Consider the following 56,207-nt stretch of genomic DNA (forward strand, 5'->3'; position numbering starts at 1 on the left):
GGGATCAGCGGCTCCGCGATCTCCCACAGCCCGTCCGGAACAATCCAACTCCACGTACCCCGCCCCATGACGAGCTCAACGAGCCAGCCCCACATGGGACACGGTCTAACACCGCATTGCAGATGGAAACGACCTCTGATCCAGATGACCCGCGGTGGCTCCGCACCGCGGCTGCCCGTTATTCCAGCATCATCCCTGGGGCGCTCCAGTCCGCAACCGCCACCATCCGCTCCTGGCAGAAGATGCCGGGCAATGCGGCCGCCGACCGGGACGCCAACGCATCGCGGAAATCGCCGCTGCGACCGATGCACCTTTTCCGATGAGGCCCACCACTCCTGACGAGATGACCGCCGGGCCTCGAACCTGCCGATGCAGGGCCCCCTCCCCCGCTCTCGGAACCGGGACCTGTATCTACGCTGGGCACTCCTTCCGCTCTGTCCGAGGAGTAACGTGTCGCCGACCTTCGTGCACCGGATCACCAAGTACGACCCCGCCGACCGAGACGAGCACGGTCACTACATCGGCGCCGAGGACACGATCAGCGACCACGGGCCCGTCGAGGCGGCGTACCTTGCGGCGGTAGCCGCCTTCGCGGAGTGCTCGGGTATCGACCGGCTGGAGATCCGCGACCCTCAGGTTACGGGCTTCGTCCACTTCGGTGGGGAGCCCTCAGTTGCGGGGCACGGCCTCGGCGGGCTCTTCCCGTCCGACCTCACCGGCTACCACGACGGGGCCGAGATCTCTCTTCCGGTCGCCCTGGAACTGGTCCGGGTCATGCTCCGCGACCAAGGCGCTTGGTGCCGACTGAAGGTGGGGGATTTGTTCACCGCCCATGTCGGGTGGGACCAGTATGTGTACGTGGGCAGCGACCGGCCCTGCGCGGACGCCGTGGCCCGTGCGCGGGAACTCGGCCTCTTCGCGGAACCGCTTGCGGCCTCGCCCTACGCGGCCGAGGCCGACGAAGCGGAAGTGACGGAGCCGGCCGACGAGCACTTCTGGATACGCGTGCACACCGCACTGGCCTCACGGCATGCGTTGCTCCTCGAGGAAAACTACGTTCGCAACGCCGCACGCTGGCACCGAATCACGCCGGAGAACCTCGAGACAGTGCGCGCCGGGCTCAGCCCGCGTGCCTTGCTGACCGTCTGGCCCGACCTGACCCCGGACGTAGGCGCCGTCCTCGCGGCTTTGCCCCAGGAGGAATCCATCGAATTCGTCTGGGAGGCACAGGACGGGGCGATCAGCCACGCGATCGTCGACGACACCGACTACAAGGTACTCAGCGCCCACGTGGCCGATGCCCGAGCCGCCTGCGCCCTGCCCCTGCCCCCCGCCGAACATTCCCCGCTGCTCTGTGCTGCCCTCCCGGACAGCGACGGCGTACTGCGCGCACGCTGGTGACCATGCCGGAGCGTCGGTCGAGCCAGCAGGCTCCTGCCAGGCCGGATGTCGCGCTCGGTCAATGCAGTTGACTGACCGATACACATGGCTACCTCGCGCTCCCGCTGACCCGCGCCTACCCTGCTCGGGCGCCCGCCGCCCGGCTCATGAGCAGCCTGGCGTGGGCGTTAGCCTCAGCGGATGATTCCTCAGCCGCCACCGAAGGTCATCACGCGTCACCGCGACGGGCGGATCCACGCCTACATCCTGGGCGCCGACGCCTATGGGACGTTGGAGCCCGCAGCGGTGTTTCAGCCGCGGATGGCGACGAGGTCGTAGCGTCGGTGGCCCGGCAGGATCTGGAGCGGGTCGTGTACACGGCGCTGAACGAAGTCGTCTGCCTCACGCGTGCCGGCGACCTTGTCTGGGCCTCGGACTTCGAGTCGCACTCTGAGTTCTGGCCCAGCACCAGGGGCATGTGAGGGAGTCGAGGTGAGCCGTCTACCTGGACTCCCTGGAACACGCGCACGCCCCGGCCGCAAACACGCTCGCCATCGTGCGGCTACTGATCAGATCACCGTCCTGTGCGCCTTCACCCATGCTGCAAATTCCTCGATTCCGTCTATCAGTGCCTCGAAGCGGAAGGAGTGAAAGAGATCGAAGGCGTGGTGCCCGCCCGGGAGTTCGGCATAGACGACCGGTGAGGTCGAAACGGAGCGCAGGGCGGTGACGAGGGCTCTGGGGTTGTCGGTTGTCACCAGCTCGTCCAAGTCGCCGTGCGCGATGAGGAACGGTGGTGCGTCCGCCCGTACGAGATTGACCGGCGAGGTCGCGGGGTCTCCGTCGAAGTATGTCCCGAGGTAGCCGTTGAGTGCGATGGCGGCGGCCACGGAGGTGTCAGCCTCCTCGAACCCTGGCTGGTAGGCGGGGTCATTCGGGGTGAGCGCGGTGAGCGCGGCCATGTGTCCACCCGCTGAACTCCCTGACACGAACACCGCCGCCGCGGGATCCGCGCCGTACTCCTTGGCGTGTCCGCGGGCCCAGGCGACGACCTTCTTCGCGTCGATCAGGTGTGCCGGGTGGGCAAAGGCGGGCCGCAGGCGGTAATTGGCGCTGATGCAGACCCAGCCCTGGCTCGCCAGCCGGTAGAGCAGAGGCAGCGACTGGGTGTTCTTGCGTCCCTGGTCGTAGTGGCCGCCATGGAAGTGGATCAGTACGGGTCCGCCCTCGGGGCGCGCGCGGTGGTGGTAGACGTCAAGAAGGTTGCGGACGCCCGCGTCTCCGTAGCTGATGTTGCTCACCCGTTTGACGTCACCGCGGCGGCGGAGGAAGGGCCGGAGCAAGATGCGCACCAGCGGCGGGCGGCGGCGCACACCCGAGCCCGGCCCGAGCGCGTCGTGCAGGGCGAGCCTGACCACGGACGCCGTTCGCATCCCGCGTCGGGCGACGACCACAAGCGCGCCGGCGGCGACCACGGCCAGGCCGACAGCCACCCGGTCGGCGGCGGTGGCGATGTCGCCCTGCGCGAAGGCCAGCGCTGTCGATGCCACCAGCGCGTAAAGGACAAGGAACGGCATTTCGCTGAAGACCAGCCCGAGCCGGTAACTGACGTAGAAGAGCGGTCTCGGGCCGCGGATGCGGACCAGGCAGAACACCGCGATCAGCGAGGCCAACAACACGGTCACCAAATAACCCACAGCCATGAGAATCACTCCCCCGTTAGACACCCAATCCCGAAAGTACCACATCTGTGGTACCACGGATGGGGTACTTTTGGATACGTGAATCTGGAAAGACGCCATCGCCTGGGCGACGCGGCCATCGACGTACTGGCACTCTCCGGCTGCCGGGGCTTGACGCACCGCGCCGTCGACGCGGCCGCAGGTGTGCCTCTGGGCACCACCAAGAACTACTTCCCCACCAGAGACGCGCTGTTGCTGGCGAGTACGGAGCGGATCATCGAGCTGTACCGGGCCATTCCCAGACCCACGCCCACCGACCGGGTCGGCCTGACCGCCCTGCTGCGCACACTCCTGGAACACGCCAGGGGCCCCGGCCGCTCACGCGTGCGCGCTCTACTGGAGCTGCAGCGTGAGGCAACACGAACCGCGTGGCTCGCGGCGCCACTTGACGTCTTCGCGGCAAACGACTTCGCCTACTTCGAGCAGGCCCAGATGAGCGCCGGCCTGCCCACCACCCCGCAGCGCGCCGCAACCGTCACCCTGTCCCTGCATGCCGCGCTGCCGCACCTGGTGTCCGATGCCCCTGCCACCCAGGCTGCAGCCGGACTCGACGACCTCGATGGTTTCGTCAAGGGACTCTTGGACACGGTGTACGGGGCCGCCTGAAGCCATCCCAGGCCGTCCCCCCTCGCGTGATGGTGGGGGCAAGGGCGGAGCCAGCTCGTTCTGGAACCGCTCCCGGTGCAGGAGGGCCGGGACGGCCTGGGGCGCTCCGGTGTCGAGGGCGCCAGCTATAACCGCCGCCAGTTGGGCACGGTGTCGCATCGGGGCGGCGCGGGCGGTTTCCTTCGCGACGGTCAGCCGATGCGCTAGGGACGCTGCCACTCCTGCCTGGGTCCTGCACCAGGTCGCGGCTCATCGCTCCTAGAGTGCCCCGCAGTAAGGCGTCCCACGGCAGGGGCCGGCGGCCCGGGGCTGAACTCTGGGCCGCCGACTCCTGGGCGGGTGCCACATGACGCGGCGAGGATTGTGGCCTGTAGGGGGTCAGTGGTGGCCGTGGGCGGTGTCGGACGCGCCGCCGAAGAGGCGGGCTACCGCGCGGAAGGGGAGCGTCACCACGGTGGCGATGGCTCCGCCGATGGACCTGAGTACGTCCGCAATGGCCTTGAGCATGAGAAAGCCTCCCAACGGATCATTCGTAGCGGGGCGCCTTGTCTGTGGTAAGTCCCTCCATCTGCCGGTGCCCGGACACTCACGAGAGGAAACGTGCGGCCTGCGCCCTCACGCCTGGCGCGCAGCCGCACCCGGCAATTCCCCCGTCATGCGGGGCGGAGGCGCTGGGGGCGGCCGCGGGGTTCGTCCCGAAGACAGAGATCGGACGCACGTCGATGTTGGTCGGCTGATGTTCGTGCTCGCCACCACTCGCTGAGAAGGACGCCGGCGCTGCCGATACCGGCGCCGAGCAGACCGGTGGCGGCCGTAATGATGATCGGCTACATATCCATGCTACCCACGATGTCGACTGCCTGCGGGCCACACGTCGTAATCCTGTCAAGCGCCAGCGGTGCTGCGCTTCCACTGCACTTCTGGCCCGTGTACTCCGTGCGCGCAGATCGTGGCCGAGCACCTGCACGTCCATCTGCTGTGTGTCCTGGCGACGCCGGCCGGTGCCGAGTAGATGTGCGTGCTCAGGAGGTCTGTGTGGGGGGGGCGTTCCGGGATGCCAGCGGAAGTCGGGTCCGTTCACATGGCCTCGTACCAGGTGGCCTGATGTGACGTTCTCTGCCGTGGCGTGGACGAAGCCGGGTATCCGTCGAGAAACGGCTGCGGCTTGACGGGCCTGGCCCACGACCGGCGGAAGAGGTGCGTGTGGAACTCCTGTACTGGGCGGCAGACCGCCCCACTCCGTTCTGGCCTATCGGCGCGATCGTGCTCGTCGTCATCACGCTCATCACCGGCCTGAGGTGGGCGTGGCGAGAGCGCAGGATGAATCGGGAGGAGTGAAGAGGTGGCCCCGCTCTACTGCGTCACCTGCAGCCGGGCCGACAAGGGCGACGTCAGCACTTTGCGCAGGTCCAGTGGTGTCGCCCTATGAACCGGCGACGGTCTTCTCCAGCAGGCTCTGCAGGGCGCTTTGCTGCTCTGCGGTGAGCGCCGCCAGAGGCGACTCCTGGGTGAGGAGTTCGAGGAGCTGTTCCCGCAACTCGCTGCCCTCGATGGTGAGGACGAGGTGCTTGGCACGGCGGTCGGTGGGGTGCGCGTGACGCTCGACCAAGCCCTGCTTTTCGAGTTTGTCGACGACGAAGGTGGCGTTCGAGGGTTCGCAGCTCATGCGTTCGGCGAGGTCACGCATGGTCATCGGCCCGGTCATCTCCCGCAGCGCGGTCGCCTGGGCGGCGGTGAGGCCCAGCGTGACGGCACGCTGGCGTACGTGATCGGCGATCTGCTGGGCCAGCCCGTTCACCAGGCCGCACAGTTCCCGCTCGGCGATGGCCTGCGCTTTGGGCGGTGTCGTCATGGTCCCTACCCTAGCAAGTCCATCAAGCCATAATAATTACAGCTTGAATCTTTCTAACTTGATACATATGGTGAGGTGACCGCCGCCGCAAGGCCGGCGGCAACTCGGTACGCAATGACGAACGAGGAGAGGGCTCCCGTGCGCAACTCAGTGGCTGACCAGCAGGACGAGCGGCTCCGGCGGCCGGGGGGACTTCGCACGGTATGGCTGGGCGACACGAAGGTGTCCTTCGTACCGGACGGGGCGATACAAGGGAGGCCGAGCGCCTGGCTGCCGGACACCACCGACGAGTTCTGGGCGGCTCACCCGGAGTACCTCGACGCCTCCGGCCACCTGGTGGCGAGTCTCGGTGGCCTCCTGGTGGAGCACGGCGAGCGCGCGCTGCTGATCGATGCGGGGTTCGGCCCGCACCGCCTGCCGGCCGATCCGAACACACCGAACGGCACCATGCAGGGAGGCGCGCTCCTGGACAACCTCGCCGAACTCGGCCGTGGGCCCGAACAGATCGAAGCGGTGGCCTTCAGTCATCTGCACCCTGACCACATCGGCTGGGCCACGCGCCCCGCGCCGGACGGCGACCGGCCCACGTTCACCGAGGCCGACTACCTGGTGGCGGAGCCGGAGTGGGACCAGCGCGCACAACTGGAGGCCGCGGGCACGCCCAAGGAGGTCCTTGACGTCCTCGCACCACACGTCCGTACGGTGACGGGCGAACAGGAGATCTTCCCCGGCGTGCAGGTCCGGATCACCGCCGGCCACACCGCAGGGCATGCGGAATTCATCATCACAGGAGGCGGGACCCGCCTGATCGCCTTCGGCGACTCCATGCACTCACCGATCCAGGTGGACCACCCGGAATGGTCCTGCGTCTACGACCACGACCCTGCCCGTTCCGCCGACCACCGCCGCCGTCTCGTCGCCGAACTCGAAGAGCCCTACACGATCGGCTTCGGCATCCACTTCGCCGACGCCGTGTTCGGACAGGTCCGCCACGACGGCCACGGCCCCGCCTGGCGCCCCCTGGCCGCCCAAGACGCCGGGGAGCACTCCCGCAGGATGCCGCCCGCGCGGATCGTCGGGGGACCATCCCCGCACGCGCGGGGAGCACGATGACATCGTCATCGACCTCGACCTCATGGCGGGACCATCCCCGCACGCGCGTGAACCCCCCGGTCGGCCCGCCGCCGGACGGAGCGTCGGCGGGACCATCCCCGCACGCTCGGGAAGCACGCGTCGTTCATCGGTGCCCCTTACCAGGCTCGGGGACCATCCCCGCACGCGCGGGGTGATACTGCACCGGCGCCTGGTCCGCGACTACGCACACCCCCCTCCTCCTCCGCCTCACGCGTCTACTGGGCCATGACCCACGTCATGACCCGCCGGCTCACCGGCACGAACACGCCCACCTGGCGCGAGGCACAGGCGGTCGCAGCATGAACATCCAGCCCTTGCTCAACGCCCTGGCACTGCAGGAACAAGCTGCCCGGGTTCTGGCCGACGACCTCCGTGAACAGATCGACGGCCTGCAGAACCGGCTGCGGGAGGCCGAGACCCATCTGGAGCATCTCGCGATCACCCACCACCGTCACCAGCCTCGCCGACCGGCTTCCCGCTGCCCCGCCGGACCTGCCCCAGCACCCGGACTACCCTCGCATCCTCGACGCCTTCAACCACGCGACCGGACCACAACGGGCGAAGGACGTCTGCCAAGCCCTCGGCCACGAGCTGCTGCCGAAGAACGTCGAAGGCACGCGCACCAAGCTGAAACGCCTGGTCAAGCTCGACATCCTCACCGAGGTCGACACTGGCATCTTCGCGAGAAGGCCACAGCCGGACACCTATGGCCAGCAATCACTGGCCACAATCTGGTGTGCGTACTTGTTCTCCGGGTCGATGTCTTGGATCAGTTTCAGGGCTTCATGCATCCGCTCCGTCTCGCACATCAGCCGGACAAGGACGTACAGGGCGTCACGGTCACCGTCTTCGGCGCGCTCGCGCAGCGCGGACTCCATGCCTCGCTCCCGAAGCGACCTGTTGAGCCTCCGAAGTGCGTGGCGATCCCTGAGGGCGAGCTCCGTAAGTTCTGGAATCCGTTCCGCTCGGACCAGCAGATCCATGTGCCACAGATGATTGTCGTGCCTGTCCGGATCATCGGAAAAGCACTCGGCATGGGCGCTTACCAGCGCGATCGCTGCGTCCCAAGCCTGAAGTTGCTCCGCAGCTCGAGCTCGCTCCAACCAGTCCACAGGCCGATTATCGCCCGTTGCCCCAGCGAACAGCAACGGACAGCACCTGAAGCAACCCCTGCGGAGTGCCCTTCAGGGCAAGTCGCGGTCACAACCTCTCAAACCGCCCTCTCAGAGCCTGGGCTCAGCAGCCCAGCTTTCGGCTGCTGAAATAGCCGGAGCTCGGCCAGCCAGCTCAGGCGAGTAGTACCCGCTTGCGTAACAGCTTGAAGCCCGCGCGGCCGGCTTCCACTCCTCCGCAAGCGCGTCCTGCTCTACACGTGAAGCACAGGTCAAACCGCATCACCAAGGAGACCGAAGCCTGCCGAAAACCCTTCCAGGAACTCCCGCCGCGCGGGGTCGGACTCGGCTTCGGCCATCGTCCCGAGCAGACCGATCAGTTCGCTCCGTTGGTCGCTCGACAGCTCGCTGACCAGGTGGGCGACACCCTCCATGACCTTGACGGCGTCGTCCGGATCCATCTGCTCATCTTCACTGCCCTCGATGAACCACAGGACTTCGACCAAGGCCGCGGCCAGGGCATGAGTCAGAGACGAGTACACGGGCATGGAGGCGGTCTCCCAGCAGGTCACGGCACCAGAGTCCGGCCATCCCACCACATACCCCTGACATCACACTCAGAAGCCGTTGCCATACCGATCATGGAGTCCGTCGATCGAACGAGAGTTTCGATCGGTTGATCGCAGGCCCTGCCCGGGGCCTGGCGGTCCGGCGGAAATTCAGGGGAGCGGACGGCCGCGTGCTGTTACGGTCGGGCGCCATGAGCTGGCTTCCCGAAGACTTCGTCCACCCTGTCCTGATACCGCTGCCGGACGGTGGTCATCACCTGCGGCCGATCCGGGAGGCGGACACTCCACTCGACTATCCGGCTGTGATGGGTTCGCGCGAGCGGCTGTGGACCATCTTCGGCCCGGCCTGGGGCTGGCCTGCGGCCACCATGACCTACGAGGCCGACCGGGCGGACCTGTTGCGGCACGAGAAGGAGATCGCCACACACCAGTCCTTCAACTACGCGCTGTTCGACGCGGCGGAGACAGCTCTGCTCGGCTGCGTTTACATCGACCCACCGGAGAGGGCCGGCGCGGACGGCGAGATCTCCTGGTGGGTGGTGGACGAGCTGGTGGGCAGCGACGTCGAGCAGGCCCTCGACGCGCTGGTGCCGCAGTGGATCGCCGCTGACTGGCCGTTCGAGCAGCCGCGCTACCTCGGCCGTGAGATCTCCTGGTCGGACTGGCTCGCCCTGCCGGAACATCCCGACTCGTAAGCACTGTTGTCTTTCTGCTCTTGGGACTTGGTGATCGAACGGCCGTCTCGATTGGGTGGTCGTCGGGTGCTCGGTGCATGAGAGGAGGGCCTCCTGAACAGCTCGCTGGTGTCGAATCACCGAGCATCAGGAGGCCCTGGTGTCGCAGTCTTGCGTGCCGATGCCCGTGCAGTCCACCGCGGGCACTCGGGAGTGTGACTGTCTGGCTCACCGGTTCGGAACGCTGCCGACAATCGCCTGCGAGAGCGTCGGTATCCGAGCGACATGAGGGACGCGGAGTCGGTGCTGGTGCGGCCGCTGCTGCCGGTGCCGGGTTGGATGCGGGGCCATGGCGGGCAGCCGGAAGCGTACTGTCACCGGGCGATGCTGGACGCGATCGGCCATCTCGTGGACAACGGCATCAAGTGGCGGGCGTTGCCCGCCGACTTCCCGCCGTGGGACCGGGTCTGTGCGTTCTTCCGCCGCTGGCGCGACCACGGCCTGGTCCGGGAGTTCCATGACCGGCTGTGCGGGCAGGTCCGGGAGAGGGCAGGGCGGGATGTCCTGCCGACGGCTGGGGTGATTGATTCGCAGTCGGTCAAGGCAAGTCTCTTCGCCGGCCGCACCCGGGCCGAGACCGTCGAAGCCACCCGCTGGCGTTACTGACCGGGTCACGTGCAGCCGCACCGGTCAGCCCGGTACCGGCCATGTGTGAGGAGAGCCAGCCATGCAGCACATGCAGGTCGCCTCGGTGAAGTCCCGTGTCCTGGAGGAGCCTGATGGCGGCTTGGCTTCCCTGGCCGCGGCTCTGGCCCGGGTCGGCTTCCAGGCGGTGACGCTGCCCTGGGACGAGCCTGTCGGCTGGGGCCGGTTCGCCGCCGTCCTGCTCGAATCCCCCTGGGACTGTCCCAGGCGCAGCAAGGAGTTCCTTGCCTGGGCCCGCCGGGCGGCGGACGAGTCGGTACTGCTCAACTGCATGGTGGGGTGGGACAGCGACAAGCGCTACCTGACCGACCTCGCCGCTGAGGGCGTGCCGATCGTGCCCAGCATCTGGACCTGGGCGGGCCAGGACTGGGCCGCCCCGCCCAGGGCGAGTACGTCGTCGAACCGTCCGTCTCCTGCTCGGCCAAGGACACCGCGCGCTACGGCCCCGAAACGGCAGAGCGGACGCGGGCCCGTCGCCACGCCACGGCACTCCTCGAACGCGGCCGGACAGTATGACCCAGGCATATCAGCACGCTGTCGACGCGTACGGAGAGCTCTCGCTGATCTACCTCGACGGGACCTCCAGTCACGCTGTGCGGCGCAGCGCCCTCCTCGAGCCCGGTGCTGCGGTCCGGGACAGTCTGCTCGCCACCGCAACTATCACGCTCAGCGCTGCGGCCGGGCCGGAACTCGACTGCGGCGAACCCGTCGTCAAGTCCGTGAGCAGCCGTTTCGGGTCCCCGCTGTATGCACGGATCGACCTGGTGCCGGCCCCGGGGTTTCCTGTTGCTGCTGGAATGCGAAGTCATCGAGCCTCGCTGTTCCTCTCCCACGGCCCCACCGCGCCTGTCGCCCTGGCGGCAGGGATCCACCGGCGGCTTTCGCCCCGCTCCACGGAGCAGCGCTCCATGGAGCAGCGCGCTACGGCCGGGCGCGCCCATGACGGGCTGCCGGGCGCCGGCACCGGCGTCGGCTAGGGACATGGGTCAGTGACGGCTCGGCTTCCGCCGGGCTGGGGTGTGGGGCTTTGGTTGGGTCTTGGGCTGGCCTAGGCTGCGGGTCATGAATGCGGCCATGGCCAGTGGTGTGAGCAGTGAGCCCGCCATCCTTGACGCCATGGGGCTGGCTGCAGATCCGGAGCTGGAGTTCCGGTTTACGGAGTCGGCCCACCGGATCCTGGCGGACCTGGTCAGTGGAGGTGCTGCGCTGGGCTGGGTCGAGCCGCCCTCGCGAGATGAGGTGGCGGAACTATTCGGTCACGTCATCTCTGCGGTGCAGGCCGGGGATGCGGCCTTGCGGGCCGCTTACCTCGACCGTCGGCTTGTCGGGTTGGGATACTGGCTGCGCTACGCCCGACCGACCCATCGGCCACACGCCGATCTGGAGAAGATCGCGGTAGATGCTGCTGTCCAGGGCCGGGGCGTCGGCCGGGCGCTGACCGCTGCCTTGGTCGCTGACGCCCGGGAGGCGGGTATCGAGGTCCTCACTCTGGACACCCGTGGCGACAACGGCCATGCCCTGCACCTCTACCGGTCGCTGGGCTTCACCGAATACGGGCGCCTGCCCGGCTTCGTCGCCGTCGGCGAACACCGCTACGACAAGGTCTTTTCGATGCTGGACTTGCGTCAGCAAAGCTGACCACGAGCGCGCGCGAGGGCCCGGTGGCGACCCGCTGACGCTTCGCGATCATGCGAGATGATCACGGTATGTGTGGTGGGGGCGGGCTGTTCGAGGTTGAACCGGTCGGGAAGAAACGACCTGGGGGGCCGTCCGGCGCCTGCCCCTACAACGTTCCGGGCCCAGACCGTCACGTGCACCACCCACCGACACCGTCTCCACCAACAACACCAGCAGCAGCAGCAGCACCAGCGGCGGATCTTGCACCGCCGTCACCTTCCGGTGGTCCTCTGCTGCACCCGCCCGGGCACCGGTCTCTCTCCCGCTGCGTCACGCGACCCGCCGGAGCGCTCTGCCCGAGCCGCTCGGCAAAGCTTCACACTCTCATGTGGTGCACGAGTTGGGGCGAAGGCAGGCGGTGCGCCCGGTAGTGCACTCCCGACCGTGCAGCTACTGCCTCCCGCCGAACGTGGAAGACCGGCTTCGGCGGCGTTGCCGTCCTGGCGGACCTGTTCGTAGCGCAGCGGGTGGCGCCACACACCGCGGTCCTGTGACACGGCGGCGCTGATCCGCGCGACGAGGACAGGGGCAACCAGGACCGGCTCCAGGGGTGCGGCTGCTCCAAGGGTGTGGCTGCTCCAAGGGGGTGGTGAAGCGGACGCCGGCCCACGGGTGGTCGGGGCCGGCCGCGGTGCGGTGGTCGGCCGGCTCGCGGGCCGGTCCTGGCTTCAGCGGACGGTCCTGTCCACGAGCCGCAGGCGGCCGGTCGTGTCGTATCGGCCCAGCAGCAGGGCCTCGGGGCGGTCCATGGAGCCGGCGACAGCGTCGATGAGCGCTTCGGCGGAGTTCCCGCCAGGGAGCTTGACGGACCGGTACCGGCCGGGTGTGCGCGGCCGGTACCGGTCCGTCAAGCTCCCTGGCCACGGTGTTTTCGACGTGGGGACATCAGTCCACTCACGCAGCCACTCCCCCGCAACCGCGGGATCCGTGATCGACAGGCACAACCTCCACGACAGTCCCGGCCCAGCCGGTACGAGGTGAACGGCCGCCCGGCAGCCCTCCCCGGGAACGGCGGAACACCAACACCGGCACGGGTGTGCGCACGTGGCCACGTGAAAATGAGCGGAAAGCTCGGCGGCCAGGGCGCGGGCGTTGCGGCCGGCGGTCGCGCGGCGTTGCAGGGCGGTGAAGCTCAGCTGCCCGCGGGTGGCCGAGGACAGGAGGGAGACGCGCACGTCACCGCGGCCGGTGACTGCGCAGCCACCGGCACCCCGCGTGGTGACGAGGTGGCCGACCCGAGAACGCTGACGGAGATCGAACAGCTCCGGCTCAGGGCCGTCCCGGCCAACTGCCCTGAAACTCGACGTCCCTGGCCGGCCACGTCCGGTCCTTCGCCCCAAATGGTCCCCGAGCGCCAACGAGACCGTGGCTGAGCGGCAGCCGCGATTCGGTGACAGCCTCAACGGCGCTCGTAGGATGCCTGAATGCCTGAGCCGATACGAATGAGCCGCCGCGCGTGGGTTGCCGCCTGGGCGGTGCTGTGCGCGGCCGGCCTTGGCGTCACTGCCGGTCTGAACGCCTCCTCGTCATCGGGCCCGCAGACCGAAATGCGCGTCAGCGCAGAGTGCGCCGAGCTCATAGCGGATCTCGAGAAGCAGTTGGCCAAGACCCATCAGGAAGGCAACGATGCAGTGCTGGGCTTCTCGCGAGTCCAGGTCGGTGCCGAGAATGACTGCCGTGACGAACTTCGTGAGCACTTCCGTGGCGATCAGTGAGCCCTGGTATCTGGTCCTCCGCCCTGGCCGGGGCTGCCCTCTCATCGGTGCAGAGCGTGATCACCGTTGACAGGGGGGCAGGTGTTTTCTAGTAACTCTTGCGCGGCCTGCCCGGGGCAGCAGGAGTCATTCGACCGGACCTTGCTCATTCGCAGAGCCCAACGGCTGTACCCGAGGCCGTAAACGCGAGTGTTCAGGTCCAGGTGTCGTGTCGACTGCGTCGAGGCTTGGCAGGATCACCTGTCATGGATTCCGCCGGTATAGCCGCGCTCATCACCACGCTCACCGCTGTCCTCGCGGCGGCAACTGCCTACGCTGCAGGCCGCGCACCGGCGCGGGCTGCCCGCCGCGGCCCCGTGGACGCCGTCCGCCGGCAACATCAGCGCGAGGCATACGCCGCCCTCGCCACCCAGGCCGCCGAGCACGAGAGCCACAGGTTCCGGGTGTACCTCGGCGGCCTGGACAAGCCGGGAAAGGAGCCGCGGGACCGGGCGGGGTTCTCCTGGGACGGCGGGGTGAATTGGACGATCGGCGCTGAGGAGCACATGGATTCGGTGGGTTCCTGTATGGCGCCTGCCGCCTTCGCACCTGTCACGAAGGGCGGGTTCCGGGTGAGACACGCAGATCTGCCGCTCTGGCCGACGGGCTGACCCCGGGGGCTGATCGAGCTCATCCGCAGAACCCGGGCGGCAACTTCACGCGCCTGGCGATGCCGCAACAGACGGCCCGGCTGCGACAGGGGCTGCGTAGATCACCGCGGAGGAGGGGGCGACGTGACCATGCCGAAGAGGCAGCGTTCGGCCTCGCCGGTGCCGGCCAGCGCACGGACGGTCGCCAGCGACGAACGCGGCGAGCACGAAACGAGAGGCTCCCGCAGCTGGACGTCGCACCCCTTGCCCTGCTGCCGCGCACGCCGCAAGAGGCTTTCGCCACCGACCAGTACAACTAGGTGCCCAAGCTCCAGAACATCAACCGCGACGAGGCGGTGCTCGTCGAGGCCGACTACCGCACCCGCCTGGAGAAGTCCCTGGACTGACCACAGCGCACCGGCGGGGCCCGTTCCCCGCCGCGAGCTCAAGTACCGCCGCCACGGCACCGCCTTGATCGTCGCCGTGTATGCCGAGAGCCAAGTCGCTGAGTCTGCGTCGCACCCGTTCCCCGTAGGCTGCCGGCAACCCATCATCGAGCGCGGCGTGCATCCACCAGTGCCTGCCGCCCATACCCGCGTGCGCGCGGCAATCCGCCTACGAGTCCGCCCATGATCCGCCGAACAGTCCCCCATCCACTCGCACCGTGTCAGTCGCCAGTCGCCCTACGAGCATTGTGGGCCCGCCCTGCGACGACCGCGCCGATCACGACGGCCAGTACGTAGACGGTGATGTTCACCGCGAAGCCTCCCGGCAGCCAGCCCAACAGGCCTGCGTTGTCGTGGTCGGCGAGCTGGCGAATTGCACCTTGGGCTCCGATGACGAGCAGCGCCATACCGAGCGCCTGGTAGAAGCCATACTTCATGGGGTCCTCCTCGGCCTGATCACGGTTTACCATGCACTTGCACTGTAAACAGGTAGGGCCCGATTTTACAATGCGGTCGCATGGTGAACGAGGAAAGGCGGCGACGTCGTGCCAAAGATCGTGGATCACGAAGCGCGCAGGACGCGTCTCGTCGAGGCCGTCTGGTCGCTGGCCGTGCGCGGCGGCATCGAGCAGGTGTCGCTGCGTAAGGTGGCCGAGGAGGCGGGCGTCTCGATGGGCCAGATCCAGCACTACTACGCCTCGATGCATGCCCTGATCCGCGACTCCCTCGACCGAGCCGTACGGGCCGTCAACGCCACCATCGAGAACGCGGTCACCGCCGCCGACACGACCAGTCCGGAGGCCATTCTCCGCACCTGCCTGTACGCCCTCATCAGCCCGGCCCAGGAGAGTACGCGGTTGATGCGCTTCGCGCTGGCGGCCGCGGGCCGGGCAGTCTCCGACCCGACGATGGCCAGGGTCCTGGCGCCGGGCGACGACGAGCTGCTCACCTTCACCGCCGGCCTCATCACGGCAGCCCGGGCGGAGCGGGGCAGCAAGCCACGCTGCGAGGAACGTACCGACGCCGACATCTGCTGGTCCCTCGCCACCAGCCTCGGCGTTGACATCGCCCTCGGCTACCGCACCCCGGAAGCCGCCGAACGTCTCCTCGACCACCACATCGAGCACGTCCTTAGCTAGTGTTGTTGACACTCGGCAAGTCTTGAACATGACGAAGACCTCCGGCGTGCGAGGGCCGGCGGATTCGGGCCGTCCAGGACGAGCGCGGCGACGACCAGATCGTTGGCCCGCGCCGCAGTCACCCTCGTCGATGCCGCATTCCGGCACCACCTTGCCGAATGCCACGACGACCGTTCCTCGCTCATGGTCTCTGCATCCGACGCCCCGCCGCAGGGCGCGACTCAGAGTGCCCGCCAGGCCACCGAGGTCAGCCTGGACTGGGCCCTGACCATGCCGTTCATCGCGATGGCGGTCCTGGGAGCATGGGACAGCAAGCGGCTGTCCGCGAAGGTCAGCCGGCTGCCTTGCAGCGGGCCTTCGGCACCCTGCTGCTTAGGGTCACCGCAGTGATGGTGACCGGCACCCTGTTGCGACACAGCCGTGGGGGCCTGCCGCCAACACCCCGGCGGATTCCGGGGCGCGCCTCGGCAGGCCCGACGGGAGACGAAAGCTGTCAGGCCAGCGAAAGGAACAGCTTCTCCAGCCGGGCCCGCATCTGTGCGGAGTCCCGCACCTCGGGATCCTCACTGGTCATGCACTGCTGCAGACCGGTCGCGATGATCGAGAACCCGGCCCGGTCCAGCGCCTTGGAGACCGCCGACAACTGCGTGACGACGTCCTCGCAGTCCCGGCCCTCCTCGATCATCTTGATCACTCCCGCGAGCTGACCCTGCGCTCGCCGCAGCCGGTTCAGCGCCGACTTCAGCTCCTCGGCACTCATGTCGAGTTGCACACCAACCTCCTCGATACCCCCGCGGGTATCCTATCGCGGGAAACCGCTCAGAAAGGCGAACCATCGTCCAGGCGGGTCAGGGGGATGCTGTGGGCGCCGGTCAGGTGGCGTCGCCCCGCGCGACCTGGCCCATGGACCGCCAGGTCCGCCTCGCGCCGGCACCCTGGCCCTCGTCGGCTTCCTCGGCGGTCTCGCCGGGAAGCCGGCGCACTGGCTGTCCGGGGCCATCGGCGCCGGACTCGTCTTCTCCGGTGCGACCAACACCTGCGGCATGGTCGCAGCCCTGGCCGAGCTGCCCGCAACCGGCCCCAAGAGCAGGGTGGCGGCGAGCAGATGGACGGCCCCGTCGGCATCGGTGCGTGAGCCGCGCACAGCTCTGCCATCCACCGCGAGTCCGCCCAGGTCTCGCCGGGCTCCTCGACGGGGTCAGTGGCGTAGCGGCCGAGCCGTGCGCCGACGGCGTCGTCCAGGGCGTCGCCATAAGGGCGGCCCATCGGGCGTCCCAAGTGGTGGTGCTCGGAATGGTTGAGGTGAACCGAAGTCATTCGCTCAGTTCAGAGCTGCTGTCAGTGCCGAAACTGGCGACGGCGGTCACCGATTTTGCGCCACCGAGGACGCGACCAGACACAGTGCGAGCAAAAAGTCGATGCGGTATCGACGGCCTTGGACACGACGTGGATAGCGGATCGAGTGCCTCGTCCAGTACTTGGGCCAGCGTGCGCAGGTCGGCAGGAGGACATGGGCGGTCGACATCCTCGAGGTGGTGTGCGAGGGCGTCGATCAGGGTGGATGACACACGCGAACTCGTTCCCTGTTCGTGATCTACGGCTTCGACAACCTTCATCCTCAGGGGGCGTTTCACTGCTTCCACGGGGCCGCTCGGTCGCTGCTCGATCTATCGGGGTGAACCGCTCGTCCCGTCGCCTGAGATCGCGTCCGCCCTGGCTGCGTGCGCCGCCGTGAATCGCTCGGCGGCCTCCCGGAGCTCCCTTTCGCGCTGCGGGTCGTAGGACTCCTGCGACGAGCGGTCCACACGGCTGCGGTCGACGTAGGAGCCGGTCGGCGCACGGGTCGTGCCGAGGACGACGTCGGCGAGGTAGCGGCCCGCGGCACTGCGGCTGGTGGCGAACGGGGTGAGGGTCATCACCGGCATGATGCGGCGCATCGCGAACCGTGAGACGGGCCCTGCGTTACGGGCGAGGCCGGTGCCAGGGACGAACCCCGGGTTGTAGGCGACGGCGTCGATCCCGGTCGGCAGCCGGCGCGCGTACTCGTGTACCAGGTGGATCGCGGCCAGCTTGCTCGTCGAGTACGCGGTACGCCCGCCGACCGCGGTGTCCCGCTTGGTGAAGACGCCCGTGCGGGCCAGGACGCCCGGCGACTTCCAGACCGGGCCGGGCACCATGCCCATGTTGTGCGTGAAGTCGCCGGAGTGGGTGTCACTGACGGTGACGCCGATCCGGGCGGGAGTGATGAAGCGGTCCTGGAACAGTCGGACGAACAGGTGGTTGGCGAGCACGTTGACGGCGAAGGTGGCCTCGAACCCGTCAGGTCCCTCGGTCAGCGCGTTCGTGTACTGCATGCCGGCGTTGCCCACGAAGCCGCGCAGCGGTGGCAGGTCACCGCGGTCGGGCCGGTCGCGGATCTTGCCGGCGGCTGAGCTGACGTCGGCCAACGAGCCGAGGTCCGCCGGGACATGCGAGACCGTGTGCCCGCCCGCGCCGAGCTCCGCAGCGAGCTGCGCGCCGGAGGAGCCACGGGCCACGACCAGGAGGTGGACGTCCGGCGACCGGCGCAGGATGTGCTCCGCAGCGACGCGGCCGATCCCGCGGCTCGCGCCCGTCATCACGATGGTGTGCTTCATGGAAGGCTCCTCAACTGTCAACCTGTGGCGCCCGGCTCGGGCGCATCTCCACGTTCGCCGGTGGCGCCACCGCAACCAGTGCCTTCCCCGTCACTAGGACTGGCAGTACCCAGGCTCATCCGGCGCCGCGCAGCGAGAATGGCCATGGCTTGCTCCCGCTTCGATTTCGGGGCACTCCTGCGTGCCGGGCACGACCGACTGTCCCCGGCAGACGTCGGCCGCACGATGACGGACGGCCGTCGTGCCCCCGGGACTGCGCAGCAAGGAGCTCGCACAGCTGGCCGCACTCTCCGTCGACTACGTCCTGCTCCTCGAACGGGGACGCGCGAAGAACCCCTCGGCCCAGGTCATCGGCGCCCTCGCCGGGGCCCTCAGTTCTCCCACGCCGACCGCGACCAGCTGTATGGAAGCGCCGGGCTCCTTCCACACCAGGACGGGACGGTCAGCACCCGTATACCCCCGGGCCTCCAACTGCTCGCGGCGCCCCCGGGCGACGTACCGATCGCGGTGTTCACCGCGGACTGGACCCTGGTGTGGTGGAACCCCACGTGGAGCGCCCTGCACAGCGGCCCCGCCGTCCTCCCGAGCGCCGAACGGAACCTCGCGCGTGCACTCTTCGGGAACGGCGCCGCACATGCCTCGATGCTGACCGTCCGATCCGAGCGCGGACCGTCCGCCTTCGACGAGTCGAGCGTCGCCGACCGCAAAGACGCCGTGTCCCGCCGTCCCGGCACGTCCAGCTCGATCGTCTCGTGGCTCGTGCGGTGCCGTACGTGTGCCCCCTGGGGCACTGGCCTTCGGGCGGTACGTCAACTGCCTCTGCGTACCGTGTCGCTCGGGTGGCCGGCTGGAGCTCTCAGTCGGTCTGCTTGAGGCTCCCGGTCCAGGCTTTCCTTTCTGGTCGTGCGCGAGCGCCGTCCGGGGCGCTGGTCGGAGGGCTCGCGTGCCGCGGTCGGCCGGCGCTCCGGGCGCGCGGCGCGTCCAGCCTCGGTTCGCAAGCGGTTCGGGCCGGGCTGCTGGGGGCTTGGCGGGGACTGCTGGGGGCCGCAGGTCTCAGGCGGGACCAGGCGGTAGGTGGACGGTCATGATCAGGTGGCAGGTATCGGTGCCAGCGCCGCGGTAGGTGTGGGCGGTGTCGCCGACGAAGGCGGCTGTCTGGCCGGCCTCGACAGAGTGCTCGGTGCCGTCGACGACGAGCACCATCCGTCCGGCGGTGACGCTGACACTCTCCGCGACGCCGGCCTGGTGGGGGTGGCTGGGATACTCCTCGCCGGGCTCGAGTTTCCAGCGCCAGATCTCGACCGGGGCTGGTGTCGCGGTGGTCAGCATGAGCCGGGCCTCGCTGCCGTGTTCGCCCTTCCACAGGGGCATGACGGCGTCGGCCGTCACGACCCGGACGCGGCCTTCGGCCGGCCCTTCCATCAGGGCGGACACCGAGATGCCCAGGGTGTCGGCAAGACGGACCAGGGTGGCGAAGTTCGGGTTGCCCTGGGCCTTCTCCAGCCCGGCCAGGGCGCCCTTGCTGACCTTGGCGCGCCGGCAGAGTTCGTCCAGGGAGAGCCCGGCGCGGGTACGGGCTGTGCGGACGTTTTGCGCGAGCGTCCGCAGTGCCGCCTCGGTCTCGGCCATCTCGGCACCCTTCCAGGAATGGTTCAGTGCAATGCATCGTACGGTCGTTTGGTTGACACCATTCGGTCGATGCACTGTACGGTGTAGTCGTTCCATTGATGGTAAGGGATGTCCCACCCGTGATCGCTCTGCTGCTGGCCCTGGGCAGTTCCCTGGCCTACGGATGCGCCGACTTCCTCGGTGGTCTCGGTGCCCGCAAGGCCCATGTCCTGCGCACCGTGATGATCGCCGCACCGGCCTCACTCACCGTCGAACTGCTCCTGTGGCCCTTCCTCGGAGCCTCCTTCGCCCCGGCCACCCTCGCCTGGGGTGCGGCGTCCGGCGTCGCGTCGGCCGCCGCGTTCGCCCTGCTCTACCGCACGCTCGCGATCGGTCCGATGAACATCCTGTCACCGGTGACCGCGCTGATCTCGGCGATGCTGCCGGTCGGTGTGGGGCTGGTACAGGGCGACCACCTGGGAGTGACCGGGATGACCGGCCTGCCGCTGGCACTGGCAGCCGTGGTGCTGGTCAGCGCCGGGCACGGCGCGAAGTCGGCTCGCCCGTCCCGCCCCGCACTTATGGCGGCTCTCGGCGCGGGAGCCGCCATCGCCCTGCAGCTGATCTTCCTGCACCAGGCTCCCTCCGACAGCGGCGTCGGCCCGCTGGTCATCGGCCGCGCCGTGTCCTCCGCCGTCACCCTGGCCGCCGCCGCAGCGATGTACCGGCGACTGGGCCCGGAGAAGCCCGCGTACGCGATCTCGGCGGCGGCCGGCGTGCTGGACTCGGTGGCGAACCTGCTGTTCCTCCTCGCCGCGCGCAGCGGCGACCTGGCCGTCGTCGCCGTGATCACCGCCCTCTACCCCGCCGGCACCGTCCTGCTCGCCCGCTACGTCCTTGCCGAACGCATCCACCGCGGGCAGCTGATCGGCCTGGGCACCGCCGCGGCTGCCGTCACCCTCCTCACCCTCACCTGACCCCCGCACCCCACCAGAGAGGCCCGCCCGCATCATCCACCCCAGCCCTCCCGTTGCGTCTCCGGTGGCTCGCAATGGCGCTTCCGGCCTTTGGGCCCGGCATGGCTCCCCCTTGTTGCGGTTGACGATCCGGGGAGTGGCGTCACCGCGCCCGGAGGCATCGACGGACCGCTCATGAGGTGCTTGGGTACCGGCCTACCCGAGCCGGAACAGCTCTTCGTAACCCAGGTCGCAGCCCGGCGCCCAGACAAGGCCGGACGAGACGATCGCTGAACTGGAGACGGTCGTGGGGTTCCACGACAACCTGGCGGGCGAGGCCACCCGAGTCGCGAACCGGCTCCACGGCCTGCTGACCCAGATCCCCGCCCCCTGGAGCGAGTACCGGGGCCGCGGTTGCAGCACCCGGTCGTCCTCACCTTGCTGGAGCTCTTCGGGTCACCCGCCCAGATCAACGAGACCGGGCGACGCCGCCTGGCCAGGCTGGTACGGCCGAAGGCCCTGAGGCCGGCCGAGCGACTGGTCCAGGAGATCTTCGAGGCCCTGGTGGAGACGCATGCTCGGCTGCCTCCACCACTGCCTCACCAAGCGCACCGTCCACGACGAGGCAGAGCCTTCCCAACCTCTGGAAACCCTGCGCTGAGGGCCGCCGCTTGAGGCTTTCAGCCCGACAGGGGAAGCAGCCTGCCGCTCCAACGCTCGTCGTCCGGCTGCCTCAGCCGGATGCCAAAAGCGTTTTCCACCAGTGCCAGGACACTGTGCAGGGGCGCGACCTGGCCGGGGATGAGCCCAAGGGGCCTCATAACGTCATGAAGTCTTGCGGGGTCCTGCCCGGTCGGCTCGATCGCCTGGAGGGTGTGGAAGTCGACGATGATCTCGCCACCTACCGCGTACTTCAACCAGTGCATCGGCTTCTGGTTGTAGTGGAGCACGACGGCCTCAGTCCCCACGGAGACGGGACTCAAGATCCTCTCATCGAGCCCGTGCACGCCGCCCTGTTCCCATGCCCACGCCCACGAGCCATCGATGCCGCTGGTGACGACGGGTTCCTCCTCGTCGAAGAGGTCGTCACCCAAGTCATCTGCCAGATCCACGGCGTCGCGAAGGGCAAGGGTCTCCGGATCTACCCCCATGCGGGTAAGCAGCTCCGCAGGGGGCAGGTCCCGCACGAAGGTCAGCGTATAGAGGGGGAAGTCGCCCTCGCGGAACAAGTCCAGTCCGCGGCCTATTTCTGTACTCGCCATGCTGCGGATGCTGCCACACACCACCGACAGACTTCCCGGACTGCCAGCCTTGACAGATCAATTGCATCAGATGTCTCTTGCGAAGGTCCTGAGGTCTATGCCAGGAGTCGGCGTCGTGACCGGAGCACGGCTCCTGATCGAGGTCGGCGCCGGCAGCGCCTTCCCTGCCACCGGCCACCTCGGCGCCTACGCCGGCCTCACCCCCGCGACCCGTAGTTCGGGGTCATCGAGCCGCGGCGGTCCCGGAGGGGAGACAAGCAGCTCAAGAGGGCGTTCTCCCTCTCCGCGCTCGCGGCCCTGGGTGACCGGCATCGCGGACCTACGCTGAAGGCAACCAATCCCGTCTGTCCTGGCCGGCAACCTCACCTCCCAGGGCGTCGACCCCGGCTGCCCGCGCGGCACCACGTACACGATCAACGACGCCCAGCAGGTCACCGCGAAGAACGGCTCGACGGCGAACTGGTCCTACAACAAGATCGGCAACGAAACCGCCGGCGCCTCGACCCCCGCGGGCACCAGGACCGGCGAGAAATGGTCCGACTACTCCCAGATGACCTCGGTCACCGTCGCCGGGAAGACATGCACCGGGCAGTACGGCTCCACGGACCAGTCCGAGCGGATCAAGCTCGGTGACACGTTCTTCCACAACGGCCCGATCGGCCTGGCCGGCACGTCGACCGCCGGAGTGGACACAGGATTCAACCGGGAGCCCGGGGGCACCCTGAACTCCATGACCCACGGGGGGAAGAACTACTACTACCTGACCGACGCACTTGGCTCGGTTATCGCCATGGCCGACGAGACCGGCGCGAAAGTCAACAGCTACGGCTACAGCCCCCGAGGCGTCACCCGCAGCACCACCAGCGAAACGGAGCCCCAGCCCTACCGGTTCGCAGGCGGCCACCAGGACCCCACCGGCCTCCACCACTTCGCCGCCCGCTACTACGACCCCAACATCGGCCGCTTCACCAGCCCCGATCCCTCCGGCCAGGAAGAAAATCCCTACCTGTACGCCTCGGGCGACCCCGTCAACAACATCGACCCCACTGGTCTCTTCGACTGGAAGAGTGTTGCAGTCACTGCTGGAGCAGGGGTGGGCATCGGCGCGGCGGCGCTCGTCGTGGGCGCGGCCTGCGGGGCGACCGCCGGGGCAGCTTGTGTCGCCGCCGGAGCCGTAACAGCTGGGCTGTGGGATGGGGTCGCTGCAGGTGGCACAGCCGCAGCCATTGGCGCTGACACGGAATCAGCCACCCTGGGAGGTGTGGCAAGCGGCCTCATCAGCCCGTATTCCGTGGGGCCGGAAGCTGACAGCTGGAGACTGCCTGGTGCCGCCCTCACAGGGGCGGCACCAGCGCTCAGGGAGAATAATGAAACCGACGAAAGTCTTAGGAGCGGTCGGATCAGTCCTCCTTCTCATGGCTCTCGCAATCGTCTTCATGTACCCCTGGCAAGCAGGCTGGCAAGCTGCGCATGCGTGGCTTTGGATGCTTTGTGTTGCTGCGGCGGTCGTAGTTACCTCAACGGCACTCACCCATGTCAAAAAACGCTGAAAATCCGCAGGCCGGTCGACGTCTTAGGCGCTGGAATGTCAAAGGCGTTCAGTGCGGTTTTCAAGCGCATGGTCCAGAGGGCCTGGCCCTTGCTGGCGGGGTCCAGGGACATGATCGCCATGTAGACGCGCTTCAGGGTGGCCTGCTCGAGGGGGAAGTGGCTGCGCGGCCTTGACCGCCCGCTGGATCCGTGCGGAGGGCGTTTCCACCATTCGCCCCCCCGAATTTCAGAAGGAGAAATCGTGCCTCATGTTGGATGGTCATTGGAGCAGCGAGCTACTGTAAGGCGGTATGTGCAGTTCGCCACGTTCTTCGCCGTCGTCGGAGTGCTGTTCTCAGCATTTCTGATCATTTCGGGAAACTCTGGAGGATGGGCCTTGCTGGCGCTTATCGCTTGCATTTGCCTCGCCGGTTACTTCTTTGTTCAAAGGGGCAAGGGCGGGCAACCCTGATCGCGATCCTTCGTGATGGGGCCGCCGACAGAGTCGGTGGCCCCATCACGTTGTTGATGACGGTGGTCGGGCAGCTGGCAAACGAGACCTGGAAGACTTTGACCGCAGCATCCGCGAGGCTCAGGTACAGAATCGGGCGGTGATCGGCGGCACGCCGCCGGGCAGGGTTGGCCACGGTGCTGTGCGTCCTGATCCTCCTCTACCTCATCACGGTGCAGAAGTGCAATGAAGCATGGATGGAGCTACCCTCCCCGGCGCTTGCAGGAATTGGCATGGAGAGCCATTGCATGGCGGCGCTGCCGCCGGGGCCTTTGCGGCTCTGGGGTCCCGGTTGGTGCGGGATTGACTGGATGCTCGGTCGCGGCTGGGGCTGCCGCCGCGGTGACTACAGCCGCGTACAGCTAATTGAGAGCAGGGGGCGGGAGGTTCTTTCCCGCCCCCACAAAACAGGAGTTATCAATGCGTCAAGCCGCGACAGTCGGATCAGCGTTCATAACGTTATGTTCCGGCACCGCCCTACTCTTTATGGGCATCCGAGATGTGGGGGACGGAAACTCTCGCGCGGCGCTCCCCATCATTATTGGCCACGATCTTAATTGGCGGACTCTTTTTCATATTCAAGAAGACTAAGTCATGACTCTTTCCGTGCTAATGCTCCCTCCACTGCCGGGCTTCCGGCCTGGGGGATCGCTCTCGTAATCTCATTTTCCCTTACCTCGTTATCATCAATTCTTACGCGTCGCCGGAGAAAATAGGCCCGGTAGAGGGCGTGTCAACGGCAAAGCCGCCGCGCAGTCGGTCGAGGCGTTACCGGGCGAGAAGGGCCTTGACGCCGGAGCGCACGGCCTGAGACTCGCATGAGGACGCCAAGCCCCGCAGCCTCAACGGTGCCTCCGGGGAGAGAGGCTTGGTCGAGATCACCCTCTCCGGCGCCCAGCTGGTGAACTACCTCAAGGTCCTGGAACAGGGGATCAGCGGCGGCCCGGCGCGACCAGGTCCGTCGAGGAGCTGTCGCGGCGGATGTGCGACGCGATCGCCCCGGTTGTTGACCGGATCGAAAAGGGGAAATGGGTCTTTGGGAACGCTAGGCTCGGTGGCCATGAGTCAGAGCGGTTCGCAAGCGGCGGCATTCTTCCGAGACGTCCGTGAAAACAGAGTGGTCTGGCTTGTCCGGGATGATGACGGAAGCCCGACTCACCTCTCCGCAGACGGCATGCGAAGTTTTCCCTTCTGGTCGACCTCGCCCCGGGCTCAGAGGGCGGCGACGATCTGGGCGCGTGGGCTCCGCGTCGATTCCATGCCCTTGGACACCTGGTGCGATCTTGTATTGCCCGATGCCGCCCGGGACGGACTCGCGATCGGCATCAACTGGAGTGGGCCGCGTCTGGTCGGCTGGAGCTTCACCCCCAGGGAAGTCCTTAACCGGCTAGCGGCAGATAGCTAGCCCACGACATCGGTCGCCAGAGCGCGCAGTCGCCGCCAGCACATGAGTGCGCATCCGAGGGTGAGGAAGGCTTCGTCGATGTCGTCGCGGATCTCCCAGCGGATCCGCAGCCGGCGGAACCAGTGCAGGTGGGCGAATGCGCGCTCCACTACCCAGCGTTGGGTGCCCAGTCCCGAGCCGTGCTCGGTGCCGCGCCGGGCGATCACCGGCTTCACGCAGAGGTCCCAGACCAGGCGGCGGTACTTGTCGTGGTCGTAGCCGCGGTCACCCAGCACCACGTCCGGGCGGCGCCGGGCCGGCCACGCTTGCCCCGCACGGACGGCACGGCCTGGAGAAGTGGGATCAGCTGAGTGACGTCGTTGCGGTTGCCGCCGGTCAGGGTGGCTGCGAGCGGGATGCCGGTGGCGTCGGTGATCAGGTGATGCTTGCTGCCCGTCCTGCCCCGGTCAACAGGGCTTCGTCCCGTCTTGGTGCCCCCTTTAACGCGCGGATATGGGAGCCGTCGACGGCCGCCCGTGAGAAGTCCAGGACGTTCGCGCTGCGGAGCTTGGCGAGAAGGGCCTCGTGCAGTCGCGGTCACACCTCGGCCTCGGTCCACTCGGCGCCAGCAGGTCATGCCGGAGCCGAAGCCAAGTTCCTGCGGGAGGTGTTCCCAGGCGATTCCGGTGTGCAGGACGAACAGGATGCCCTGGAACACGAGCCGGTCCGGATGCCGCTTGCGCCCGGGGTTCCGGGTCCGGCGCCCGACCTTGGGCAACAGCGGCTCGATCACCGCCCACAACTCGTCATCGACTTCCCACGGCTTCGGGCGAGCCACCCCGCACCCCCGGATCATCAGTCCCGGAGCGATCCAATCACCTCAAAAATCATTTCGTTAGGAGTTCTAAGGGCTTGCCGGGAATCAACACGTCGGTTTGATCTTGTTTTTGTCGAGGTTGAGGAATCTCGCGATGCCAGCCGGTGTGCGGAAGCGGGCGGTCGAGGCAGGGATGTGAATGCCGTGGGCGTCCAGGAGCGGGCGGACGTCTTTCGCTGCGCGGCTGATGGTCATGGCGGTGGTGTTGAAAAGTTGGCCCAGGAGATCCATGGTCGCGAGTTTTCGCAGGTGGAGCACGGTGGCCAGGATCCGGTCAGCTGAGGTGAGCTTGGGTTTGGCTCCTGTGCCAGGGGCCACTAGGCGTTCGTGACCTCTGCGGGTGCGGAGCACTTGCTCGCGTTGAATTTCCATCGCTGGAGTCAGCACGTCGATGAGTTCGTTGAGCTGCCGGCGGGTCATCCCGGTCAGTTCTGGGTCCTGTAGCGAATGCCACGTCAGGCGGGCCGGTCTGCCCGCTAGGGCCTCGTCCTGTGTGCTGGTGGTGGTCGCGGTGTTCGTCGGGCGCTGGGGGTGGAGGGTGTAGTTCCAGTCGCCGTGGAAGCGTTGGCGGGTGATGGGCAGGGCGGCGATCTCGTCGTCGCTGACGCGGATGCCAGTGGGGTACTCGCCGCTGTCGAGTTCGGCCTGGACGGTGAGGCCGGTGCGGCTGGTGGTCGCGGCGATGGTCTGGAGCATGACTTCGTTGCTGGTCAGGGGCCTGCCTCGCCAGTTCATGGTGATGTGGGAGAACAGCCGGTGCTCAATCTTGTTCCACTTCGAGGTGCCGGGCGGAAGGTGACACTCCGTGACCTCAAGGCTGGTCTCAGCGGCGAGGTCGGCGAGCTGGGTCTTCCAGCCGCGGATGCGGTAGCCGTTGGAGCCGCCACCGTCGGCGGTGATCAGCAGTCGGCGGGCGCGGGGGTAGTCGTGCCGGCCGACCGCCTGCCACCAGCGGCGGATCGAGGCGACGGCGAACGCCGCCGTGTTGTGATCGGTGCCGATGCAGACCCAGCCGGTGTTCGCCGTCATGTCGTAGATTCCGTACGGAATGGCCTTCTCGGCCTGGCCGGGGAAGTCGTGTGTCTTCACCCTCACGGGCTGCCCTGCAGGCTGCCATTCGCGCCCGGCGTTCTTGTAGTCGCCGATCAGTTCCTTCTTCTTGCTGTCCACGCTGGTCACCGGGTCCCCGGCGTCCCTGTGGTCTCGTGCCCGCTCGTTGAGGTAGCGGAACTGGGCGTCCCTGTCGGGGTGCTGGGCACCTTCGATGGTCTTGGCGTTGGCCTGCAGGCTGAAGCCTTCTTCTCGCAGCAGGCAGGCGACCGTGTCGGCGGAGACTCGATGGCCCTGGCGGGTGAGCTCCGCTGCCAGCTTCCGGGTCGACTTCGTCATCCAGCGCAGCGGCGACATCGGGTCACCCCGCTCGTCGGGCTCGACCAGCCCAAGCAGAGCCGGCCGTAACCCCCAAATTGAGGTCCGCGGCCCTCTTCCGGCCACCACCAGGTCGACAATCCGCCCCGACGGCACGTGGCCAGAGTCCAGTCCGCCCGCTCCGCGAAAGACCGTACTCTCCCGAACCCCGGGCCGCTGCGGCGACCAGCCTGATCCCACCGTGCCCCAGTGACAGCGCTTCCGCCCCTATGGCCAGCCGACGCTGACGTTCATCGAGATGCGGCAACAACAACTGGAACTTCGCAGCCAGGACATCCTCGATCCCCTCCGGTCTCCCCATACCAGAACAACGAGCTCCGCAGCCGGAAGCCACGACTTGTTTCCTGGCAAGCCCTAAGGCTCCTTGCTTGTTCCGCACCCGTCGACGGCTTACGCGGCCCAGCCCAACACCCGCACCGACGAGCATCAACAACACGGACCGATTCGCCCTCGCCGCGGGGCGCGACCGCGCTCGTCCGACAGCCTCACGCCGCCCTCCCCCGCCCGGCGCCTGCCAGGCACACTGATCGGCACAGAGCGCAATCACCTGCCCACACCACGACGACCTGCAACTGGACCACACGGTCTGCATCCCCCAGGACTGCCACGCCAGCCACCAGAGCAATCGCTCACCGCAGGGATGAGCAGGCTGACGAAAGGCATGCCAGTCACAGCCTCAGTTGTGGCTGCCCCTGAGTGAGCCCGGCGGTACGGCGTCGAGGGCACAGCGCAGTTCGAGTGTGGAGTCGAGGCGGTCGGTGAGGACCTCGACGAAAACGCGGACGTGTCCGGCAGATGCGTCCAGTCCGGGGACAGCGGGCCAGGTCCTCCTTCGGACCGGCCCGGTCCGCCTCGGTCAGGTTCGTGGGATGTCAGGTGACCCAGTCGGTTACCTGCCGCACCGTCGGCGGCTGCGGCGGTGCGACGGACGGAGCCCCCGTGCATGGTGTGCTCACGTGGGCGACGACGGACGTTTCGGATGCCGCCGCCGACCGCCACATCCCTCCGCCGTGTCACCGGGCCGTGGTCACCTCGCCGGCGGCGAACTTCCTTCGCCAGGCGAGCGCGACGTAGACCAGGCCGATCAGAACGGGCACCTCGATGAGCGGCCCGACCACACCGGACAGGGCCTGGCCCGAGGTGACGCCGAATGTAGCGATGGCGACCGCGATGGCCAGCTCGAAGTTGTTGCCCGCCGCAGTGAACGCCAGGGTCGTGGTGCGGTCGTACGCAAGGCCGAGCCCCCTGCCGAGAAGGAACGTGCCGAAGAACATGACCGCGAAGTAGACCAGCAGTGGCAGCGCGATCCGCACGACGTCCAGCGGCTGCGAGGTAATCGTCCTCCCCTGCAGCGCGAACAGGACGACGATCGTGAACAGCAGGCCGTACAGCGCCCAAGGCCCGACCCTCGGCAGGAACTTCGTCTCGTAATCACCGCGGCCCATCTTCTGCTCGCCGATGCGGCGGGTGAGGAACCCCGCGAGCAGGGGGATGCCGAGGAAGATGACGACGTTCAGCGCGATGTGCCAGACGGACACGTCCAGGCCCTGGCCGTCGCCGAGGTTCATCCAGCGGGGCAGCAGGTCGAGGTAGAACCAGCCCAGCAGGCCGAACGCGAAGACCTGGAAGACCGAGTTCAGGGCGACGAGGACGGCCGCGGCTTCACGGTCGCCGCAGGCGAGGTCGTTCCAGATGATGACCATGGCGATGCAGCGGGCAAGGCCCACGATGATCAGGCCGGTGCGGTACTCGGGCAGGTCGGGCAGGAAGACCCACGCCAGGGCGAACATCACCGCAGGGCCGACGACCCAGTTGATGACCAGCGAGGAGATGAGCAGCTTGCGGTCGCTGGTCACGCGGTCGAGCCGGTCGTAACGGACCTTGGCCAGTACCGGGTACATCATGACCAGCAGGCCGAGCGCGATCGGCAGGGAGATCCCGCCGATCTCGATCCTCGCCAACGCGTCGTTCATCCCTGGGACCAGACGGCCCAGGCCGAGGCCGACGGCCATGGCGAGCAGGATCCACACCGCGAGGTAGCGGTCCAGGGTGGAAAGCTTCCTGACGATCGAGTCGTCCCCACCACCGGCCGGAGCGGGAGAGATGGCGGGCTCGGTGGGGGTCACGGGCAGGCCCTCTTGTTCCCGGAAGCGGTACGGGCGGACTCGGCCAGCGCGGCCAACTGCTCCGAGAGCCCAGCGAGGACCTCGGGCCTGAGCTTGTAGTAGGTGAAGCGGCCGCAGGGCTCGGTGTCCACCACGCCTGCCTCGCGCAGGACCTTCATGTGGTTGGACAGGTTGGTCTGCTTCGCGCCGGTCTCCTCCACCAGGTGCGTCGTGCAGAGCGTCTCGCGCGCCAGCAGGGTCACGATCCGGAGGCGAAGCGGATCGCCCAGCACCCGGATCAGATCAGGATCGACTGAAGTCAGCATGCGCTGATACTCTCACATCATCGCTCGCTGATATCAGCGGGGGCTGTAGTCATTGGCGGTGGAGTTCCGCCGTGCGACGAGAGAGAACGATCATCATGGCCGAGTCTTCCGGCAAGCCGTCCGTCCTGTTCGTCTGCGTCCACAACGCCGGCCGCTCCCAGATGGCCGCCGCCTGGCTCGCCCACCTTGCCGGCGACCGCGTCGAGGTCCGCTCCGCCGGAACCGACCCCGGTGCCGCCGTCAACCCGGTCGCCGTCGAAGCCATGGCCGAGGTCGGCATCGACATCACCGCCGGGACTCCGAAGACCCTCACCATCGACGCCGTACGCGAGTCCGACATCTGCATCACCATGGGCTGTGGCGACACCTGCCCCGTCTTCCCCGGTAAGCGCTACCTCGACTGGCAACTGGACGACCCCGCCCACCAGGGCATCGAAGCCGTCCGTCCCATCCGCGACGAGATCAAGAGCCTCGTCGAAAGCCTCATCGCCGAAGTCATCCCGGAGTGAGCGGCACAAGCGCCACGCCGATACTCTCGCCACCGGACCCGCCCCGTCGGATACACCGCCACAGGAACTGAACCAAGGCAGAGCACAACCCGTCACGGAGCCAGCCTCGGACCAGTCCGGCACCGCTGCCCCCTCCGGCCACCACACACGGCGAACGGGGCGCGCGGTGGCGCCCGCAGGATCGTAGGCTGTCCGCATGGCCAGCACGATGCAGCCGTCGAGTCGCCGCCCCGCCGGGCGCGGCTTCCTGCTGCTCGTACTGGCGGTGCTTGCCGGCCTGCTGGCGATGCACGGCCTCGGGCCGGGGTCTGTCCCCGCGAACGCGTCGGCGGCCGCCGGCCACCACGCCATGGCGCCGACACACGAGAAGGCCGACCACCAGGTGGTCGAGGGCTGCTCGCACAGCGACGGCGGAACGCATCATCACGCGGACGCCACGTGCGCGGCGACCGGCATCGGTGCACCGTACGCACCTCCCGCCCCAGTCGCAGGACTCGACGCAGGGCCCTCGCCCGTGGCGGTGCCCGGCAGCACGGCGGGCACGCCCGAGAGCGGCCGGGCACCGCCCGACCTCGCCGAACTGCAGCTCCTCCGGATCTAGGACCGCCCACACGGCAGCTCCTCGCCTGGCTCGGCCGGCAAGGAGGTGCCGCGCACCGGCATGTCCTCATTCCGTATCGGCGCCCCCCGCTCAGGGCGGCGCATCAAGGAGTCACACCACCATGGAGAAGAACCTCATCCGCCGAACCGCCCTCGCCGTCACCACAGGCGCCGCTCTTCTCGCGCTCACCGCGTGCGGATCGAACCACGGCACGTCCGGCGGACACGGCGTTCACGGCTCGGCCTCCTCGTCCGCTCCGGCCCCCTCGGCCTCCCAGGGCCGCCACAATGCCGCCGATGTGGCGTTCGCCCAGGGGATGATCCCCCACCACCGCCAGGCCGTGGAGATGGCCGGCCTCGCGTCCGACAGGGCCGGGTCCGCCGAGGTCGAGAAGCTCGCCGAGGAGATCAAGAAGGCGCAGGACCCGGAGATCAAGACCCTGTCGGGCTGGCTGACCTCCTGGGGTGAGCAGGTTCCCGCCGCGGGCGCCATGGGCCACTCGATGCACGACGCCGACGGCGGCATGATGACCGCCGAGGAGATGGACAGCCTGAAGCAGATGTCCGGCAAGGCGTTCGACACCGCCTTCATGAAGATGATGATCAAGCACCATGAAGGCGCGGTGGCGATGGCGAAGACGCAGAAGGCCGATGGCGCCTTCCCGGGGGCCACGGCGATGGCGGATGCCATCGTCACCTCGCAGACCACCGAGATCGGCACGATGAACAGCCTGCTCGGCAAGAGCTGACCCGCCCGGAGAGGGAGTGGGCACAGGCCATGGGCCCGTCGCGCCCTCTCCCTCCGTCCGGAGCTCACACATATACCCCCCTAGGGTATACAATGGTTCCGCGGGGTGCGGGTCACAGCGGACGGACGGTAACGGGGTTGACGGTCATGGACCACAACACACACCACACCGGCACCGCTCACGACCACGCCGCGCACCAGGCAAACGGGGGCCACGGGCGCGAGAGCGCGTCGTGGGGGACGGCGGCAAAGGCGACGCTGCACTGCCTGACCGGCTGCGCCATCGGCGAGATCCTCGGCATGGTCATCGGTACCACCCTGATATGGGGCAACGTCCAGACGATGATTCTGGCGATCGCCCTGGCGTTCGTCTTCGGCTACTCCTTCACCCTCTTCGCCGTACGGCGGGCCGGCCTGGGCTGGAAGAGTGCGGTCAAAGTCTCCCTGGCCGCGGACACCGTCTCGATCGCGGTGATGGAACTCGTCGACAACGGCATCATCGCCCTGGTCCCCGGGGCGATGGACGCCCACCTGTCGGACACGCCCTTCTGGACGGCCCTCCTGGGCGGCTTCGCTGTCGCCTTCTTGATCACGACGCCGGTCAACAAATGGATGATCGGCCGCGGCAAAGGCCACGCCGTGATCCACACCTACCACTGACACCGCCACACAACACCGGCCCACCCCTCACAGCGAGCGGGCACATACGCACGGAAGGGAGACAGCTGGACGGGTGCCGAGGCTCCACAGGTAGCCGAACCCGGATCGCGCCCCCCAGGCGCCCCAGGAGGCACCGCATCCAAGGAGTGCACCACCTGCGCGCAGGCATGCACGGCGTGCTCGGACGCCTGCCGCTAACGCGAGCAGGCATACGCACGGTGCCGCCGCGAGGCGGCATAAGGCCGACGAGGTGAACGGGCCGCAGCCTGGTTACACGAGCGTATGGAGCAGCAAGGCCGAGCTTCGGAACGTTCACCGTGTGTGGGCGCCGGGAGCGAGGCGGCTCCAGGCCCCCCGGCTCGGGTGTCCAGTTGGGTGGCTCGTTCATGACAGTCGGGTTCCTTGGCGCGAACGGACAGGGCCTGGACAACGAGCAGTCGCGCTTGCCACTCCGGCGTCACCGGCCCATCAGCAGGTCGCGTAGGTCCGTTCGACGACAGGCGGCGGATGTGTCCGGAGGGACCGGCGCGGCCCCCTTCCGGGATGCCAGGCCCCCGCCCTTCTCAGGCCGGGCCGGCGGGCAGGGCGGAGTAGGGGTGGACTCCGATCCGCACGGGCGGCTCGGCGAGAAGGCCGATGATCTCATCGCGCAGTTCATCGGCGAGGGGGCTGTTCTCGTAGGTGTCCTTCGCCTCACGGCTGCGGAACACTTCCATGTTCCACAGCACGTCGGGGTCATGGTCCTCACGGACGATGATGAACCGGTCGGAAGACCCTGACTTCTCCATGCCCTCGGTGGCCAGCGCGAACAGTTTGTCGCCGAGGCCGGGCTTCGCGCGCATCTTGATGAGGTAGGCGGGCTGGTCCTGCAGTGCCATCGTCTTCTCCTCTTGCTTTCACCGGCGGGCGTCCGGCGCCGACCGACCTCATGGAATTCTGTTCCATGACGAGTGTGGAACAGCATTCCAGGCATGTCAAAATGGAGACGTGACACCACGCACACGTCAGAGGCCCGAGCGGCGCCCCAGCCCTCTGAGCCGCGAGCAGATCATCGAGGCCGCCATCGGCCTGCTGGACACGGCGGGCGAGAGCGGATTGACCTTCCGGGCGCTGAGCGAGCACCTGGCCACCGGTCCCGGCGCGATCTACTGGCATGTGGCGAGCAAGAGCGAACTGCTCGTCGCGGCCACGGACCACAACCTCGCCGATGTGCTGAGCCAAGAGGCGGGGACCGGGCCGCCGGGCCGGATCCACGACGTCGCCCTAGGCCTCTTCCGTGCGATCGAGGAGCACCCCTGGCTGGCCGCTCAGCTCACCGCCCAGATCTCCCACAACCCCACCGGTCCGGTGACGACCCGTATCTTCGAGGCCATCGGTCAACAGGTGTACGCGCTGGGTGTGCCGGCGAGCACCTGGTTCACCGCGACCACCGCCCTGATGCATTACATCCTCGGCGCCGCCGGCCAGAACGCCGCGAATCTTGCCCGCGCATCCAGCCTTGGCCCGGAAACCGACCGCGATGCCCACATGGACGCCGTAACGGCCCTATGGCAACAGCTCAGCCCGCAGGAATACCCCTTCACCCGGGCGGTCGCGGACCACGGACTCGACCACGACGATCGCGCACAGTTCCTTGCCGGCATCGACCTCATCACCGCGGGCATCACGGCCGGACATGCCCACTGATCAACCTCCTTGCTGCCTGACGCTCACTCCACCTCGACTCCGTCGCCCTCGTGGGCTCCGAGGCGTCCGGTTCGCGCAGAAGACGCAGCGTGCCGGCTGGTCCCACTCGTCCAGGCCATGCCTCAGGGGCCGGGGCGTGGATTGCCCAGCGGGGTGATGGGGCGTACCCGCAAGAACGCGCTGTATGCCCTTCCAGCTCTTGTCCCCCGCCACCGGTGTCGCCTAGACAGGGGGCCGGAACGCGGCGCGAACCAGCGAAGGAGTGAGTGGGTGCACGAGCGGAAGCAGGATGTGAACGCTGCGCAGCGGCAGGGAAGCGAGTCGCGTATGCCCGTCATGGCGCCGGGTCCTGGCGGCCCCGGGGCGGCGGCCGCCTTCGCCGGGCAGGTGCCGGGCGGGCAGTCGCCGGAGGCCGTCATGGCACTGCAGCGTTCCGTGGGCAATGCCGCGGTCTCCCACATGCTCCAGGTGCAGCGGCACGCTCATGGGGCATCCTGCGGTCATGGTGGGGCGTTACCGGAGGAAGAGGCTCCGGTACAGCGCCGGCTGGCCGCGCATGACGTATTGGGCCTGCCCGGCCGCCCCCTCCCCGGGCCGCAGTTGCAGGACATGGAGACGCGGTTCGGCGGCGTCGACTTCAGCGGCGTACGCATTCATGACAACGCGGCCGCGAAGAGGTCGGCGCAGGAGATCGGCGCCCGCGCCTACACCTCCGGCAGCCACATCGTCATCGGCGAGGGCGGCGGCGACAGCCATACGCTCGCCCACGAACTCACGCATGTCGTCCAGCAGCGGCAGGGCCCCGTCCCGGGTACGGACAACGGCAACGGGCTGAAGGTCTCCGACCCTTCCGACCGGTACGAGGTCGCCGCGGAGGAGAACGCCCGGCGCGTCATGTCCGGGACCGCGCCGGCGATCGAGCGCACGGCCCAGCGGGCGGTGGGCGACAACGCCGGGCACGGGCACACGGTGCAGCGCCGCAAGCCGTCGGCCAACGCGCCCACGGATCACTTCGCGGCCAAGGCGCAGGACCATCCCGAGTGGTCCGTATTCCAGAAGATGATGCAGCAGGGCGGGTTCCCGGCAGACGTGACCGAGAGCGCCTGGCAACTGCTGCTGGGCGGGGTCTCCGAACAGGAGGACCTGAACCAGAAGTCCGCCGACGCGTCGATCGACTCCGCGGAGCGGCGCAAGATCCGGTCCTCGAACACCTGGTACCGGGAGCTCGTCAACCTCGTGGGCGATGCTCTGAAGATCACCACTCCCACCTTGGCGCTGTGGTCGGGCGGCTTCGATGTCAGTATCTACGCCCACGGGAAGGGGCACACGTCACTGGAGTTCTCCCGGCTCGGGAAGATCATGGACCAGCTGGAGCTGCACGCCAACTGGAAGCTCCAGGCCCCGCTGTGGAACGTCCTTTCCACAGCATTCGTGGAGCGCGCGACAGGCCCCGTACACGTATTCCTGAGGGCCTACAATCCCGACAGCGTCCTGATCGCGCAGGAGATCCCGCAACTGCGCCTGATCCAGCAGCTCAATCCCGCCGTCGAACTCATCTGGCATCCGCTGTACACCACGTCCGATGGGAAGATCAAGGAAATCTCCCAGCGCCTGGAGCTCACCGACAACGCGGAATTCCGGAGTCGCGACAAGTGCGTGGCCGTGATGTACACGTACCTGATGCGTCTTCACGACACGACCAACAGCAACGCGTCGATGGCGTACTCCGAGATGAACGAAAACCTTGAGAAGAACGTCAACGCGAAGGCGGACGCCGAGTAGGCCAGCCGTGGTCGAGGATCCTGGCGGGCCTCTCACCGACCAGCAGCGAGCGGGGCTGGACAGGCGGAGTGAGGGCTCACTCATCGACGGAGTGAGCCCTCACTCCGTATACTCGCGGTCATGAGAGCACCTGGGGAGAACCAGAACACCCGTCGTCGCGCCCCCGCCATGTCGCCGGAGCGGCGCCGCGAGATGATCATTCAGACCGCGATCCCGCTGATCTCCGAGTACGGCGCCGCGGTGACAACCGCGAAGGTCGCCCGCGCCGCGGGCATCGGCGAGGGCACGATCTTCCGGGTCTTCGCCGACAAGGACGAACTGCTGCAGGCTTGCGTGGCCGAGGCGCTCTCCCCCGAGCACGCGGTCCGGGAGCTCGACGCGATCGACGTATCCCAGCCGCTGTCCGCCAGGCTCGCGGAGGCGGCCGAGGCGCTGCAGGCGCACATGTCCAGGATGGGCGCGATCCTCGGCTCGCTCGGGCATCGGGGCGGCAAGCACCGCGGCACGGTACGCGGCGCGGGCCGTGACGAGTCGACGACCCGTATCCGCGCGGCCCTCGCGGACCTGCTGGAACCCGACAAGGCCGCCTTGCGCCGGCCGCCGGAGCAGATCGCGGCCCTCTTCTTCGGGCTGCTCTTCACCCAGCCGCGTACGGACGACGAACCCGACCTCACGTCGCAGGAGCTGGTGGAGGTCTTCCTGCACGGGGCACTCTCGGGGGACACCAAGTGAGCGTGCGGAGAGGACGCCTGTGGGTCACGGCCCTGGCAGTCCTGGCCCCCGTCCTGGTGTGGCTGGTCGCGGACCCGGTGCTGGGGCACCGGCTGCGGATCACCGACGGCGAACAGACGCTGGACATCGGCGCCGTGCCCGTGGTGATCGCCGCACTGCTCGCGTCGCTCTCCGGCTGGGCACTGCTGGCCGCTCTGGAGCGGTTCGGAGTGCGGCGCGCCCGTGCCCTCTGGACCGGGGCCGCCGGTGTCGTACTGGCCATGTCCTTCCTGCCGTTTACCGGCGACGGCATGGACGGCGGTACCCGGGTCTTCCTCGCTCTGATGCACCTGGCGGTGGCGGTGGTGCTGATCCCGGGGCTGGGCGGCAGGACCCCCAGGGGCGGGAGCCGGACCGTCAGGACTTCGTAGCGCCTGATCCTTGACCCGATGGATTGCCGGAAGCCTGGCTGCGCAGCGGCTGACCGTCCCCGGGCGCGTCGCCGCCTGCGATCGCCTCGGACGCGAGCGTCTGGTAGTTGCCGGGATCGATATCGGCGGTGCTGATCCCCTGGCCGGGCAACTGCTGGGCATCGCCGCGGGGTCGCAGACTGTCGAGCATGAGAACCAGAGAGCGATCCGCGCTGCGCTGGGTGAGTTCGGCGCTCAGGCCGGGGATCGGCCGCAGCAGCAGGGCGATCAACAACGCGAGGTCCCCGGTGTCCACGTCCGGACGCATGTCGCCGTCCACCTGGGCGCGCCGGACGAGTCGGTCGATGATCTTCAGCAGGGTCTTGCGTAGCCGGCGGTTCTCGGGGTCCTGCTGGAGGTCGGCCCAGGCGCTGGCGAACCAGACCGACAACCAGGTCGCCAACCGCAGTTCGGCGCCTGCCTGATGCACGAACCGCGTCAGCGCTCGCCAGGCATCGGGCTCTTCGTCCTCTGCCGTGCGAGCGACGGCAACCACGCGGTGAAGGCCGTCCGACGCCACCGCGCTGATCAGAGCCTGCCGGTCCGGGAAGCGGCGGTAGAGGGTGCCGGTCCCGACGCAGGCGCGGCGGGCCACCTCTTCCGCCGGCACGTCAGGCCCTCTTTCGGCGAACAGCACCCGGGCCGCCTCGATGATCTGTTCACGGTTGAGCCGGGCATCGGCTCGCAGTTCGCGCCCGGAAGTCGAAGGTGTCACGACAGCACTATATGTGAGCGAGCATCCTCCATATAGTGTATCTAAGTGGCGGCTCGTCTATCAGATAGGGGTCCGGGGATGACTCTTCACGCGATGCTGCACCGGATCGGGCACCGAGGCCGCGTGGCGCCCGACCGAGAGACACTCTTCGCCTTGCACCGGTCCTGGCGGCGCATGGTGCCGTACGAGAACATCGACATCCAGCTCGGCCGGCCGATCAGCCTCGATCCCGACGCATTGACCGACAAGCTCGTACGGCGGCGGCGCGGCGGCTATTGCTACGAACAGAACGCGGGCCTCGCCGTGTTGCTGCGCCTGGCCGGGTTCGAGGTGTCGATGGTGGAGAGCGGCGTCATGCGCCAGGCTCATGGGGATGCGATGTGGGGCAACCACAATGCGCTCGTCATCGACCTCGACGGCAGTCGATGGGTTGCTGATGCCGGTATCGGCGACGGGTTCACAGAACCGCTTCCGCTGCGCGAAGGCGCCTACAGGCAAGGGGCGTTCACCTACCGGCTGGAGCGACTGGCCTCGGACACCTGGCGCTTCCATCACCACCCGGGCGCGACGATCGCCTCCTACGACTTCCGCCTCCAGCCACGCGAGCCTGCCGATTTCACCGCCCGCTCGCACGAGCTCTCCACGGCTGCGGGATCGCCGTACGTCACCACGCTGATCGTCGCACGGCCCGTCGCCGGGTCCACGTCGCTGCTGCTGTCGCGTACGGTGCGGCAGTACAGCGCCGACGGCAGGAGTTCATGGGTCATCAGGGACGTGGACGAGTTCGCCGCAACGCTCTCCGAGAACTTCCTCGTACCGCTCGACGACATAGGGCCGGAGGGCGTAACCCGACTGTGGGAGAAGGCAGTCGCCCAGGACGACCTCCGGCAGACACGCACCCGGGAGACCGGCTGACCGCGTTCAGCCCGTCCGCGAAAGAGTTCCGGGGACGCCAGGATCGACGAGAAGTTCCGGGCTGCCTTCCAGCAGGGACACCGCCCGGAGCGTCGACAGATGAAGCCAGGCGCTCGCGGTCGCGGTACCTCGTGGTCCGCGACGAGCCGGGCGACCCTGCTGCTTTCGGAAGCGCCGTCAGGACCCCGGGCGACAACGGCCAGGCAAGGGGTGTCCGGACCGTACGGAACGGCCCGGACACCGTGGTTCCCGCAGCGGTCCGGGAATCACCCGGGAGGCTCAGCCCTCTTCGCTCTCCTCGTCTCCCTCGAAGAAGTCACCGACCTCGTCGACGACTTCGGCCGCCACCATCCCGCCGACGACCCCGACGGCCAGGCCTGCAGCTCCGGCGGCGACGGCGGTGCCCACCCCAGGCCCGGACCGGTGGTGGTCATCGCCCTGGTGGTGCCGGCCGTGATCGCCCTCCTCGTGCGCGTAGCCGCCGTACGGTTCGTCATGGCCGGGCGCACCGTGGGCCGTGCGGGAGGACCGGTCCTCGACGAGCCGGCGGATCCAGCCGTCGACCTCGGTGTTCCAGTCGTGGTGCTCGACGCCGTGGTGGCTGACCGTGAAGCGGGTGACCGCGTCGTGGCCGGCCGAGAGGAGGCCACCGCGTTTGTCCGCCTCCAGAACGACCTCCATCCCCCCGGGATGGGCAAGGAAGGTCACCTCGACCTCATTCAGGGTGTGCGCGTATCGCGCGGGAGGCGTGAGCTCGATCTCCTGGTAGAACGGCAACTGCTGGGCGGTTCCACCGATGCGGCCGAACTCCAGATCCGCCGTCCTGAAGCCGAAGCCGAGTTGCCCCAAGGCTTCCAGAATCGCCTCCTGGGCCGCCAGGGGCCGTACGGTGAGCTGGTCGAGGGCGCCCGTGTCCCTGGCTCCGGTGACCTGGAGCTCGGTACGCAGCCCCAGCACGATACCCAGAGGCTGGCCGTGCAGCTCGGTCGCCGGGGTCTCCCACGGCAACGTCACGGAGAAGGGGAGGCTGCGCTGCTCGTCCTCGGCAAGACGGAAGCCGCCGCCGAGAGTGAACCGGTCGAAGACGAGGACTCCCTCGCTCTCCCCGTCCTGGTGCTCCGCCTCCACTCTCGCGACCAGCTCCAGAGCGATCTGCTCGATGTCGAAGCCTGCGTTTCCGCCCGACAGGAGGACGTGCCCTCCGAGACTGCCGCCCGGCAGGGCCGGGCCCGGGTCCAGGACCGTATCCACCGAGGGGCCCCCGACGCCGAGCGACCCGAGCAGCCGTTTGAACACCATCGCGGTGCAACTCCTTCATTTTCCGTATGAGGTGGAACCCTTCCGGGTCCCTCCTCGTATGCTCTACAGGCATGTAGAGCATAGAGGCGGAACAGCCCGCGCCGACCGCACTCCCGGGGTCCTGGCCGGGATTGGCCAGAAGAAGTCCCACAAGGGGTCGCCAGGTCGCCCGACAAGGCGACTTTGCGAATCCTTTACTATTGGGGTCGGACGAGTTGATCTCCCTGCAGCCGTACCGGGCCCCCGATCCATCGAGCCGAGAAGGAGCGACAGAACCGCAATGGGTGAACCTCCCAGTAGCAGCCATGCCCCTGCCCACCTGCCGATTTCGAGCCAGGAGCCGAGGCGGGCACGGTGACCGAAGTACTCCTGCTTCTCCTGGCCCTCGCCCTCACGCTGGCCTGTGCGGTGTTCGTCGCGGCTGAGTTCTCTCTGACCACCATCGAGCGCGGCGAGCTGGAACAGGCGGCGGAAGCCGGTGAGCGCGGCGCCGCCGGAGCCCTGAAGGCGGCCAAACGGCTGACCTTCCAGTTGTCCGGCGCGCAGCTGGGTATCACGGTCACCTCGCTGATCATCGGCATGCTCGCCGAACCATCGCTCGCCGCCCTCCTGCGCGGACCGCTCGAAGCCGCCGACCTGCCGGACGGGGCGGTCTCCACCGTCGCGACGCTGCTCGGCGTCACCCTGGCGACCGTCGTCCTGATGGTCATCGGGGAACTGGTCCCGAAGAACTGGGCGATCTCCAGCCCGCTCGCCGTGGCAAAGGTCGTAGCGGGCCCGCAGCGGGGCTTCACCGCCGTCTTCGCTCCTCTGATCCGGCATCTGAACAACACCGCGAACCGTGCGGTACGGCGCTTCGGCCTGGAGCCCCAGGAAGAACTGGCCTCCGCCCGCAGCCCGGAAGAGCTGGTCGCCCTCGCCCAGCATTCCGCACGGGAAGGCACGATGGAGCAGGACTCCGTCGAACTGTTCGTACGGACCCTGCACCTGGGTGAACTGATCGCCGAGAACGTCATGACCCCCCGCGTGGACGTCCAGGCTCTGGAAGTCCACTCCACCGCGACGGACGCCGCGAACCTCTCCCTGGCCACCGGCCTGTCCAGGTTCCCCGTCTACCGCGCCAGCCTGGACGAGGTCCTCGGCACTGTCCACATCCGCGACGTGCTCGCCCTCGACGAGGTCGAGCGGGACCACACGTCAGTGACGGATCTGGCGACGGAGCCACTGCTGGTGCCCGCCTCCCTGCCCGTGGACCGTCTTCTGCGGCGTCTTCGAGTGAGCCGGACCATGGCCGTGGTGATCGACGAGTACGGAGGTACCGCGGGTGTCGCCACGGTGGAAGACATCGTCGAGGAAGTCGTCGGTGAAGTACGCGACGAGCACGACCCACTCGAGCAGCCTGATCTGATTCGCCTGGATCCGTCCCCCGACGGCCGTCCTGTGTGGGAGGCCGACGGCAGCGTCCGCGTCGACCAGCTCGAAGAGATCGGTCTCGGCGTCCCCGAGGGCCCCTACGAGACCCTGGCCGGGCTGATCGCGACCCGGCTGGAGCGCCTCCCGCTGCCCACGGACCATGTCGAGGCCGACGGGTGGCGGTTCGACGTGCTCCATGTCGAACACCACCGCGCCGACCGCGTCCGCATCACCGGCCCCGCCCCGCAGAGCACGGAGGAAGCCCGATGACCGCGATCCAGTTGTTGATCGGCGCGCTGACGCTCCTGACCAACGCGTTCTTCGTCGGAGCCGAATTCGCCCTGATCTCCGTACGGCGCAGCCAGATCGAGCCCGCCGCCCTCAAGGGCAACCCGCGTGCCGGATCCACCCTGTGGGGCCTCCAGCACCTCTCCGCCGTCATGGCCACAGCGCAGCTCGGCATCACCATCTCCTCGCTGGTCCTCGGCGCGGTCGCTGAGCCGGCCATCGCCCACCTGCTGGAGCCGCCGTTCGAAGCGGCCGGTGTACCCGAGGCACTCATCCACCCCATCGCCTTCGTGATCGCGCTCACGGCGGCGACGTACCTGCACATGCTGATCGGCGAGATGATCCCCAAGAACATCGCCCTCGCAGCCCCGGCTCCGACAGCCCTGCTGCTGGGCCCTCCGCTCGTGGCCCTCACACGCGCGCTGCGGCCGGTCATCTTCGGCATCAACGCGTTCGCCAACGGCATCCTTCGTCTGCTGAAGGTGGAGCCCAAGGGTGAGGTCACCTCCGTCTTCACCGACGACGAACTCGTCCGCCTCGTCAAGGACTCCAGCGAGGCCGGACTCCTGACGCCCGCAGACGGCGAGCGCCTCCAGGACGCACTGGAGCTGGGCACCCGCCCGGTAGGGGAGGTACTGGTGCCCCTGAAGAGCGCCGTCACCGTGGATCACCAGGTCACCCCCAGGCAGCTGGAGCGCACTGCCGCCGCCAGCGGCTACTCCCGCTTCCCTGTGACCGGCCCCGACGACGAAGTACTCGGCTATCTGCACATCAAGGATGCCCTCGGCCTAACCGAGCGCTCGCGGCCCTTCCCACGCAGCTCCTTCCACCCGATCGTCCGGGTCGAGATCGACACGCCGCTCGACGACACCATGACGGCGATGCGAGCCGCAGGCACGCATCTGGCGGCCGTCACCGGCGACGAGGGCACCGTCCTCGGGTTCGTGACCATGGAAGACGTCCTGGAAGAACTCGTCGGCCGCGCCCCCCTCTCGTGAGGACGTGAAGGAAGGGCGCAGCACTCGCCCCATCAGGAGATCGCGCGGACGCCGAAGCCTCCGTGATGCCCGCCTCCGAGACCGGTCCCAGCTACCACTCTTCGCCAACTGGCCACATGTCAGACGTAGTTGCCGCTTCGTGCCTTGACTCCCTGCTTCTTGTGCTGTCAGCTCATGTCGTACGAGCGGACGGCGGGGACAGGGGTGCGCGAGCGATGGCCGAGGTGACGGTGCAGGTCCCGACGGGGCGGCCGGGCGAGGAGCCGATCCTGGTGCGGATCAGGGAGACGGAGGAAGCGGTGACCCGGGTCGGACGCGGGGCACGGGCCGCGGTCCAGGCGTCGCGCACACTCGACCAGATGCTGGACGCGGTGCGGCCCGTGGCGGAGAGCTTCGTGTCCCGTTTCACTCAGATGGACAACCCGCCGGACGACATCGGCCTGGAGTTCGGCATCTCTCTCACCGCGGGTGCCGATGTCGTCATCGCGACAACAGGGACCGAGGCGAATTTCACGGTCACCCTGAGCTGGTCGGGTACTTCACGCCGGGTCGGCTGAAGGAGAGCGCCGAGCCATGACCGAGCGGTCCCCCTCCCATGACGAGATCGCCGAGGAATCGCTCACCGCCGCCACGGTGCGGATCACCGGTCCGGCCGGCGTCGCGGGTGTCGGCGTACTGATCGCCCCGCAACTGGTGCTGACGTGCGCCCATGTCGTGACCGACGCAGCCGGGCTGGCGCGCGGGCATTCCGAGCGGCCGCGGACCACGCTGGACGTCCGGCTGCTGCACACCCCAGGTGGCGCGGAGGCCGTCACAGCGAAAATACGGAACTGGGTGCCCGAGCACCCGGACGGCCGCGGAGACCTCGCGGTGCTGCTGCTCAGCACTGTCCTGACCGGTGCGCGGCCGGTCGTCATGGCCGATCCTCCCTCGGCCTTCGGTCACCAGGCCGTCGTCTTCGGGCTGCCGGACGACGTGGCGGAAGGCGGCTGGCACACCGCCGTGCTGCGGGGCCGTACCGGGGTCGGCTGGCTGCAGATGTCCCCGGACGGCGCATCGGACCCGATCCGTCCGGGCTTCAGCGGGGCAGCCGTGTGGGACAAGGTGACGGGCAGCGTGGTGGGCATCGTCACCGCGACCGCCTCCAAGGCGCGCGGGCAGAACTTCTGCATCCCGACACGCACCGTCACCGAGCAGATTCCCGCGCTCGCCGGGCTGCTGGCCCCGCGGTGCCCGTTCCCGGGCCTGCACCCGTTCACCGAACATGACAGCCGGCACTTCTTCGGCAGGGACGCCGATGTCGCAGCGGTGCTCGGGCTGCTGGGCGTCCTCGACGGGCCGACGGGCTGCGTCACCCTGACCGGTCCCTCGGGATCCGGCAAGTCCTCCGTGCTCATGGCAGGCGTCCTGCCGCGCCTCAGGGAACAGGGTGCCGAGGTCGTCCTGCTGCGCGCCGCGTCCGGGCAACGGCTGCCCGTCCGGACTCTGCCGGCGGACGCCGGGCAGCGGCGTGTGGTCGTGGCCGTCGACCAGGCCGAAGCCCTGCTGACGCTGCCGGACGACGAGCTGCGCGAGACCGCCGGCCTTCTTCTGGAGGCCGCGGCGCGCCCGGACACATGCGTCCTCACGGTGGTTCGCTCCGATTTCCAGGACGCGATGCTCAGCCATCCGGAGCTGGGCCGACTCGTCGGCGGGGCGCCCGCCCACCAGCTGGGGCCGATGCCCGCGCAGGAGCTCGCCGACGCGGTCGTGCGGCCGCTGGAGGGGATACCGGGCGTCGAATACAGCGCCGGTCTTGCGACGCGGATCGTCGAAGACGCGGTGGGACGGCCGGGGGCGCTGCCGCTGCTCGGGTTCCTTCTGGAGTCGCTGTGGGAGCAGCGTCGTGGCGGACGTCTCCGGTTCGACACCTACGAGCGTCTCGGCGGCGTCGGCCGTGCACTCGGCGAGCGGGCGGACACGGCCTGGCATGAGGTGCAGGGGGCACATCCCTCACCGGCCGCGGAGAGTCTGTTGCGTGCGCTGGTACGGATCCCACCCGGGAGGAGGACGCCACTGCGGGCGCGGCTGCTCCGCCGCGATGCGGGTGAGGAACGGTGGGCGATCGCCCGCGCGCTGGCCGAGTCACGCATCCTCGTGCTCGGCGTGGACGAGACGGGGCACGAGACGGTGGAGCTGGCGCACGAGGCGCTGATCGAACAGTGGCGGCCACTGGCCGAGGTGCTCGCCGAGAACCGTGCCTTCCTGGAGTGGCTCGGCACGTTGCGCTACGACGGGCAGCGCTGGCGGCAGGAGGGCAGACCCGATGGACATCTGCTGGAGGATCCTGCCCTCGCCCTGGCCGAACAGCGGCTCGCGGAGCGCGGGGACGAACTCACGGCGGACGACCACACCTTCATCCGGTGCAGCGCGGAACTGCGCGACCGTAGACGCCGGGAGGCCGAGCGGAGCGCGACCCGCGCCCGTCGGGTGCGGCTGCTCACCGCGATGGTCGCCGTCGTCTCCTCCCTGGCACTGATCGTGGGGTCGTTCCTGTATCGGGGCATGGTGGCGGAGCAGCGGCGCCTCACCTCCGACCGGTTGGCGCAGCAGGCTGCCGCGCTGGACAGCGTGTCCCTCACGGCCTCGTCGCTGTTCACCGTCGCGGCCTTCGACACCGAGCCCCGCCAGACGGCCCGCTCGACGCTGATGGCCCAGGACCTGCGGCTGAAGGACGTGGAGAACGTCGTCATGGAAGGCCGGTCCGACGTCGAGGACATCTTCTCGGCCGGATCGGGTGAGCAGTTGTACTCCCTGCTGGACAGCGGCGACGTCGTCCAGCTGGACCTGCGCGAGGCGGATGCCGAACGGCCGGAGCCGCGGCAGCGGACGCGTACAGGCGACAATGCGCGCTTCGCCGTCTCGTCGAACGGCCGTGTCATGGCGCGTTCGAGTGGGTGGGGTGTCATCTCCCTGGGGATACGCGCCACCGACGAGGCGGCATTCGATCCCGAGGCGAAGGTGCGGTACGTCTCGCTCCGGGGCACCGAGGACGCCCGGAGGAATCCACGCCCCGCGAGCGACCTCCGGTTCGACCCTGGCGGGGACCGGGTCCTCGCGACGATTCGCCGGGAGGGGGTGCTGGTGTGGCGTACCGACGACGGCAGTCGCCTCGGCCGGACACTCACCCCGCCGAAGGGCTGGGACGCGGTCGAGGCGTGGTTCGGGGCGGGCGACACGGTGGTGGCCCGTATCGTGCCCGCCGGCGCGGACCGGGACGAGGCGTCGGGCCGCCTGCTGGCCTGGGATGGAGCGACGGGTGAGCCGAGCCGCCCCTGGGGCGAGCGGGCTGCCGCTTCAGCGACCGTCAGCGGTGACGGCCGGACCTTGGTGACCTGCACCGCGGAGGGCGCTCTCGAAGTGTGGCGACTCGGCCGACAACCGCGCCGGGCACAGACCTACCAGACCAGCACGGCGGTGCAGTTGTGTCCGCTCCACGTTCCCCGGCTCGACGCGACGGGCCGCTATCTCGTCAAGCCCGTGGGCCGGATGGGCGGCGATCTCGGCCGCATGCGGTTCCTCGTCGTCGACCTGGAGAAAGGGTGGCCGGGCACCTTCGACGTGCCGTCCACCGCACCGGAAGACATCAACCTCACCCGTGGGAGGGCCTTTCCGGCGGTGGCTCTCGCCGGTCCTCCGAACGACCTGCGGGCCGCCGTCGGGGTCGGCGGCAGCATCGTCACCGTACGGGTCCGCCCCCCGGACTCCTTCGACGTCAACGTTCTGCTCGGCGGCTTCCGCACCGCGGACGGGGAACACCGACGCCTCGCGGTGGTCGGCGCCGAGGGTGACGCTCTGCAGATCTGGGATCTCAAGACCCGCAAGCTGATGGGCCGCGCCAGGTCACCTGAGCCTCTGGCCCGCTTCTACACCGCTTTCAGTCCTGATGGATCCCGCATGCTCACCGTGACGGAGGACCAGCGGAGCGTGCTCGTCTGGCGGCTGACCGAAGGCCCGTCCGGGGGCGGCACCACGCACACTCTGGCCGTGGAACACGTGTTGGAGCTGCCGTCCCCACCTGATCTCACCGCCCGGGGACCCGACCCGCTGACCGGGCTCACCCCGTCCTGGATCAACACCACATTCGCCGACGACGGGTACGCCGTGATCTCGGGGCTGTCCTACATGTCTCGCTGGAACCTCGACACGGGTGAGCAGGACGGCATGACGTACCGGCCCTCGCAGCAGGAGAAGCCTGCACTGGCCATGGCGGCGGCGGGCACCTGGGGCGGGGTTCTGCCGGGCACCCGCAAGGCGGTCGTGCGGACCGTCGACGGGGTCGGCACGTGGGACTTCGAGACCGGCGAGTACACCCGGTGGATCAAGCGGAAGGAGCAGGACGAGGCGATCCGCGGTCTTCTCGTCTCTCCTGACGGCAAGCGGCTCACGGTGCACTACGCCGACGGATCCGTCCGGCTCTGGAACATCGAGCGCAAGGAGTGGGACGACGACAAGCTCACCAATGACGGCGTCTTCGCACTGGGCCGGAATCTGGACGAGAAGGGCGATGTACTGCACACCACCACCCGGGCCGGCGAGCAAGTGGTCTGGGACACCCGGGGCAAAACCGTGCTGTACCGCTACTGGGCGCACTACGACACCACACTCTCGCCGGACTCCACAGGAGAGCGGATCACCATGGTCGAGGGCTCCCGCTCCTTCACTGTTCCCCTCGATGCCGACAAGTCGATCGAGCGGCTCTGCGCACTCGCCCAGCGGGGACCGACCAAGGGGGAGAGGGATCAGGCCGGCGACAGCGACGAGTTCGACCACGCGTGCCGGTCCGGGTCGTGAATGCCCCGGCTGTCGCGGCCCACGGCGTCGCGCTGCCCCGCCGGCGCGGCTGTGACTCGACCGGGATGTACCGACTGTTCCATGGACCCGAAGGTGGGCACCGGCTCCGACGTGCGGCCCGTCGCGGCGGCACCGTGCGGCTCAGCGGTGAGGGCGGGACGGCGGGCGGTCGGCGCCTGTTCCGTACCCTGGGGGCATGCGTATGCGCCCCACTCTGAGCTGGACCCCTGACCAGGACCTACCGCCGGGCACCACGGATCTGGGTCCGGTCACGGACATGCTGAGCAAGGGCGGCGTCCTGGTGCTCAGCGGGGCGGGCATCTCCACGGAGTCGGGCATCCCCGACTACCGGGGCGAGGGCGGGAGCCTGAGCCGGCACACCCCGATGACCTACCAGGAATTCTCCGCCGGCGCCCAGGCCCGGCGCCGGTACTGGGCGCGCAGCCATCTCGGCTGGCGGACGTTCCGCCGCGCCCGCCCCAACGCCGGGCACCGGGCCGTGGCCGCTTTCGGGAGGCACGACCGGCTCTCGGGTGTGATCACCCAGAACGTCGACAGCCTGCATCAGGCCGCCGGCAGCGAGGGTGTCGTGGATCTCCACGGACGCCTGGACCGGGTGGTCTGCCTCTCCTGCGGTACCTTCAGCCCGCGGAGTGAGCTCGCCCGGCGGCTCGAGGCGGCCAATGCCGGGTTCAGGCCGGTTGCCTCGACGATCAACCCGGACGGTGACGCGGACCTCACCGACGAGCAGGTCGGGGACTTCCGTGTGGTGCCCTGCACGGTCTGCGGCGGCGTCCTCAAGCCGGACGTGGTGTTCTTCGGCGAGTCCGTGCCCCCTCGGCGCGTCGAGCACTGCCGGGAAATGGTCCATGAGGCGGCCTCGCTGCTGGTCCTCGGCTCCTCACTGACCGTGATGTCCGGCCTTAGGTTCGTCCGTCAGGCGGCTCGGACGGGGAAGCCGGTACTGATCGTCAACCAGGACGCCACCCGGGGTGACTCTCTCGCCGTCACCCGCATCGCGCTCCCGCTGGGAACGGCCCTCACCACAGTGGCCGCCCGGCTCGGCATCTCCGTCGACGAGGAGACGACAGAGCCTGCGTGAAGTGCGGGCGCCCATGCGGAGCTCGTTTCCCCTCACTCCCCCGCAGGCGGGTTTCGCTGACTTTACTGCGCCGAAACCTCTGGAATACCTCAGATTTGTTTTCGTCAGGTACTGCGCGCTGCCACAATCGCAGGGTTCCTGATCATGCGCCTTCGAGCCATCGCCGGGTGCCTCCCCCACGGGCCCGGCCGGGACCGGCCATCTTCCCCTCACAAAGGCGACCCCCTTCCATGAGTGACGGCAGCATCGCAGCAGCCGGTCAGCCCGCCGCCGGGACACCGGCGAACTCCCCCCACGTGGACGCCGGCGACGCCGGTTACAGCAAGGACCTCAAATCCCGCCACATCAACATGATCGCCATCGGCGGAGCGATCGGCACCGGGCTCTTCCTGGGCGCGGGAGGGCGTCTGGCGGACGCAGGCCCTTCGCTCGCCATCGCCTACGCCGTCTGCGGTGTCTTCGCCTTCTTCGTCGTACGCGCGCTGGGTGAGCTGGTCCTCTACCGCCCGTCGTCCGGCGCCTTCGTCTCCTACGCCCGTGAGTTCATGGGCGAGAAGGGCGCCTTCGCGGCCGGCTGGCTGTACTTCCTCAACTGGTCCACCACCGCGATCGCGGACATCACCGCGGCGGCGACGTACGCCCACTTCTGGGGCATGTTCAGTGACGTCCCTCAGTGGATCCTCGCGTTGACCGCCCTCGCCGTGGTGCTCGCGGCCAACCTCATCTCGGTGAAGTACTTCGGCGAGATGGAGTTCTGGTTCGCGATCATCAAGGTGGCGGCCCTCGTCGCCTTCATGCTGGTCGGCATCTTCCTGGTCGTCACCCAGCATCCGGTGGACGGCCACACCCCGGGCCTGTCCACCGTCTCGGACACCGGCGTCTTCCCCGTCGGCATGCTGCCGATGCTTCTCGTGATCCAGGGTGTCGTCTTCGCCTACGCGTCCGTCGAGCTGTGCGGTGTCGCGGCCGGTGAGACCGAGAATCCCGAGAAGATCATGCCCCGTGCGATCAACTCCATCATGTGGCGGGTCGGACTGTTCTACGTCGGCTCGGTGGTGCTGCTCGCGCTGCTGCTGCCCTACACCGCCTACTCCGGGGACCAGAGCCCGTTCGTCACCGTGATGGACAAGCTCGGCGTTCCCGGTGCGGCCGGTGTGATGAACCTGGTCGTGCTGACCGCCGCACTGTCGAGCCTGAACTCCGGCCTCTACTCCACCGGCCGCATCCTGCGCTCCATGGCACTGTCGGGTTCCGCCCCCCGCTTCACCGGTCTGATGAACAAGGGGCAGGTCCCCTACGGAGGCATTCTGCTGACGGCGGGCTTCGGGGTGCTGGGCGTCGGGCTGAACTACGTGGTGCCCGGCCAGGCTTTCGAGATCGTGCTGAACTTCGCGTCCATCGGGATCCTCGGGACATGGGGCATGATCATGCTCTGTTCCCTGGTGTTCTGGCACCGCTCGCAGGACGGCCGGGTCACGAGGCCGGCCTACCGCCTGCCGTGGGCCCCGTACACCCAGATCGTCACCCTGTTGTTCCTCGGCTGCGTGGCCTTCCTGATGTGGTGGGGCGGCGGAGTCGGCCGGACGACCGTGATGTTCCTGCCGCTGATCGCGGCGGCGCTGGTCGGCGGCTGGTTCATCGTCCGCGGCCGGGTACGCGAGATGGCACGGGCCGGACAGGAGGCCTGAGCTCTTCTCGCGCCGGCCGGAGACTTCCCCTCCGCCCGGTGAAACGGCGTGTGGCCCCTGCCTCCGAGTGGGGGCCACACGCCGTTCGGACACCTCCCACCGATCTCCGTGCGCCGGCCGAAGTCCTCGTACCGAACGTGCTCGGACATCCGACCCCTGCGGCGAACGAGTGTGCGGACGTTGCGTGTCGGGCGTCTAGCGTCTGGCGAGCCGCTCCATGAGGGCCGCGCTCCGCGCCAACAACTCCCGCTCCTCTTCCGTGAGTTCGACCTCGATGGCCTGTGCGAGCCACCCGGCTCTGCGGCCACGCTCCGCTTCGAGTGCCGCGCGGCCCGCGTCCGACAGCTCGACCAGCGACTTACGGCCGTCCGTGGGATGCGCGCGTCGCGTGATCAGGTCCTGTTCCATGAGCAGTCCCACCGCCCGGGCCATCGACTGGGGCCGCACGCGCTGGTCGGCGGCGAGGTCACTGGTGGTCATGGCACCCTCGCGGTCGAGTACGCCGAGCACGGCGACCTGGCCCAGCGGGATGTGGTCCTCGTGTTTGACGCGTCGGGTGAGCTTGCCCATGGCCGTGCGCAGTTCGGCGGCGACGGCGGCGGCTTCCGAGGTGGGCATAGGGCACTTTACCCCGCTGGTCAGCGCAGCTGTACGCACTGACCTGCACAGCAGTGCTGTACAGCCAAACTGAGCAGCATTGCTGTAGGGTTTGCCTTGTCGGGCTCAGCGCCAGCGCTGTCGCAGCCGGGGCCACGGCACATGACAACGGGGAGGAACTCCCATGTCCGTAAGAGCAGTCGAATCCGCCGACACCACCGTCGAGACCGTCACCGCCCGTCGGGTCATCGACAGCCGGGGCAATCCCACGGTCGAGGTCGACGTCGCCCTGGCGGGTGGGGCCTTGGGGCGCGCGGCTGTCCCCTCCGGCGCCTCCACCGGCACCCGGGAGGCCGTGGAACTGCGCGACGGGGACCCCACGCGCTGGCACGGCAAGGGGGTCGACCGAGCGGTGGCCCACGTCAACGGGGAGATCGCGGCGGCGGTGTGCGGCCGGGACGGCGCGGACCAGACGGGCCTAGACGCCGCCCTGGTCGCTCTCGACGGCACCACCACGAAGTCCAGGCTCGGCGCCAACGCGATCCTCGGCGTCTCCCTCGCCGCCGCGAAGGCTGCCGCGGCGGCCCACCGCCTGCCCCTCTACCGTTACCTCGGCGGCGCCGGTGCCACCCTCCTGCCTCTGCCGATGATGAACATCGTCAACGGCGGCGCCCACGCCGACAATCCGCTGGATTTCCAGGAGTTCATGATCGCCCCCGTGGGCGCGGACACCTTCGCCGAGGCCGTCCGCATGGGCAGCGAGGTCTTCCACACCCTGCGTCGCGATCTGCTGGCCGCCGGGCACTCCACGGCCGTGGGCGACGAGGGTGGCTTCGCGCCCGCGCTGCGCACCGCCGAGGAGGCGCTCGACTTCGTGATGAGCGCCATCGAGCGCACCGGTTACCGCCCCGGCACGGACATCGGCCTGCTCATGGACCCGGCGTCGTCGGAGTTCTTCCGCGACGGCGTGTACGACTACGCGGGCGAGGGGGTACGTCGCACTCCCTCCGAGAACGCCGACTACCTGGCCGGGCTCATCGACGCCTACCCGGTCGTCTCCATCGAGGACCCGATGGCGGAGAACGATCTGGACGGCTGGCGCGAACTGACCGCCCGCGTGGGCGGCCGTTGCCAGCTCGTCGGCGACGACGTGTTCTGCACCGACGAGAGGCTGCTGCGCGAGGGCATCCACACCGGTGTCGGCAACTCGGTCCTGGTCAAGGTCAATCAGATCGGGACACTGACCGAGGCGCTGGCCGCGGTGGACACGGCCCACCAGGCGGGCTGGACAGCCGTCATGTCGCACCGCTCGGGCGAGACGGAGGACACCACCATCGCGGATCTGGCGGTGGCGACCGGATGCGGTCAGATCAAGACCGGTTCGCTCTCCCGCTCGGACCGCACGGCGAAGTACAACCAGCTCATCCGGATCGAAGAGGAACTGGGTGATGCGGCGCGCTACGCGGGCCGCTCCGCGCTGCGTCGGGTATGAACAGCAGGCAGAGGTGAGGAAGAGCGGCCCCCGATCACGATCGGGGGCCGCTCCTGTGCCGCGGACCGGCCGATGCCCGCGTACGGGCGGCCGTGCGGTGGCTCCGCCGTCCGATGCCCGACGGACTCCGAACGCCACTCGTTTTCTGTGCGCGGTCCGCAATCTTGCGCGGCACGCAGGTTTTGCTATCGTGATTGACATGAGTGGTCTTCGGGAGCGAAAGAAGGAAGCCACGCGGGCAGCCCTGAGCTGGGCCGCGATCAGGCTGACCGTCGAGCGCGGGTTGAACGCGGTCAAGGTCGAGGACATCGCCGGAGCGGTGGGCGTCTCTCCACGTACGTTCAACAACTACTTCTCCAGCAAGGCCGAAGCGATCGCGTTCCGCTACCTCGAGCGCTCCTTGCGGGTCGCTGCCGATCTGCGCGAGGGGCCGTCCGACGAGCCTTTGTGGGAGGCGATCACCCGTGCCGCGCTGCGACAGCTGGAGCCGGGCCCGGAAGTGCGGGAGATGCCGCCGCAGGAGCCCGCCGACTGGGTCGCCGGTCTGCGGGTGATGCTGGCCGAGCCGGTGCTGCAGGCCGAGATGCTGCGAGCGGGCAAGATCGCGGAAAAGGAGCTCGCCGCGGCGATCGCCGACCGCACGGGCACCGATCCCGTGTCCGATCTCTACCCCCGCCTGGCAGCCGCGAGCGTCATGGCGGCCAACAGCGTCGCGACCGAACTGTTCGTGCAGGGCGGTACACAGGAGCCGATGGAGGTCCTGCTGCCCAGAGCTCTCGGCATGTTGGCCGCCGGGCTCCCCACCCCGTAGCTCTTCACCTTTCCCCCCGCAGCCGGTCGGCCCCCTACCGTCCCCTGCCCTTCTCTGCCCTGAACTGGAGGGTCCCCATGTTTGACGTAGTCATCGTCGGCGGTGGTCCGAACGCCTGATGCTCGCCTGCGAGCTGGCGTTGGCCGGAGTGCGTCCGGTCGTGCTCGAGCGTCTCGACGGGCCGAAGACCGAGCCCCGGGCGAACGGCCTGGTCGGTCAGATAGTCCGCATGCTCGACCGCCGTGGTCTGTACGCACGCATCAGCGGCTCCGGCGAGCCGCCCCGGCCGGCGCCCCGTTACATGTTCGGCGCGTTCACACTGGAGCTCGCGGACCTCGAGAACAACCCCGTGAGCGTGCTCCCGGCGCCCCAGGAACAGATCGAGAAGGTCCTCTCCGAACGCGCTGTGGAGCTCGGCGTGGTCCTCCGCCGGGGGCAGGAAGTGGCCGGACTGCACCGGACCGGCGACCGCGTCCAAGTCACCCTGGCAGACGGTGAGAATCTCGACACCCGTTACCTGGTGGGAGCTGACGGAGGAAGGAGCCTGGTACGGCGCCTGTCGGGGATCGGCTTCCCCGGTGTGACCGACGACGACTTCGTCAACCGGTCCGCGCACGTGTCCGTGGCGGACGGGCACCTGGACGCGGACGGCGGTCTGATCGTCCCCGGCTACGGCACCCTGCCGCCCCTGCTGTACGTGCGCACGGAGCGCGGCACGATCGTGTGGGGGCTGCTGCCCGGCCGTGCGCCCCTGCTCCACACCACGGAAACCGGCACGCCGGTCGAACACGGCACGCCCATGTCCTTCGAGGAGATGCTGGCGAGCGCCGAGCGGGTGCTGGGCGCGCCTGTCCCGGTAAGGCCGCCCGAGGGTGACGGGCCGCACCTGCTCCGCCGTCTCGTCGGCGGAAACACCCGGCTGGCCGAGCGCTACCGGGACGGCCGGGTGCTGCTGCTGGGTGACGCGGCACACGTGCACTCGGCGATCGGCGGTCCGGGCCTCAACCTCGGACTCCAGGACGCGGTCAACCTCGGTTGGAAGCTGGCCGCCACGGTGCGGGGGTGGGCCCCCGAAGATCTCCTCGACACGTATGACCAGGAACGTCGTCCTGTCGCAGAACGCGTCGTGTCGTCGACCCTGGCGCAGTCGGCGCTGACGCGTCCCGGGCCGGAGGTCACCGCTCTGCGGTCCGTCTTCGGTGAGCTGCTCGCCTCACCCGGAGGCACCGAGCGCATCGCCCACCTGCTCGCCGGGACCACCGAGGGTTTCGCGCCCGACCTCGAGGTGCACACGGGTGGGGGCACCCGTCGGCTGGCCGAGCTGACGGCCACCGGCCGTCCGTTGCTGCTGGACCTCGGCGGGGGCTTCGCCGAGGCCGCGAGGCCTTGGCGCGACCGGGTGGACGTCGTGAGCGGCAAGGCGGAGGGGACGGACGCGGCCGGGCTGCTGCTGCGGCCCGACTGCCACATCGCGTGGACCGGTTACGAGACGGACGACGTCAGCAGTTTGCGAGCCGCGCTGAACCGGTGGTTCGGCGCACCGCTGCGTGATGTGCGTGAGCCGGAGTGCTGACGCCCGAGTACTCAGGGCCCGGCCCTCAACCGGACGGAGGGAACGAGGACCGCACGCCGAACCACTGTTCGGCCCCGTACTCCTCGAAGCGCTCCACCTCGGTGAATCCCAGCTTGGTCGCGAGGCGCATCGAGCGGTCGTTGGCGGTCTGGGTGCAGAGCACCACCGGTTCGCCGGGGAGTATGCCGGCGAGCCAGTCGAGCGCCGCTGCGCACGCCTCGACGGCGTACCCATGACCCCATGCTTCCGGCAGAAAGGTGTAACCGAGCTCGGCTTCCCCGGCGTCCGGACGGACATGCCCGGGACGTTCGGCCTCGCGCCTGTCGAGCGCGACCATCCCGATCATCGCTCCGTCGAGGTCGACCACGAAAAGGCCAGGGCGCTGTCCGGGCACCTCGGGCACCGCGCGTTCGAGTTCTTCGCGCGGACGTGGGCCACCGAGGTAGACGCGCACCTCCGGCGAGGAGAACAGCTCGATGAACGCCGCGCGGTCGCGGGCCTCGGACTCGCGGAGCACAAGCCGTGCGGTCCTTATGGGGGCGGGTGGCCAGGCGACGGGTCCTAGTCCGGTCATGGCGGGCAACCTATCGCACGCCTCGGGGTACGGCCCGGGTCCGGGCCGGCCGCAGGCGGAGGCAAGCGAGCTGCCACACCCGTCGCATGTTCTGGTCAGTAGTCGAGGTCGAGATAGTCGATGTCGTTGAGGGCGACGTCCGAGATCCCCATGGCCCGGCTCCCGACGTCCTGGAAATAGGTCTCCTTGAATCCTTCGGCGATGATGCCGCGCATCTGCTGGTCGCCGGCGCCGGCGTCACGGGCGTCGAACAGTCTCCGGGCGAACTCGGCGGGGCCGGGGCGTGATGTCCGCGTCGGCCACGGCATCACTCGCCCTCGTCGAGGACGGCGTCGCCACCCTTGATGTGCCGCGCGGGGTTGGGCCCCTTCTCCATCAGGTCGACCGCCCAGGCCATCTCCTGGACTCCTTCGAGCTTGGCCAGGCCCGGGCTGGGTCCGAGGCGGAACCCTCCCGGCCGCGGCTTCCCGGACGCGCGGTAGGGCAGGAAGTCCAGTGGCGAGGCTCCCGGGCTGGGGTAGACGACGCCGTCGGACAGCACCGCGATCGGGTACAGCCCGGTCATCCGGGCCATGTTGACCAGCTTGCGGTGCATGTTGACCCGGGCCTTGCTGATCACGGCGGCACCGATGTCGGGACGCCAGGTCGGACGCTCGAGGGCCGGCCACCTCTCGCCGTCGCGGGAGTGCTTGCCCTGGGGGCCCTCGCGGAGCTTGCCGACGCCGCCCTTGACGGTCGCC

General features: G+C 68.6%; 50 protein-coding genes and 11 pseudogenes (1 of these 61 running past the window's edge). 37 read left to right on the forward strand and 24 right to left on the reverse strand.

Features of this window, described 5'->3' with window-relative positions; all coding sequences use genetic code 11:
• Positions 1-450 precede the first annotated feature (450 nt).
• Positions 451-1,401, forward strand: coding sequence for an RNA-binding protein (locus AB0P41_RS23020; RefSeq protein WP_365933862.1), 951 nt, complete (start codon positions 451-453; stop codon positions 1,399-1,401).
• 548 nt (positions 1,402-1,949) lie between these two features.
• Here the strand turns inward: AB0P41_RS23020 and AB0P41_RS23025 are convergent.
• On the reverse strand, positions 1,950-3,083 hold the full coding sequence (locus tag AB0P41_RS23025) for an alpha/beta hydrolase (protein WP_356710679.1): 1,134 nt from the start codon (positions 3,081-3,083) through the stop codon (positions 1,950-1,952).
• 78 nt (positions 3,084-3,161) lie between these two features.
• Between AB0P41_RS23025 and AB0P41_RS23030 the strand changes: the two genes are divergently transcribed.
• Positions 3,162-3,728 (forward strand): TetR/AcrR family transcriptional regulator, encoded by a 567-nt coding sequence (locus tag AB0P41_RS23030; protein WP_365933864.1) that lies wholly within the window; start codon positions 3,162-3,164, stop codon positions 3,726-3,728.
• A 378-nt stretch (positions 3,729-4,106) separates the two neighbouring features.
• Here the strand turns inward: AB0P41_RS23030 and AB0P41_RS23035 are convergent, their stop codons facing one another.
• Both AB0P41_RS23035 and AB0P41_RS23040 read right to left on the reverse strand, forming a co-directional pair.
• On the reverse strand, positions 4,107-4,235 hold the full coding sequence (locus AB0P41_RS23035; protein ID WP_267883626.1) for an LPFR motif small protein: 129 nt from the start codon (positions 4,233-4,235) through the stop codon (positions 4,107-4,109).
• A 916-nt stretch (positions 4,236-5,151) separates the two neighbouring features.
• Positions 5,152-5,580: a MarR family transcriptional regulator gene (locus AB0P41_RS23040; RefSeq protein WP_365933865.1), complete on the reverse strand. Its 429-nt coding sequence runs from the start codon at positions 5,578-5,580 to the stop codon at positions 5,152-5,154.
• Positions 5,581-5,718: 138 nt separating this feature from the next.
• On the opposite strand from AB0P41_RS23040, the gene AB0P41_RS23045 reads away from it, so the two are divergent.
• Both AB0P41_RS23045 and AB0P41_RS23050 read left to right on the forward strand, forming a co-directional pair.
• A complete protein-coding gene (locus tag AB0P41_RS23045) occupies positions 5,719-6,693 on the forward strand; it encodes an MBL fold metallo-hydrolase (protein ID WP_365933867.1) in 975 nt (324 codons plus the stop codon).
• 160 nt (positions 6,694-6,853) lie between these two features.
• Positions 6,854-7,017, forward strand: a pseudogene (locus AB0P41_RS23050) (IS5/IS1182 family transposase); the annotation flags it as partial.
• A gap of 401 nt (positions 7,018-7,418) precedes the next feature.
• Here the strand turns inward: AB0P41_RS23050 and AB0P41_RS23055 are convergent.
• Complete coding sequence (locus tag AB0P41_RS23055; RefSeq protein ID WP_365933868.1) at positions 7,419-7,826, reverse strand: hypothetical protein; 408 nt, start codon at positions 7,824-7,826, stop codon at positions 7,419-7,421.
• Between the two features lie 272 nt (positions 7,827-8,098).
• Positions 8,099-8,398, reverse strand: a complete 300-nt coding sequence (locus AB0P41_RS23060; protein ID WP_365933870.1) for a hypothetical protein — start codon at positions 8,396-8,398, stop codon at positions 8,099-8,101.
• Positions 8,399-8,586: 188 nt separating this feature from the next.
• On the opposite strand from AB0P41_RS23060, the gene AB0P41_RS23065 reads away from it, so the two are divergent.
• Positions 8,587-9,090 (forward strand): N-acetyltransferase, encoded by a 504-nt coding sequence (locus tag AB0P41_RS23065; protein WP_365933871.1) that lies wholly within the window; start codon positions 8,587-8,589, stop codon positions 9,088-9,090.
• A 264-nt stretch (positions 9,091-9,354) separates the two neighbouring features.
• A complete protein-coding gene (locus tag AB0P41_RS23070; RefSeq protein WP_365933873.1) occupies positions 9,355-9,735 on the forward strand; it encodes a transposase in 381 nt (126 codons plus the stop codon).
• A 336-nt stretch (positions 9,736-10,071) separates the two neighbouring features.
• Here the strand turns inward: AB0P41_RS23070 and AB0P41_RS23075 are convergent, their stop codons facing one another.
• Positions 10,072-10,254 (reverse strand): hypothetical protein, encoded by a 183-nt coding sequence (locus AB0P41_RS23075; protein WP_365933875.1) that lies wholly within the window; start codon positions 10,252-10,254, stop codon positions 10,072-10,074.
• Positions 10,255-10,286: 32 nt separating this feature from the next.
• Here AB0P41_RS23075 and AB0P41_RS23080 point away from each other — a divergent pair, with 32 nt between their 5' ends.
• Both AB0P41_RS23080 and AB0P41_RS23085 read left to right on the forward strand, forming a co-directional pair.
• A complete protein-coding gene (locus AB0P41_RS23080) occupies positions 10,287-10,751 on the forward strand; it encodes a hypothetical protein (RefSeq protein ID WP_365933876.1) in 465 nt (154 codons plus the stop codon).
• A gap of 97 nt (positions 10,752-10,848) precedes the next feature.
• Positions 10,849-11,412: an N-acetyltransferase gene (locus AB0P41_RS23085; RefSeq protein ID WP_365934206.1), complete on the forward strand. Its 564-nt coding sequence runs from the start codon at positions 10,849-10,851 to the stop codon at positions 11,410-11,412.
• Between the two features lie 707 nt (positions 11,413-12,119).
• Here AB0P41_RS23085 and AB0P41_RS23090 read toward each other — a convergent pair.
• Positions 12,120-12,302, reverse strand: a complete 183-nt coding sequence (locus tag AB0P41_RS23090) for a hypothetical protein (protein WP_365933878.1) — start codon at positions 12,300-12,302, stop codon at positions 12,120-12,122.
• A 573-nt stretch (positions 12,303-12,875) separates the two neighbouring features.
• Here AB0P41_RS23090 and AB0P41_RS23095 point away from each other — a divergent pair.
• The gene (locus AB0P41_RS23095) at positions 12,876-13,166 is read left to right on the forward strand and encodes a hypothetical protein (RefSeq protein WP_365933879.1); all 291 of its coding nucleotides are present in this window, start codon (positions 12,876-12,878) and stop codon (positions 13,164-13,166) included.
• A gap of 245 nt (positions 13,167-13,411) precedes the next feature.
• Positions 13,412-13,816, forward strand: a complete 405-nt coding sequence (locus AB0P41_RS23100; RefSeq protein WP_365933880.1) for a hypothetical protein — start codon at positions 13,412-13,414, stop codon at positions 13,814-13,816.
• Between the two features lie 646 nt (positions 13,817-14,462).
• Here the strand turns inward: AB0P41_RS23100 and AB0P41_RS23105 are convergent.
• Positions 14,463-14,678: a hypothetical protein gene (locus AB0P41_RS23105; RefSeq protein WP_365933881.1), complete on the reverse strand. Its 216-nt coding sequence runs from the start codon at positions 14,676-14,678 to the stop codon at positions 14,463-14,465.
• A gap of 108 nt (positions 14,679-14,786) precedes the next feature.
• On the opposite strand from AB0P41_RS23105, the gene AB0P41_RS23110 reads away from it, so the two are divergent.
• Both AB0P41_RS23110 and AB0P41_RS23115 read left to right on the forward strand, forming a co-directional pair.
• On the forward strand, positions 14,787-15,380 hold the full coding sequence (locus AB0P41_RS23110; protein ID WP_365933883.1) for a TetR/AcrR family transcriptional regulator: 594 nt from the start codon (positions 14,787-14,789) through the stop codon (positions 15,378-15,380).
• Between the two features lie 183 nt (positions 15,381-15,563).
• On the forward strand, positions 15,564-15,770 hold the full coding sequence (locus tag AB0P41_RS23115; protein WP_365933885.1) for a hypothetical protein: 207 nt from the start codon (positions 15,564-15,566) through the stop codon (positions 15,768-15,770).
• 103 nt (positions 15,771-15,873) lie between these two features.
• Here AB0P41_RS23115 and AB0P41_RS23120 read toward each other — a convergent pair whose 3' ends face one another.
• Positions 15,874-16,152: a metal-sensitive transcriptional regulator gene (locus AB0P41_RS23120; protein WP_019548565.1), complete on the reverse strand. Its 279-nt coding sequence runs from the start codon at positions 16,150-16,152 to the stop codon at positions 15,874-15,876.
• 116 nt (positions 16,153-16,268) lie between these two features.
• Between AB0P41_RS23120 and AB0P41_RS23125 the strand changes: the two are divergent.
• A pseudogene (locus AB0P41_RS23125) lies at positions 16,269-16,450 on the forward strand (DUF2892 domain-containing protein); the annotation flags it as partial.
• A gap of 597 nt (positions 16,451-17,047) precedes the next feature.
• Here the strand turns inward: AB0P41_RS23125 and AB0P41_RS23130 are convergent.
• Complete coding sequence (locus AB0P41_RS23130; RefSeq protein ID WP_365933888.1) at positions 17,048-18,016, reverse strand: SDR family NAD(P)-dependent oxidoreductase; 969 nt, start codon at positions 18,014-18,016, stop codon at positions 17,048-17,050.
• Positions 18,017-18,241: 225 nt separating this feature from the next.
• Here AB0P41_RS23130 and AB0P41_RS23135 point away from each other — a divergent pair, with 225 nt between their 5' ends.
• Positions 18,242-18,889: a hypothetical protein gene (locus AB0P41_RS23135; protein ID WP_365934208.1), complete on the forward strand. Its 648-nt coding sequence runs from the start codon at positions 18,242-18,244 to the stop codon at positions 18,887-18,889.
• A 180-nt stretch (positions 18,890-19,069) separates the two neighbouring features.
• Here the strand turns inward: AB0P41_RS23135 and AB0P41_RS23140 are convergent, their stop codons facing one another.
• Positions 19,070-19,645, reverse strand: a complete 576-nt coding sequence (locus AB0P41_RS23140) for an XRE family transcriptional regulator (protein ID WP_365933890.1) — start codon at positions 19,643-19,645, stop codon at positions 19,070-19,072.
• Positions 19,646-19,764: 119 nt separating this feature from the next.
• Here AB0P41_RS23140 and AB0P41_RS23145 point away from each other — a divergent pair, with 119 nt between their 5' ends.
• Both AB0P41_RS23145 and AB0P41_RS23150 read left to right on the forward strand, forming a co-directional pair.
• The gene (locus tag AB0P41_RS23145) at positions 19,765-20,601 is read left to right on the forward strand and encodes an EamA family transporter (protein ID WP_365933892.1); all 837 of its coding nucleotides are present in this window, start codon (positions 19,765-19,767) and stop codon (positions 20,599-20,601) included.
• Positions 20,602-20,857: 256 nt separating this feature from the next.
• Positions 20,858-21,075: pseudogene (locus AB0P41_RS23150) on the forward strand (IS110 family transposase); the annotation flags it as partial.
• A 185-nt stretch (positions 21,076-21,260) separates the two neighbouring features.
• Here the strand turns inward: AB0P41_RS23150 and AB0P41_RS23155 are convergent.
• A complete protein-coding gene (locus AB0P41_RS23155) occupies positions 21,261-21,842 on the reverse strand; it encodes a DUF6461 domain-containing protein (protein ID WP_365933894.1) in 582 nt (193 codons plus the stop codon).
• Between the two features lie 85 nt (positions 21,843-21,927).
• On the opposite strand from AB0P41_RS23155, the pseudogene AB0P41_RS23160 reads away from it, so the two are divergent.
• A pseudogene (locus tag AB0P41_RS23160) lies at positions 21,928-22,142 on the forward strand (transposase); the annotation flags it as partial.
• Between the two features lie 52 nt (positions 22,143-22,194).
• Positions 22,195-22,896 (forward strand): annotated as a pseudogene (locus AB0P41_RS23165) (RHS repeat-associated core domain-containing protein); the annotation flags it as partial.
• A 482-nt stretch (positions 22,897-23,378) separates the two neighbouring features.
• Here the strand turns inward: AB0P41_RS23165 and AB0P41_RS23170 are convergent.
• Positions 23,379-23,601, reverse strand: a pseudogene (locus tag AB0P41_RS23170) (hypothetical protein); the annotation flags it as partial.
• 1,342 nt (positions 23,602-24,943) lie between these two features.
• Between AB0P41_RS23170 and AB0P41_RS23175 the strand changes: the two are divergent.
• Complete coding sequence (locus AB0P41_RS23175; protein WP_365933896.1) at positions 24,944-25,288, forward strand: DUF2750 domain-containing protein; 345 nt, start codon at positions 24,944-24,946, stop codon at positions 25,286-25,288.
• Here the strand turns inward: AB0P41_RS23175 and AB0P41_RS23180 are convergent.
• The 4 genes and pseudogenes from AB0P41_RS23180 to AB0P41_RS23195 form a co-directional block, all read right to left on the reverse strand.
• Positions 25,285-26,123 (reverse strand): annotated as a pseudogene (locus AB0P41_RS23180) (IS5 family transposase). The gene AB0P41_RS23175 and the pseudogene AB0P41_RS23180 sit on opposite strands and share 4 nt — an antisense overlap.
• 534 nt (positions 26,124-26,657) lie before the next feature.
• Positions 26,658-27,873: pseudogene (locus AB0P41_RS23185) on the reverse strand (ISAzo13 family transposase); the annotation flags it as partial.
• Positions 27,874-28,585: 712 nt separating this feature from the next.
• On the reverse strand, positions 28,586-29,698 hold the full coding sequence (arsB, locus tag AB0P41_RS23190) for an ACR3 family arsenite efflux transporter (protein WP_365933898.1): 1,113 nt from the start codon (positions 29,696-29,698) through the stop codon (positions 28,586-28,588).
• Positions 29,695-30,003: a metalloregulator ArsR/SmtB family transcription factor gene (locus AB0P41_RS23195; protein WP_356710726.1), complete on the reverse strand. Its 309-nt coding sequence runs from the start codon at positions 30,001-30,003 to the stop codon at positions 29,695-29,697. Before AB0P41_RS23195 ends, arsB begins: the two co-directional genes overlap by 4 nt.
• A gap of 95 nt (positions 30,004-30,098) precedes the next feature.
• Here AB0P41_RS23195 and AB0P41_RS23200 point away from each other — a divergent pair, with 95 nt between their 5' ends.
• From AB0P41_RS23200 to AB0P41_RS23215, 4 genes are all read left to right on the forward strand, one after another.
• A complete protein-coding gene (locus tag AB0P41_RS23200; RefSeq protein ID WP_356710728.1) occupies positions 30,099-30,512 on the forward strand; it encodes an arsenate reductase ArsC in 414 nt (137 codons plus the stop codon).
• 196 nt (positions 30,513-30,708) lie between these two features.
• Positions 30,709-31,113 carry a DUF6153 family protein gene (locus tag AB0P41_RS23205; protein ID WP_356710730.1) on the forward strand — a complete coding sequence of 135 codons (405 nt, stop codon included), beginning with the start codon at positions 30,709-30,711 and terminating at the stop codon, positions 31,111-31,113.
• 121 nt (positions 31,114-31,234) lie between these two features.
• Positions 31,235-31,861 carry a DUF305 domain-containing protein gene (locus tag AB0P41_RS23210; protein ID WP_365933901.1) on the forward strand — a complete coding sequence of 209 codons (627 nt, stop codon included), beginning with the start codon at positions 31,235-31,237 and terminating at the stop codon, positions 31,859-31,861.
• Positions 31,862-32,007: 146 nt separating this feature from the next.
• A complete protein-coding gene (locus AB0P41_RS23215) occupies positions 32,008-32,520 on the forward strand; it encodes a DUF4396 domain-containing protein (RefSeq protein ID WP_365933903.1) in 513 nt (170 codons plus the stop codon).
• A 563-nt stretch (positions 32,521-33,083) separates the two neighbouring features.
• On the opposite strand, the gene AB0P41_RS23220 is transcribed toward AB0P41_RS23215, so the two are convergent.
• Positions 33,084-33,398, reverse strand: a complete 315-nt coding sequence (locus tag AB0P41_RS23220) for a hypothetical protein (protein ID WP_365933906.1) — start codon at positions 33,396-33,398, stop codon at positions 33,084-33,086.
• A gap of 109 nt (positions 33,399-33,507) precedes the next feature.
• On the opposite strand from AB0P41_RS23220, the gene AB0P41_RS23225 reads away from it, so the two are divergent.
• The 4 genes from AB0P41_RS23225 (at position 33,508) to AB0P41_RS23240 (ending at position 37,130) form a co-directional block, all read left to right on the forward strand.
• Positions 33,508-34,206, forward strand: a complete 699-nt coding sequence (locus AB0P41_RS23225; RefSeq protein WP_365933908.1) for a TetR/AcrR family transcriptional regulator C-terminal domain-containing protein — start codon at positions 33,508-33,510, stop codon at positions 34,204-34,206.
• Positions 34,207-34,623: 417 nt separating this feature from the next.
• Positions 34,624-35,988 carry a DUF4157 domain-containing protein gene (locus AB0P41_RS23230; protein WP_365934210.1) on the forward strand — a complete coding sequence of 455 codons (1,365 nt, stop codon included), beginning with the start codon at positions 34,624-34,626 and terminating at the stop codon, positions 35,986-35,988.
• A 192-nt stretch (positions 35,989-36,180) separates the two neighbouring features.
• Positions 36,181-36,720, forward strand: a complete 540-nt coding sequence (locus AB0P41_RS23235; protein ID WP_365934212.1) for a TetR/AcrR family transcriptional regulator — start codon at positions 36,181-36,183, stop codon at positions 36,718-36,720.
• On the forward strand, positions 36,717-37,130 hold the full coding sequence (locus AB0P41_RS23240) for a DUF6069 family protein (protein ID WP_365933910.1): 414 nt from the start codon (positions 36,717-36,719) through the stop codon (positions 37,128-37,130). The genes AB0P41_RS23235 and AB0P41_RS23240 overlap by 4 nt, the downstream gene beginning before the upstream one ends.
• Here AB0P41_RS23240 and AB0P41_RS23245 read toward each other — a convergent pair.
• Positions 37,117-37,884, reverse strand: a complete 768-nt coding sequence (locus tag AB0P41_RS23245; protein WP_365933912.1) for a TetR/AcrR family transcriptional regulator — start codon at positions 37,882-37,884, stop codon at positions 37,117-37,119. The two genes, AB0P41_RS23240 and AB0P41_RS23245, sit on opposite strands and share 14 nt — an antisense overlap.
• Positions 37,885-38,007: 123 nt before the next feature.
• Between AB0P41_RS23245 and AB0P41_RS23250 the strand changes: the two genes are divergently transcribed.
• Positions 38,008-38,799, forward strand: coding sequence for an arylamine N-acetyltransferase (locus tag AB0P41_RS23250; RefSeq protein ID WP_365933914.1), 792 nt, complete (start codon positions 38,008-38,010; stop codon positions 38,797-38,799).
• A 279-nt stretch (positions 38,800-39,078) separates the two neighbouring features.
• On the opposite strand, the gene AB0P41_RS23255 is transcribed toward AB0P41_RS23250, so the two are convergent.
• Positions 39,079-40,098 (reverse strand): sporulation protein, encoded by a 1,020-nt coding sequence (locus AB0P41_RS23255; protein WP_365933916.1) that lies wholly within the window; start codon positions 40,096-40,098, stop codon positions 39,079-39,081.
• Positions 40,099-40,452: 354 nt separating this feature from the next.
• Here AB0P41_RS23255 and AB0P41_RS23260 point away from each other — a divergent pair, with 354 nt between their 5' ends.
• The 6 genes from AB0P41_RS23260 (at position 40,453) to AB0P41_RS23285 (ending at position 50,420) form a co-directional block, all read left to right on the forward strand.
• Complete coding sequence (locus tag AB0P41_RS23260; protein ID WP_365933918.1) at positions 40,453-41,781, forward strand: hemolysin family protein; 1,329 nt, start codon at positions 40,453-40,455, stop codon at positions 41,779-41,781.
• Positions 41,778-42,797 carry a hemolysin family protein gene (locus AB0P41_RS23265; protein ID WP_365933920.1) on the forward strand — a complete coding sequence of 340 codons (1,020 nt, stop codon included), beginning with the start codon at positions 41,778-41,780 and terminating at the stop codon, positions 42,795-42,797. Before AB0P41_RS23260 ends, AB0P41_RS23265 begins: the two co-directional genes overlap by 4 nt.
• A 215-nt stretch (positions 42,798-43,012) precedes the next feature.
• Positions 43,013-43,354, forward strand: a complete 342-nt coding sequence (locus AB0P41_RS23270) for a CU044_2847 family protein (RefSeq protein ID WP_356710752.1) — start codon at positions 43,013-43,015, stop codon at positions 43,352-43,354.
• A gap of 16 nt (positions 43,355-43,370) precedes the next feature.
• Positions 43,371-47,630, forward strand: coding sequence for a trypsin-like peptidase domain-containing protein (locus tag AB0P41_RS23275; protein WP_365933922.1), 4,260 nt, complete (start codon positions 43,371-43,373; stop codon positions 47,628-47,630).
• 196 nt (positions 47,631-47,826) lie between these two features.
• Positions 47,827-48,732 carry an NAD-dependent protein deacetylase gene (locus AB0P41_RS23280; RefSeq protein ID WP_365933924.1) on the forward strand — a complete coding sequence of 302 codons (906 nt, stop codon included), beginning with the start codon at positions 47,827-47,829 and terminating at the stop codon, positions 48,730-48,732.
• A gap of 230 nt (positions 48,733-48,962) precedes the next feature.
• On the forward strand, positions 48,963-50,420 hold the full coding sequence (locus AB0P41_RS23285) for an amino acid permease (RefSeq protein WP_365933926.1): 1,458 nt from the start codon (positions 48,963-48,965) through the stop codon (positions 50,418-50,420).
• Positions 50,421-50,615: 195 nt separating this feature from the next.
• On the opposite strand, the gene AB0P41_RS23290 is transcribed toward AB0P41_RS23285, so the two are convergent.
• The gene (locus AB0P41_RS23290) at positions 50,616-51,038 is read right to left on the reverse strand and encodes a MarR family transcriptional regulator (protein WP_365933928.1); all 423 of its coding nucleotides are present in this window, start codon (positions 51,036-51,038) and stop codon (positions 50,616-50,618) included.
• A gap of 163 nt (positions 51,039-51,201) precedes the next feature.
• Between AB0P41_RS23290 and eno the strand changes: the two genes are divergently transcribed.
• From eno to AB0P41_RS23305, 3 genes and pseudogenes are all read left to right on the forward strand, one after another.
• Positions 51,202-52,509 carry a phosphopyruvate hydratase gene (gene eno, locus AB0P41_RS23295; protein WP_365933931.1) on the forward strand — a complete coding sequence of 436 codons (1,308 nt, stop codon included), beginning with the start codon at positions 51,202-51,204 and terminating at the stop codon, positions 52,507-52,509.
• 199 nt (positions 52,510-52,708) lie between these two features.
• Positions 52,709-53,320: a TetR family transcriptional regulator gene (locus AB0P41_RS23300; protein WP_365933933.1), complete on the forward strand. Its 612-nt coding sequence runs from the start codon at positions 52,709-52,711 to the stop codon at positions 53,318-53,320.
• Between the two features lie 77 nt (positions 53,321-53,397).
• Positions 53,398-54,893, forward strand: a pseudogene (locus AB0P41_RS23305) (FAD-dependent monooxygenase).
• A 25-nt stretch (positions 54,894-54,918) separates the two neighbouring features.
• On the opposite strand, the gene AB0P41_RS23310 reads toward AB0P41_RS23305, so the two are convergent.
• The 3 genes and pseudogenes from AB0P41_RS23310 to AB0P41_RS23320 all read right to left on the reverse strand — a co-directional run.
• Positions 54,919-55,467 (reverse strand): GNAT family N-acetyltransferase, encoded by a 549-nt coding sequence (locus AB0P41_RS23310; RefSeq protein WP_365933935.1) that lies wholly within the window; start codon positions 55,465-55,467, stop codon positions 54,919-54,921.
• A 95-nt stretch (positions 55,468-55,562) separates the two neighbouring features.
• Positions 55,563-55,742, reverse strand: a pseudogene (locus AB0P41_RS23315) (XRE family transcriptional regulator); the annotation flags it as partial.
• 32 nt (positions 55,743-55,774) lie between these two features.
• Positions 55,775-56,207, reverse strand: a pseudogene (locus AB0P41_RS23320) (transcriptional regulator) (its annotated part continues 416 nt past the right edge of the window); the annotation flags it as partial.

The sequence above is a fragment of the Streptomyces sp. NPDC079167 genome (assembly GCF_040686735.1).
Taxonomy (GTDB): Bacteria; Actinomycetota; Actinomycetes; order Streptomycetales; family Streptomycetaceae; genus Streptomyces.

Coding starts and splice junctions, on each gene's coding strand:
- AB0P41_RS23235 (WP_365934212.1), top strand. CDS start 36,181: ATGATCATTCAGACCGCGATCCCGCTGATCTCCGAGTACGGCGCCGCG.
- AB0P41_RS23265 (WP_365933920.1), top strand. CDS start 41,778: ATGACCGCGATCCAGTTGTTGATCGGCGCGCTGACGCTCCTGACCAAC.
- AB0P41_RS23205 (WP_356710730.1), top strand. CDS start 30,709: ATGGCCAGCACGATGCAGCCGTCGAGTCGCCGCCCCGCCGGGCGCGGC.
- AB0P41_RS23175 (WP_365933896.1), top strand. CDS start 24,944: ATGAGTCAGAGCGGTTCGCAAGCGGCGGCATTCTTCCGAGACGTCCGT.
- AB0P41_RS23035 (WP_267883626.1), bottom strand. CDS start 4,235: ATGCTCAAGGCCATTGCGGACGTACTCAGGTCCATCGGCGGAGCCATC.
- AB0P41_RS23200 (WP_356710728.1), top strand. CDS start 30,099: ATGGCCGAGTCTTCCGGCAAGCCGTCCGTCCTGTTCGTCTGCGTCCAC.
- AB0P41_RS23220 (WP_365933906.1), bottom strand. CDS start 33,398: ATGGCACTGCAGGACCAGCCCGCCTACCTCATCAAGATGCGCGCGAAG.
- AB0P41_RS23135 (WP_365934208.1), top strand. CDS start 18,242: ATGACGGACGGCCGTCGTGCCCCCGGGACTGCGCAGCAAGGAGCTCGC.
- AB0P41_RS23310 (WP_365933935.1), bottom strand. CDS start 55,467: ATGACCGGACTAGGACCCGTCGCCTGGCCACCCGCCCCCATAAGGACC.
- AB0P41_RS23215 (WP_365933903.1), top strand. CDS start 32,008: ATGGACCACAACACACACCACACCGGCACCGCTCACGACCACGCCGCG.
- AB0P41_RS23115 (WP_365933885.1), top strand. CDS start 15,564: ATGGTCTCTGCATCCGACGCCCCGCCGCAGGGCGCGACTCAGAGTGCC.
- AB0P41_RS23065 (WP_365933871.1), top strand. CDS start 8,587: ATGAGCTGGCTTCCCGAAGACTTCGTCCACCCTGTCCTGATACCGCTG.
- AB0P41_RS23285 (WP_365933926.1), top strand. CDS start 48,963: ATGAGTGACGGCAGCATCGCAGCAGCCGGTCAGCCCGCCGCCGGGACA.
- AB0P41_RS23300 (WP_365933933.1), top strand. CDS start 52,709: ATGAGTGGTCTTCGGGAGCGAAAGAAGGAAGCCACGCGGGCAGCCCTG.
- eno (WP_365933931.1), top strand. CDS start 51,202: ATGTCCGTAAGAGCAGTCGAATCCGCCGACACCACCGTCGAGACCGTC.
- AB0P41_RS23130 (WP_365933888.1), bottom strand. CDS start 18,016: ATGAAGCACACCATCGTGATGACGGGCGCGAGCCGCGGGATCGGCCGC.
- AB0P41_RS23195 (WP_356710726.1), bottom strand. CDS start 30,003: ATGCTGACTTCAGTCGATCCTGATCTGATCCGGGTGCTGGGCGATCCG.
- AB0P41_RS23230 (WP_365934210.1), top strand. CDS start 34,624: ATGGCACTGCAGCGTTCCGTGGGCAATGCCGCGGTCTCCCACATGCTC.
- AB0P41_RS23095 (WP_365933879.1), top strand. CDS start 12,876: ATGCCTGAGCCGATACGAATGAGCCGCCGCGCGTGGGTTGCCGCCTGG.
- AB0P41_RS23255 (WP_365933916.1), bottom strand. CDS start 40,098: ATGGTGTTCAAACGGCTGCTCGGGTCGCTCGGCGTCGGGGGCCCCTCG.
- AB0P41_RS23270 (WP_356710752.1), top strand. CDS start 43,013: ATGGCCGAGGTGACGGTGCAGGTCCCGACGGGGCGGCCGGGCGAGGAG.
- AB0P41_RS23100 (WP_365933880.1), top strand. CDS start 13,412: ATGGATTCCGCCGGTATAGCCGCGCTCATCACCACGCTCACCGCTGTC.
- AB0P41_RS23025 (WP_356710679.1), bottom strand. CDS start 3,083: ATGGCTGTGGGTTATTTGGTGACCGTGTTGTTGGCCTCGCTGATCGCG.
- AB0P41_RS23040 (WP_365933865.1), bottom strand. CDS start 5,580: ATGACGACACCGCCCAAAGCGCAGGCCATCGCCGAGCGGGAACTGTGC.
- AB0P41_RS23280 (WP_365933924.1), top strand. CDS start 47,827: ATGCGTATGCGCCCCACTCTGAGCTGGACCCCTGACCAGGACCTACCG.
- AB0P41_RS23210 (WP_365933901.1), top strand. CDS start 31,235: ATGGAGAAGAACCTCATCCGCCGAACCGCCCTCGCCGTCACCACAGGC.
- AB0P41_RS23105 (WP_365933881.1), bottom strand. CDS start 14,678: ATGAAGTATGGCTTCTACCAGGCGCTCGGTATGGCGCTGCTCGTCATC.
- AB0P41_RS23085 (WP_365934206.1), top strand. CDS start 10,849: ATGGCCAGTGGTGTGAGCAGTGAGCCCGCCATCCTTGACGCCATGGGG.
- AB0P41_RS23275 (WP_365933922.1), top strand. CDS start 43,371: ATGACCGAGCGGTCCCCCTCCCATGACGAGATCGCCGAGGAATCGCTC.
- AB0P41_RS23070 (WP_365933873.1), top strand. CDS start 9,355: ATGAGGGACGCGGAGTCGGTGCTGGTGCGGCCGCTGCTGCCGGTGCCG.
- AB0P41_RS23155 (WP_365933894.1), bottom strand. CDS start 21,842: ATGGCGAGTACAGAAATAGGCCGCGGACTGGACTTGTTCCGCGAGGGC.
- AB0P41_RS23080 (WP_365933876.1), top strand. CDS start 10,287: ATGACCCAGGCATATCAGCACGCTGTCGACGCGTACGGAGAGCTCTCG.
- AB0P41_RS23290 (WP_365933928.1), bottom strand. CDS start 51,038: ATGCCCACCTCGGAAGCCGCCGCCGTCGCCGCCGAACTGCGCACGGCC.
- AB0P41_RS23140 (WP_365933890.1), bottom strand. CDS start 19,645: ATGGCCGAGACCGAGGCGGCACTGCGGACGCTCGCGCAAAACGTCCGC.